53 protein-coding genes and 1 tRNA gene are annotated in these 47327 nt (G+C 40.0%); 22 read left to right on the top strand and 32 right to left on the bottom strand.

Features of this window, described 5'->3' with window-relative positions:
* Nucleotides 1-255: 255 nt before the first annotated feature.
* Nucleotides 256-1113 carry a nucleotidyltransferase-like protein gene (locus H9631_RS16565; protein WP_191814760.1) on the bottom strand — a complete coding sequence of 286 codons (858 nt, stop codon included), beginning with the start codon at nt 1111-1113 and terminating at the stop codon, nt 256-258.
* Between the two features lie 159 nt (nt 1114-1272).
* Between H9631_RS16565 and H9631_RS16560 the strand changes: the two genes are divergently transcribed.
* On the top strand, nt 1273-1623 hold the full coding sequence (locus tag H9631_RS16560) for a YgzB family protein (protein ID WP_191814758.1): 351 nt from the start codon (nt 1273-1275) through the stop codon (nt 1621-1623).
* Nucleotides 1624-1653: 30 nt separating this feature from the next.
* Here H9631_RS16560 and perR read toward each other — a convergent pair whose 3' ends face one another.
* The 4 genes from perR to H9631_RS16540 all read right to left on the bottom strand — a co-directional run bounded on the left by perR (nt 1654) and on the right by H9631_RS16540 (nt 4400).
* Entirely contained in the window at nt 1654-2091 is a 438-nt protein-coding gene (gene perR / locus H9631_RS16555; RefSeq protein ID WP_191814756.1) for a peroxide-responsive transcriptional repressor PerR, read from the bottom strand.
* Between the two features lie 96 nt (nt 2092-2187).
* Complete coding sequence (locus H9631_RS16550; RefSeq protein WP_191814754.1) at nt 2188-2736, bottom strand: cob(I)yrinic acid a,c-diamide adenosyltransferase; 549 nt, start codon at nt 2734-2736, stop codon at nt 2188-2190.
* A 737-nt stretch (nt 2737-3473) separates the two neighbouring features.
* Nucleotides 3474-3947, bottom strand: coding sequence for a thioredoxin-dependent thiol peroxidase (gene bcp, locus H9631_RS16545; RefSeq protein WP_191814752.1), 474 nt, complete (start codon nt 3945-3947; stop codon nt 3474-3476).
* Nucleotides 3948-4022: 75 nt separating this feature from the next.
* Nucleotides 4023-4400 carry a potassium channel family protein gene (locus H9631_RS16540; protein WP_225221110.1) on the bottom strand — a complete coding sequence of 126 codons (378 nt, stop codon included), beginning with the start codon at nt 4398-4400 and terminating at the stop codon, nt 4023-4025.
* Between the two features lie 205 nt (nt 4401-4605).
* On the opposite strand from H9631_RS16540, the gene H9631_RS16535 reads away from it, so the two are divergent.
* Both H9631_RS16535 and H9631_RS16530 read left to right on the top strand, forming a co-directional pair.
* Entirely contained in the window at nt 4606-5892 is a 1287-nt protein-coding gene (locus H9631_RS16535; RefSeq protein WP_191814766.1) for a glutamate-1-semialdehyde 2,1-aminomutase, read from the top strand.
* Between the two features lie 40 nt (nt 5893-5932).
* Nucleotides 5933-7003, top strand: a complete 1071-nt coding sequence (locus H9631_RS16530) for an FUSC family protein (RefSeq protein ID WP_191814749.1) — start codon at nt 5933-5935, stop codon at nt 7001-7003.
* A 219-nt stretch (nt 7004-7222) separates the two neighbouring features.
* Here H9631_RS16530 and H9631_RS16525 read toward each other — a convergent pair whose 3' ends face one another.
* The 5 genes from H9631_RS16525 to mutY form a co-directional block, all read right to left on the bottom strand.
* Nucleotides 7223-8968, bottom strand: a complete 1746-nt coding sequence (locus H9631_RS16525) for an ABC transporter ATP-binding protein (protein WP_191814747.1) — start codon at nt 8966-8968, stop codon at nt 7223-7225.
* Between the two features lie 60 nt (nt 8969-9028).
* The gene (gene ntdP, locus H9631_RS16520) at nt 9029-9559 is read right to left on the bottom strand and encodes a nucleoside tri-diphosphate phosphatase (RefSeq protein ID WP_160708520.1); all 531 of its coding nucleotides are present in this window, start codon (nt 9557-9559) and stop codon (nt 9029-9031) included.
* 243 nt (nt 9560-9802) lie between these two features.
* Nucleotides 9803-10039 (bottom strand): gamma-type small acid-soluble spore protein, encoded by a 237-nt coding sequence (locus H9631_RS16515; RefSeq protein ID WP_225221112.1) that lies wholly within the window; start codon nt 10037-10039, stop codon nt 9803-9805.
* A 133-nt stretch (nt 10040-10172) separates the two neighbouring features.
* Nucleotides 10173-10922 (bottom strand): enoyl-[acyl-carrier-protein] reductase FabL, encoded by a 750-nt coding sequence (fabL, locus tag H9631_RS16510; RefSeq protein WP_191814743.1) that lies wholly within the window; start codon nt 10920-10922, stop codon nt 10173-10175.
* A 60-nt stretch (nt 10923-10982) separates the two neighbouring features.
* Nucleotides 10983-12053 (bottom strand): A/G-specific adenine glycosylase, encoded by a 1071-nt coding sequence (gene mutY / locus H9631_RS16505; RefSeq protein WP_191814764.1) that lies wholly within the window; start codon nt 12051-12053, stop codon nt 10983-10985.
* A 179-nt stretch (nt 12054-12232) separates the two neighbouring features.
* On the opposite strand from mutY, the gene H9631_RS16500 reads away from it, so the two are divergent.
* Complete coding sequence (locus tag H9631_RS16500; protein ID WP_191814741.1) at nt 12233-13213, top strand: metal-dependent hydrolase; 981 nt, start codon at nt 12233-12235, stop codon at nt 13211-13213.
* Between the two features lie 168 nt (nt 13214-13381).
* Here the strand turns inward: H9631_RS16500 and H9631_RS16495 are convergent, their stop codons facing one another.
* Complete coding sequence (locus H9631_RS16495) at nt 13382-13651, bottom strand: YfhJ family protein (protein ID WP_191814739.1); 270 nt, start codon at nt 13649-13651, stop codon at nt 13382-13384.
* Nucleotides 13652-13743: 92 nt separating this feature from the next.
* On the opposite strand from H9631_RS16495, the gene H9631_RS16490 reads away from it, so the two are divergent.
* The gene (locus H9631_RS16490) at nt 13744-13911 is read left to right on the top strand and encodes a small, acid-soluble spore protein K (protein ID WP_191814737.1); all 168 of its coding nucleotides are present in this window, start codon (nt 13744-13746) and stop codon (nt 13909-13911) included.
* A gap of 43 nt (nt 13912-13954) precedes the next feature.
* Nucleotides 13955-14092 (top strand): YpzG family protein, encoded by a 138-nt coding sequence (locus H9631_RS16485; RefSeq protein ID WP_225221111.1) that lies wholly within the window; start codon nt 13955-13957, stop codon nt 14090-14092.
* A gap of 60 nt (nt 14093-14152) precedes the next feature.
* On the opposite strand, the gene H9631_RS16480 is transcribed toward H9631_RS16485, so the two are convergent.
* Nucleotides 14153-14467: a YfhH family protein gene (locus H9631_RS16480; protein ID WP_191814733.1), complete on the bottom strand. Its 315-nt coding sequence runs from the start codon at nt 14465-14467 to the stop codon at nt 14153-14155.
* A gap of 16 nt (nt 14468-14483) precedes the next feature.
* Nucleotides 14484-15287 (bottom strand): recombination regulator RecX, encoded by an 804-nt coding sequence (gene recX / locus H9631_RS16475; protein ID WP_191814731.1) that lies wholly within the window; start codon nt 15285-15287, stop codon nt 14484-14486.
* 117 nt (nt 15288-15404) lie between these two features.
* Between recX and H9631_RS16470 the strand changes: the two genes are divergently transcribed.
* Together H9631_RS16470 and H9631_RS16465 are read left to right on the top strand one after the other, a co-directional pair.
* Nucleotides 15405-15527, top strand: coding sequence for a YfhE family protein (locus H9631_RS16470; protein ID WP_191814729.1), 123 nt, complete (start codon nt 15405-15407; stop codon nt 15525-15527).
* Nucleotides 15528-15612: 85 nt separating this feature from the next.
* Nucleotides 15613-15792, top strand: coding sequence for a YfhD family protein (locus H9631_RS16465; RefSeq protein WP_191814727.1), 180 nt, complete (start codon nt 15613-15615; stop codon nt 15790-15792).
* 211 nt (nt 15793-16003) lie between these two features.
* Here H9631_RS16465 and H9631_RS16460 read toward each other — a convergent pair whose 3' ends face one another.
* The 6 genes from H9631_RS16460 to H9631_RS16435 form a co-directional block, all read right to left on the bottom strand.
* Nucleotides 16004-16873, bottom strand: a complete 870-nt coding sequence (locus H9631_RS16460; RefSeq protein ID WP_191814725.1) for a DNA-3-methyladenine glycosylase family protein — start codon at nt 16871-16873, stop codon at nt 16004-16006.
* A 268-nt stretch (nt 16874-17141) separates the two neighbouring features.
* Entirely contained in the window at nt 17142-17939 is a 798-nt protein-coding gene (pdaA, locus tag H9631_RS16455; RefSeq protein ID WP_191814723.1) for a delta-lactam-biosynthetic de-N-acetylase, read from the bottom strand.
* Between the two features lie 419 nt (nt 17940-18358).
* Nucleotides 18359-19162: a YfkD famly protein gene (locus tag H9631_RS16450; RefSeq protein ID WP_191814721.1), complete on the bottom strand. Its 804-nt coding sequence runs from the start codon at nt 19160-19162 to the stop codon at nt 18359-18361.
* A gap of 82 nt (nt 19163-19244) precedes the next feature.
* Nucleotides 19245-20315: a calcium/proton exchanger gene (gene cax / locus H9631_RS16445; protein WP_191814719.1), complete on the bottom strand. Its 1071-nt coding sequence runs from the start codon at nt 20313-20315 to the stop codon at nt 19245-19247.
* 28 nt (nt 20316-20343) lie between these two features.
* The gene (locus H9631_RS16440; protein WP_191814717.1) at nt 20344-20730 is read right to left on the bottom strand and encodes an OsmC family protein; all 387 of its coding nucleotides are present in this window, start codon (nt 20728-20730) and stop codon (nt 20344-20346) included.
* Between the two features lie 34 nt (nt 20731-20764).
* Nucleotides 20765-21610, bottom strand: coding sequence for a YihY/virulence factor BrkB family protein (locus tag H9631_RS16435; protein ID WP_191814715.1), 846 nt, complete (start codon nt 21608-21610; stop codon nt 20765-20767).
* 181 nt (nt 21611-21791) lie between these two features.
* Between H9631_RS16435 and H9631_RS16430 the strand changes: the two genes are divergently transcribed.
* The 3 genes from H9631_RS16430 to H9631_RS16420 all read left to right on the top strand — a co-directional run bounded on the left by H9631_RS16430 (nt 21792) and on the right by H9631_RS16420 (nt 25073).
* Complete coding sequence (locus tag H9631_RS16430) at nt 21792-23153, top strand: alanine/glycine:cation symporter family protein (protein WP_191814714.1); 1362 nt, start codon at nt 21792-21794, stop codon at nt 23151-23153.
* Between the two features lie 404 nt (nt 23154-23557).
* A complete protein-coding gene (locus H9631_RS16425) occupies nt 23558-23782 on the top strand; it encodes a DUF1128 domain-containing protein (protein ID WP_191814711.1) in 225 nt (74 codons plus the stop codon).
* Between the two features lie 118 nt (nt 23783-23900).
* Complete coding sequence (locus H9631_RS16420; RefSeq protein WP_191814709.1) at nt 23901-25073, top strand: pyridoxal phosphate-dependent aminotransferase; 1173 nt, start codon at nt 23901-23903, stop codon at nt 25071-25073.
* 125 nt (nt 25074-25198) lie between these two features.
* On the opposite strand, the gene motB is transcribed toward H9631_RS16420, so the two are convergent.
* The 3 genes from motB to H9631_RS16405 form a co-directional block, all read right to left on the bottom strand.
* Nucleotides 25199-25966 carry a flagellar motor protein MotB gene (motB, locus tag H9631_RS16415; protein WP_191814707.1) on the bottom strand — a complete coding sequence of 256 codons (768 nt, stop codon included), beginning with the start codon at nt 25964-25966 and terminating at the stop codon, nt 25199-25201.
* Nucleotides 25953-26753 carry a flagellar motor stator protein MotA gene (gene motA / locus H9631_RS16410; RefSeq protein ID WP_191814705.1) on the bottom strand — a complete coding sequence of 267 codons (801 nt, stop codon included), beginning with the start codon at nt 26751-26753 and terminating at the stop codon, nt 25953-25955. The genes motB and motA overlap by 14 nt, the downstream gene beginning before the upstream one ends.
* 113 nt (nt 26754-26866) lie before the next feature.
* Nucleotides 26867-27244 carry a DnaJ family domain-containing protein gene (locus H9631_RS16405; RefSeq protein ID WP_191814703.1) on the bottom strand — a complete coding sequence of 126 codons (378 nt, stop codon included), beginning with the start codon at nt 27242-27244 and terminating at the stop codon, nt 26867-26869.
* A gap of 357 nt (nt 27245-27601) precedes the next feature.
* Between H9631_RS16405 and H9631_RS16400 the strand changes: the two genes are divergently transcribed.
* The gene (locus H9631_RS16400; RefSeq protein WP_191814701.1) at nt 27602-28552 is read left to right on the top strand and encodes a metal ABC transporter solute-binding protein, Zn/Mn family; all 951 of its coding nucleotides are present in this window, start codon (nt 27602-27604) and stop codon (nt 28550-28552) included.
* A gap of 119 nt (nt 28553-28671) precedes the next feature.
* On the opposite strand, the gene hmpA is transcribed toward H9631_RS16400, so the two are convergent.
* Nucleotides 28672-29892, bottom strand: coding sequence for an NO-inducible flavohemoprotein (hmpA, locus tag H9631_RS16395; RefSeq protein ID WP_191814698.1), 1221 nt, complete (start codon nt 29890-29892; stop codon nt 28672-28674).
* 230 nt (nt 29893-30122) lie between these two features.
* On the opposite strand from hmpA, the gene H9631_RS16390 reads away from it, so the two are divergent.
* Nucleotides 30123-30563, top strand: coding sequence for an Rrf2 family transcriptional regulator (locus tag H9631_RS16390; RefSeq protein WP_191814696.1), 441 nt, complete (start codon nt 30123-30125; stop codon nt 30561-30563).
* A 70-nt stretch (nt 30564-30633) separates the two neighbouring features.
* Nucleotides 30634-31866, top strand: a complete 1233-nt coding sequence (locus H9631_RS16385; protein WP_191814694.1) for an aminopeptidase — start codon at nt 30634-30636, stop codon at nt 31864-31866.
* Between the two features lie 179 nt (nt 31867-32045).
* On the opposite strand, the gene H9631_RS16380 is transcribed toward H9631_RS16385, so the two are convergent.
* Nucleotides 32046-32294, bottom strand: coding sequence for a hypothetical protein (locus H9631_RS16380; RefSeq protein WP_191814692.1), 249 nt, complete (start codon nt 32292-32294; stop codon nt 32046-32048).
* Between the two features lie 183 nt (nt 32295-32477).
* On the opposite strand from H9631_RS16380, the gene H9631_RS16375 reads away from it, so the two are divergent.
* Both H9631_RS16375 and mreBH read left to right on the top strand, forming a co-directional pair.
* Nucleotides 32478-32993 (top strand): acyl-CoA thioesterase, encoded by a 516-nt coding sequence (locus tag H9631_RS16375; protein ID WP_191814690.1) that lies wholly within the window; start codon nt 32478-32480, stop codon nt 32991-32993.
* A 235-nt stretch (nt 32994-33228) separates the two neighbouring features.
* Entirely contained in the window at nt 33229-34236 is a 1008-nt protein-coding gene (gene mreBH / locus H9631_RS16370) for a rod-share determining protein MreBH (RefSeq protein ID WP_191814688.1), read from the top strand.
* Nucleotides 34237-34512: 276 nt separating this feature from the next.
* Here the strand turns inward: mreBH and H9631_RS16365 are convergent, their stop codons facing one another.
* The 4 genes from H9631_RS16365 to queF all read right to left on the bottom strand — a co-directional run bounded on the left by H9631_RS16365 (nt 34513) and on the right by queF (nt 37883).
* Entirely contained in the window at nt 34513-36063 is a 1551-nt protein-coding gene (locus H9631_RS16365) for a flotillin family protein (protein WP_191814686.1), read from the bottom strand.
* Nucleotides 36064-36080: 17 nt separating this feature from the next.
* On the bottom strand, nt 36081-36611 hold the full coding sequence (locus tag H9631_RS16360; RefSeq protein ID WP_191814684.1) for an NfeD family protein: 531 nt from the start codon (nt 36609-36611) through the stop codon (nt 36081-36083).
* Between the two features lie 123 nt (nt 36612-36734).
* Entirely contained in the window at nt 36735-37373 is a 639-nt protein-coding gene (locus H9631_RS16355; protein WP_191814682.1) for a queuosine precursor transporter, read from the bottom strand.
* A 12-nt stretch (nt 37374-37385) separates the two neighbouring features.
* Nucleotides 37386-37883, bottom strand: a complete 498-nt coding sequence (gene queF, locus H9631_RS16350; protein WP_191814680.1) for a preQ(1) synthase — start codon at nt 37881-37883, stop codon at nt 37386-37388.
* 751 nt (nt 37884-38634) lie between these two features.
* Here queF and H9631_RS16345 point away from each other — a divergent pair.
* On the top strand, nt 38635-39213 hold the full coding sequence (locus H9631_RS16345; RefSeq protein WP_191814678.1) for a beta-class carbonic anhydrase: 579 nt from the start codon (nt 38635-38637) through the stop codon (nt 39211-39213).
* An 81-nt stretch (nt 39214-39294) separates the two neighbouring features.
* Here H9631_RS16345 and H9631_RS16340 read toward each other — a convergent pair whose 3' ends face one another.
* Nucleotides 39295-40491, bottom strand: coding sequence for an iron-containing alcohol dehydrogenase (locus H9631_RS16340; protein WP_191814676.1), 1197 nt, complete (start codon nt 40489-40491; stop codon nt 39295-39297).
* Nucleotides 40492-40550: 59 nt separating this feature from the next.
* Entirely contained in the window at nt 40551-42365 is a 1815-nt protein-coding gene (locus H9631_RS16335) for a sigma 54-interacting transcriptional regulator (RefSeq protein ID WP_225221107.1), read from the bottom strand.
* Nucleotides 42366-42584: 219 nt separating this feature from the next.
* Here H9631_RS16335 and H9631_RS16330 point away from each other — a divergent pair, with 219 nt between their 5' ends.
* Nucleotides 42585-43739 carry an iron-containing alcohol dehydrogenase gene (locus H9631_RS16330; protein ID WP_191814674.1) on the top strand — a complete coding sequence of 385 codons (1155 nt, stop codon included), beginning with the start codon at nt 42585-42587 and terminating at the stop codon, nt 43737-43739.
* 94 nt (nt 43740-43833) lie between these two features.
* Here H9631_RS16330 and H9631_RS16325 read toward each other — a convergent pair whose 3' ends face one another.
* Complete coding sequence (locus H9631_RS16325; protein WP_191814672.1) at nt 43834-44046, bottom strand: hypothetical protein; 213 nt, start codon at nt 44044-44046, stop codon at nt 43834-43836.
* Between the two features lie 329 nt (nt 44047-44375).
* Here H9631_RS16325 and H9631_RS16320 point away from each other — a divergent pair.
* The 4 genes from H9631_RS16320 (at nt 44376) to H9631_RS16305 (ending at nt 45824) form a co-directional block, all read left to right on the top strand.
* Nucleotides 44376-44448, top strand: a tRNA-Arg gene (locus tag H9631_RS16320).
* Nucleotides 44449-44631: 183 nt separating this feature from the next.
* On the top strand, nt 44632-44997 hold the full coding sequence (locus tag H9631_RS16315; protein ID WP_191814670.1) for a hypothetical protein: 366 nt from the start codon (nt 44632-44634) through the stop codon (nt 44995-44997).
* A gap of 89 nt (nt 44998-45086) precedes the next feature.
* Nucleotides 45087-45311 (top strand): hypothetical protein, encoded by a 225-nt coding sequence (locus H9631_RS16310; RefSeq protein ID WP_191814668.1) that lies wholly within the window; start codon nt 45087-45089, stop codon nt 45309-45311.
* Nucleotides 45312-45533: 222 nt separating this feature from the next.
* Nucleotides 45534-45824 carry a hypothetical protein gene (locus tag H9631_RS16305; protein WP_191814666.1) on the top strand — a complete coding sequence of 97 codons (291 nt, stop codon included), beginning with the start codon at nt 45534-45536 and terminating at the stop codon, nt 45822-45824.
* Between the two features lie 108 nt (nt 45825-45932).
* Here H9631_RS16305 and H9631_RS16300 read toward each other — a convergent pair whose 3' ends face one another.
* Nucleotides 45933-46943 (bottom strand): amidase domain-containing protein, encoded by a 1011-nt coding sequence (locus H9631_RS16300; protein ID WP_191814664.1) that lies wholly within the window; start codon nt 46941-46943, stop codon nt 45933-45935.
* Between the last annotated feature and the right edge of the window lie 384 nt (nt 46944-47327).

Raw genomic sequence — 47327 nt, 5'->3', positions numbered from 1 at the left:
TAGCCTTTGTTCCTTGCTCTAGCTGGCAATGGTTTAAAACCATTGTTACATCAAATTATTGACGTTCGTTTCGTTCAATTTTCAAAGATCAAAATTGCTTTTGTTTTTTCGTTGCTCGTTTGAGCGACTTTTTAATATTAACATAAGTTCTTTTCTTGTGTCAACATCTTTTTTCATTTTTCTTTATCGCTTAAAAGCTAACTTCTTTTAACTTCTTAGCGACGACTACTAATATAGCAAACATTATAAATCATGTCAACATGTTTTTTTCACTTGGTAATAACGCTCATAAATTCCATTGAATGCTGACTCCACTTGAATAGGAATAATCAATTCTTTTTCTATTAGATATTCTAACAGTGTTCCCAAGCTGGAGCCATACAATTTAATTTGAGGATGATGCGAAATCATTTCATGGTTCCAAATTTCATGTTCGTTCATAAGCTCTAAAATGTGCTCGGAGCCCTTTAATGTTTTTGAGTAAATAAAAAAACTACTCGCCAAAAATAAAAGTTCCAGTCTCTTCTCAATAGGTTCTTCGTTTTTTATGAGCTCCTCGAAGAGCTTCAAAATTTCCGGTTCATTTTTTTTAATCTGTTTCCAGAGTGCTGTTTCCGCCTCAATTCCCTTTTCCATGAGCGAAAATCTTGCTAGGTCGTGCAATGAACTCACAAGGAGGTCGTAAGCGTCTAAATAATGTTCATCCTCGAATAGTTTCTTTCCGAGACTAAAAGATTGAATCAATTTAGCAAACTTCATGCCCATTCTCATTTTATGATCGCACGAGACAGTTTCTCTTTTTATACTTTCCATATAGTGATCACGTTCGAACAGTACTTCACTTCCATTTAGCAGTTGGAATGCATTTGCTTCCGAAAGCATTCTTTTTCGGAACAGACTTTCATCAATCATAAAAAGACCGATTCGCATTCCCTGTACATAAAAATGTTTGGACTGTTCAGAACTTTCCTGATCAGTTACCACTGCATAAATTATTACATCAAACAAATCCTTACCCGTCAACAGTTCTTTTGCTCGATCTATCAACAAAACAGCTACCGTATTTGGCCGAGAAGCACAGTGATTCACTAATGGCCGAATAAAATCTTCCATTTCCATTCCCCCAAAAGAAGTGAAATGAGTTTGTTGCTGTCTATCATTTATTTCTATTTCGACAGTATCAATTGTTTTTCCTTCTTCTACAAATTGTTGGTTTCCCGGACATGCTTTCTTCAGGGTTTGTGGTATAGTTTATTTTTGGGAGGGCTTTGAATGGCAAAAAAATATTCAAATAAGATCAATAAAATTCGTACATTTGCGTTAAGTCTCGTATTCGTCGGATTCATCATTATGTATGTAGGTATTTTCTTTCAAAAACATCCAATCCTCATGACATTGTTTATGATATTGGGGCTGCTGTCCATCGTTGGAAGTACTGTTGTTTATTTTTGGATAGGAATGCTTTCTACAAAGGCATTGCAGGTCGCGTGCCCGAATTGCGGAAAGCCCACAAAAATACTCGGACGTGTAGATATGTGCATGCACTGTAATGAACCTTTGACTGTGGATCCAGAACTCGAGGGAAAAGAATTCGATGAAAGCTATAATAGGAAGAAGAAATAAAAAAATCGCCTAACATAAAGGCGATTTTTTTTAATGTGTTTTTTTCTTGCTGCACTCAGGACAGACACCGTAAATTTCCATCCGATGATGTCCAACGGAAAATCCCGTCATATGAGCTGCCAATTGCTCAACTTCGTCGAGTCCCGGATAATGAAAATCAACGATTTTCCCACACTCTTCGCAAATAATATGGTAATGATCAGATGTCACAAAGTCAAAACGACTTGATGCATCTCCATATGTTAATTCTTTTACCAACCCAACTTCACGGAAAACCCGTAGATTGTTGTAAACTGTTGCAACACTCATATTCGGGAATTTGCTTTCTAGAGATTTGTAAATATCATCAGCAGTCGGATGTGACATTGACTGGATTAAATATTCTAAAATCGCATGACGCTGAGGTGTAATCCGGACTCCAGTTTTTTTCAACGTATCAATTGCTTCTTTTAATTGTTCATCTAACATCGCCATGCACCTCTTTTCTTATAAAAAATTCATTCTCACTTTATAATCCTTATAAATAGTGTACTAGTAGCAAAGCCTTTTTGTCAATGGCTTCGCCTAGTTTTCATGCAAAGTATGTTCCAGAACCCCAAGTTTTGTATTAACGTAACGGGCAGTAACGAAAAGAAGATCCGATAGTCGATTCAAATATGAGAGAACCAGCGGATTTACATTGCCGATGGCTACGGCACATCTTTCAGCTCTTCTAACGATCGTCCTTGCAGTGTGAAAGGCTGCCCCCGCCGGATGTCCACCTGGTAAAATAAAATTCTTTAACTGCGGAAGGTCCTGATCCCACGTGTCGATGATTTTCTCAAGATCCTTTATATCCTCTTCTATCAGCTTCCACTTTACTTCTTTACCTTCAGGTGTCGCTAATTCAGCTCCGACATGAAACAGCATAGTTTGAATACGTTGAAACGTTTGCTTTACTTCTATTATTTCCGTTTTCTGTTCGTTTAATAAAAAACTCAATGCTTGTCCAATAACTGAATTGGCTTCATCGCATGTCCCATAAGCCTCCACACGCAAATCATTTTTGGGAATCCGACTTCCGTATACCAAAGAGGTCATTCCCTTGTCACCAGTTTTTGTATAAATTTTCACTCTAATCCCTCCATCCCATTACATTCTATCAAGCAAGGGGCTTCCCCTCTTCTGTATTAATTATATTTTAACAGCTTTATTTAAGTTTATGGTTAAAAATAAGAATAGCTCCTACCTTATCGGAGACAAGCAAAGCAAATTTTTATAGGAAGCTCCTCTCCACCAGAGCAATTTGACTTATACTCTCGATCGGCTGGCTCAAATCGCGACGCAACAGTACCTCCTGTATGTCGTAGCCGTAGTTGACATATCGTAGAAGACGCTAAATTTGTTATTCACTTCTTAGGCAGTTTATTATTTACTAAGCAATAAAAAAGGACCGCTTTCGCGATCCAAATATGTCTATATTAACTGAGGAGGTATGCCCTGTACTATAAGCTATGTATTTCTTGAAAATTGGAATGGACAAAAGCCGGAAACAAACAAAAATAGGCTTTTTTCTTCATTGAACTACTCCCACTTATGCCCCTTACAGTCTGTTTGCAGTGGGAGGTTCCTAAGAACACCTTCGTAACCGAGTCAATCCCCGAATAGGGCAACGCTCTGCATGGGGGCCGTTCCCCAGCCATCACAGCAAGGCTGCTCATTTCATTTACATCGTGAAATGCTTCCTTGAATAAGCTGTGCCGCAGGAGCACATTCTTCCTAAATAACCTTCTGCGTAACTTGATCCTCGAGCCGATGGCGCCTATAGCTAAACAAAAAACGATCCACCATGGATCGTTTTTGAAAAACATTTAAGAAAGATTTTCTTTTATGTACTGCAATGCTTCTTCGGCATGGCCTTTCGCTGTTACTTTTCTCCACTCTTTGACCAAAGTTCCTTCCTTGTCAATGATAAAAGTGGAACGCTCAATACCCATATATTCTTTACCGAAGTTTTTCTTCAATTTCCACACCTCATACAGCTCAGCCACTTCATGGTCTGTGTCTGCCAATAGCAAAAACGGTAAACCATGCTTCTTGATAAATTTATCGTGACTATCAAGTGGATCCGGGCTAATTCCTAACACTACAGCATCCAAGTCGGAAAAATCCTCGTGCATGTCCCTGAAATCACATGCCTGCACTGTGCAGCCTGGAGTCATATCCTTAGGGTAGAAATAAAGAAGAATATTCTTTTTACCACGATAGTCGGATAATGCAACTTCTTCACCATTGCTCGCCGGCAGCTTGAAATCTGGTGCCATTTCTTTTTCTTTTACTGTCATGAAATCCGCCTCCCTTAAATATGATCTTGTATTAGCGTACATAAATTCAGGCGAAAATTCAAATTTTGACATTAGCTATTTTCTAGGGGAGGGATCAATGTCAATAAAGGTTCGCACAACAAAAGCAGCGGGAATCGTATAACCAAGCAAAGCTTCAATAATAGCAAGAAGCCGTCCGATACCAACAGGGGCAACGTCTCCAAACCCGACAGAAAATAGAGTAACGGCACTCAGATAAACCGAAGTTCCAAATTTGGCTAAAAAACCGCCGCCTATACTCCCTCTCAGCTCAACATCATTAAATACATACAATCCTTTCATATCCAGCATCAGGTAAAGAATACCGAATCCGATCATGATTACTGCATATGTAAGACCAAGAAAAACAAAATTTTCAAAGGAAACTTCTTTATATTTGAAACGGGCGGGAAAAAACAAGAGTCTTAAAGCCATAAAAATACATACCAGCACTCCCAAAAACAAAAAATACCACACTCGCCGCCACCGCCCTTTTCTCTTGTCCCTCATTCAATATACGTGGATTTTAATATTTCTATGCGAGCAAATCTCAGCCTTGAACCTGTGAATTGCACTATAACCATCGGCATAATACAATAAAAGCTAGTATTTTACATCAAATGGAGGAAAACAATACATGATTTTTACAAAGTCAGAGGCCATACATAAAGAAGCACTCACCCATATTGTAGGTGGTGTAAATAGCCCATCCCGTTCATACAAAGCTGTTGGAGGCGGAGCACCCATAGCAATTGAAAAGGCGGAAGGTGCCTACATGTACGACGTTGACGGAAATCGCTACATCGATTACTTAGCTGCTTATGGACCGATCATCACTGGACATGCCCATCCGCATGTAACAGAAGCTATTAAAGGTGCTGCAGAAACAGGCGTGTTGTACGGAACTGCAACACAGCATGAAGTCAAATTTGCTAAAATGCTCAAAGATGCAATTCCGTCGATGGATAAAATCCGTTTTGTCAATTCTGGAACAGAAGCGGTCATGTCAACCATCAGAGTTGCGCGTGCGTATACAGGCCGGGATAAAATATTAAAATTTGCCGGATGTTATCATGGTCATTTTGACCTTGTCCTCGTGGCGGCAGGATCTGGCCCTTCTCAGCTTGGCATGCCTGATTCTGCTGGAGTAACGAAAAGCACTTCTCAAGAGGTTATAACAGTTCCCTTCAATCATATAGAAGACTTTGAAAAAGCAATGGATCAATGGGGACATGAAATTGCTGCTGTGCTCGTTGAACCCATTGTAGGAAATTTCGGCATGGTAGAACCTCAACCCGGATTTCTTGAAAAAGTGAACGAAGTGGCTCATAATTACGGGGCACTTGTCATTTATGATGAGGTCATCACTGGATTCCGCTTTATGTATGGAGGTGCACAAAATTTACTTGGGGTCACACCTGATTTGACAGCTCTTGGTAAAATCATCGGTGGCGGCTTACCAATTGGTGCCTATGGCGGAAAACAAGAAATTATGGAAGGCGTTGCTCCGCTCGGCCCAGCATATCAAGCAGGGACAATGGCTGGAAATCCTGCTTCTATGCTTTCAGGAATTGCCTGCCTCGAGGTTTTACAAAAAGATGGGACTTATGAAGAATTAGATCGTCTTGGGGCAATACTTGAAAAAGGAATTTCACAAGCAGCAGAAAAATACAGTATTCCTATCACCATCAATCGTATTAAAGGTGCCTTATCCATTTATTTCACGAAGCAAAAAGTAACCCATTATGAACAAGCGGAAGCAACAGATGGGGAAATGTTCGCCAAATTCTTCAAACTGCTTCTTCATGAAGGAATCAACATTGCCCCTTCCAAGTATGAAGCCTGGTTTTTAACTACTGCCCATACAGAAGAAGATGTGAATGAAACGATTTCTGCAGTGGAGAAAGCTTTTAAAAATATGAAATAAGGGAAGCTCATTCCCAAAGTATAGAAAGGAAATTATTTATATGAAGCTTGGTGCCCGAATGCTAAAAACGGGAATTGCTATCACGCTGGCACTTTATATTACACAGCTTCTGAATCTGCCTTCACCGATCTTTTCAGCTATCGCTGCCATCTTTGCCATCCAGCCGACGATATACCGTTCCTATTTATCCGTTGTTGAGCATGTGCAAGGAAACATTATCGGCGCCCTATTAGCCATTACCTTTCACCTGCTATTCGGCAGCCACTTACTGATTGTTGGATTAGCGGCAATCGTGGCGATTGTCATCATGGTGAAGTTGAAGCTCGAAAATTCCATCAGGCTAGCGCTTGTTACCATTATAGTAATAATGGAAGCACCCGCCGAACAGTTTTTGTACTTTGCCTCGTTGCGCACATTTGGCATATTTATCGGAATCCTTTCGGCCTTTGCGGTGAACTTCATCTTTCTGCCGCCTAAATATGAAACTAAACTTTTCCAAAGTATTTCGGATGTCACTGAGGATATTATAAAATGGATTCGGTTGACAACAAGGTTTGCTTCTGAGGATCAGTTATTACAGAAAGATATTGGCAGCATAAAAAAAAGAATCACCCAAGTCAACCAGCTCTATTCCATGTATGAAGAAGAGCGGCGTTATTTTAAAAAGTCAGATTTCGCAAAACTTCGGAAGTTAGTCATTTACAGGCAAATGATTCAGGTAACCCAAAAAAGCTTTGATATTTTAAAGCTTCAGCGAAAGTATGAAAACATTTTGCATAAACTTCCGGAACACTTACAGACAGAAACACGGGAGAGACTCGATTCCCTTTTGAGTTATCATGAACAATTGCTATTAAAGTATTTAGGAAAAGTTCGACAGGAGGCTGAACTCGATGATACTCTTTATGGGGAAACCGATAGAGACCACCTGCGTGATTTATTTCTAAACGAAATTCGAAAAAGCGACCCGGAAGATGTCTTCCAACCCTATCATTTAATGCGGATCCTATCCGCCATTATTGAATACGAAGAACAGTTGGAGCAGCTTGACAAATTAATCGGGGCTTTTCAGACATACCATGAGAATGAAAGCCAAGTGGATATCGGATAAAAAATGTCTGGATACATCGGACGAAATGAGTTAAAGTGCTTAGTCCCCAGCAAGCATTAGATAATTAGAGGAGACTCTGATCATCCATACTAGGAAAATTGGCGTAAGCGTCTATGCCAGTTCGTATAATCAAAAAACAGCCTCGGAAAAAATCCGCGGCTGTTTTTGTACTTAAATATGCAGAAACTTTTGGTTCAAGAGCTTCTCCCTACGCCAATCCTAATTTAATTGCTGAACTTGGAAAAGATCATAATAATGGCCTTGTTTTTCCATTAACTCCTGATGTGTCCCGACTTCCACAATTTCTCCATGTTCGATGAGTACAATTCGATCTGCATGGGTAATCGTTGACAACCTATGTGCGATAATAAATGTAGTCCGGTTTTTCGCCAGTTCGTCCAACGCTTCCTGTATAAGGTGTTCGCTTTCCAAATCGAGAGCTGATGTAGCCTCATCCAAAATCAGGATAGGAGGATTTTTCAAAAAGACCCTCGCAATGGCAACACGTTGCTTTTGACCTCCGGACAACTTGACGCCTCTTTCTCCAACAGTGGTATCATACCCTTTCGGCAATTCCATAATGAAATCATGAGCGTTTGCCGCCTTGGCAGCGCGAATCACTTCTTCCTCTGAGCTGTCCGGCTTTCCTAGTAAAATATTCTCTCTTACAGAGTCACTGAATAAAATATTATCCTGCAAAACCATACCTATTTTATCGCGAAGACTTCTGACCTTGAACTTTCGGATATCCGTCCCATCAAGCAGGACGGCTCCTTCCGACACATCATAAAACCGGGGAATCAAGCTGACAAGTGATGACTTTCCTCCGCCGCTCATTCCGACAAGAGCAATTGTCTCCCCTTCTTTTACATCGAGATTGATGTTTTTCAAAACTGACTTCTCGTCTTTATCATAAGCGAATGTCACGTGATCAAATTGAATATTCCCTTTCACTTCTTTTACTTCAATGGCATTCGGTGCATCATCAATATCGTACTTTTCATCCGCCAGTTCAAAAACCCTGTCCATCGAAGCAATTGATTGCGTAAGAGTAGTGGATGAATTCACAAGTCGGCGAAGCGGATTGTAAAGACGCTCGACATATCCCATAAATGCCACCATCGTCCCGATGGTCAAATTCCCATGGATAACCTGGTAGGCCGCATAGGTAATGACAATTAACGGAGCAATATCGGTGATCGTATTCACAACTGCAAAAGCCTTCGCTGTCCAACTCGTATGTTTGATCGCCTTTTGCAAAAACTTTGAGTTGTTCTTGTCAAATTGTTCCTGCTCATGATCTTCAATTGCAAAGCTCTTAATCACAGGCATGCCCTGAACGCGCTCGTGTAAATAGCTTTGGACGCCCGCAAGTGCTTGCGATCTCTCACGCGTAAGTTTTCGTAAATTCCCGAAAAAATATTTGACGGAAATCATGTATAAAGGAAAGACTGCCAATGATACAAAAGTAAGTGGGACATCCAACGTTAACATAATTCCAATAGCAATGATGACTGTAGCAGCATCCAGCCATAAATTCATCAGGCCCGTGATAACAAAATCTTTCGTTGACTCGACATCGTTGATAACCCTTGATATAACTTCACCGGCACGAGTATTAGAATAAAACTTGAAGCTCAGTTTTTGAATATGTGTAAATAACCGGTCACGAATGTCGTATAAAACTTTACTTGCTGTCCATTGAGCAAAGTATTGCCTGTAATATTCAATTGGTGGACGAATAACCGCAAAAATAACCAGCATGATGATCATGGTGATGATTAATTTATGAGTTTTCTCATCAGCACTCATATCATTGACAGAAATAATATCATCAATGACATATTTCATTAAAAAAGGAATAAGCAACGGAATGGCGAACTTAATGATGCCGATCAACAATGTTCCAATAATTCTCCAACGATATGGCTTTACAAACGCCATATATCTTTTAATAACGCCCATGCGGCTCCTCCCTTATTATGCAAAAAATAAAACCTGTTGAAATATGCCAACAGGAATATCTTAGTTTAAATATGTAAGGTAACGGTCATACCAGATATCGATGAATTCTGCAGAAAAAGGACCTTTACGCTGCCTGATCCAGCGAACCAGTTTGTCCACATTTTTCTTTAAAATATGATCGATAACATCCGGATAGCCCATCAGTTTACGGTTCTGTTCATACTCATCTTCATCCAGAAGCGTAAACGTCATATCCGGAAAAACCTTGACATCAAGGTCATAATCTATATACTTCAATGCCCCCTTATCATAAACATAGGGAGAACCCAGATTACAATAATAATAAATGCCATTATCCCTGATCATTGCGATAATGTTAAACCAGAGATCCGCATGAAAATAACAAATCGCAGGTTCTCTTGTAATCCATGTTCTTCCGTCCGATTCTGTCACTGGTGTCCGATCATTTCCTCCAATAATTAAGTGATTTGTAGCTTTCAGAATTTTTGTTTCTGCCCATATCCGGTGGATATGTCCATTATGTTTATAACTCTGTATCTGGATATTGGTCCCTTCCGTGGGAATGTCCATCGTTTCCCCTACTTTCTGAGAAAAGCAGAAGCGCCCCGATTTAAACTTGACTGATACCTGCTTTTAAAAAATGGTTGCAGTCCTTTTTAAAATCCGGGCTGACTGCTATATTTCAAATGTATTTGTATATAAAGAATTGATAATGTTTATTATAACGGTTCCCGCACTTTTTTAAAACCGAAGCCTATCACGAAAAAACGGGAGTCCGCTCTTCTTTGAAAAGCGGACTCCCGTTTTTTATCGTTACTGATTGCCAGATTTTCCGGCGTTTTGCCCTTTGCGAGCTTCGGCTTGCTGGTTTTTCTGTCTTACCTGCTGTGCGTCTGTTTCACTAGCAAATTCGGTACCGAATTGGCCTTGTGCTCCTGATTGGCTTTGAGCTGATTGAGCATTTTGCTGCCTTACTTTTTGTATGTTCGTTTCAGATTGGTTCTGCTTTTTAGCCACAGTTCTCACCTCCACATAACTTAGAGTATCCAGAGATGAAACTAGTTATCCAACCTTTTTTGAAATTTTTTTACATACTTGTATTCATAAGGGTTGTTCAAAAAAATCAACATTGGGTAACGCAGAAACCATACCAACGAACCAACTCATCTTGTTGAAATTAATTTTACACTAAAATGGAGCGACCTCCATCAACAATGATTGTTTGTCCTCTGATCATGGAAGCATCTTCCGACACTAAAAACATAACGGTTTTGACAATATCTTCAATTTCAACCATACGGCCTGCTGGAGTGTTTTTGCGTGCGTCTTCTAATAGTTCTTCACGATTCGGAAAATGCTTTAAGGCATCGGTATCAATAGCACCACCGGAAACAGCATTGACCACAATATTTTGTTGAGACAATTCCACTGCCAAATATCTTGTCAATGCTTCAACTGCTGCTTTCGATACACCGACAGTTGTATAGTTTTCCAAATAGCGGATTGAACCTAGTGAGCTTAAGCTTACAATTTTCCCCCCACCATTTTTCTCCATCAGTTTAGCCGCCTCTTGTGCGCAGAAAAGCAGTGCTTTGCTGTTGATGTTCATTGTCCAATCCCAATGAGATTCTTCAAGCTCCATTGCTGGACGCAATACACCAGATGCAGCATTATTAATCAAAACATCAAGTCTTCCGAATTCCTCATCTATTTGTTGGAACATCAATTTGATTTTTTCAACATCGCCGACGTTCGCTCTTACAAGAAAAGCTTTTCTCCCTAGCTTCTCGATTTCTTTCACTGTCTCGAGGGCTGCTTTTTTGCTTCGTGCATAGTTGACGACAATATCATATCCTTTTTCGGCCAGAGCCAACGCGGCTGCTTTTCCAACCCCGCGGCTGCTACCTGTTACAAGTGCTACTTTGTTGCTCATATGTATCCACCTTTCGATTTACTCTAACTTATTTTACATTGGAATCTGTCCTGTGCAAAGTTACTGCGTTTGTTCCTTGTACGCCCGCCATATTTTTTGATACGAAACAGGAAACGCAAGCTCCTCTAGTTCTTCCTCCGTTACGAATCGCAGGCTCTCATGTCCCTCAATATTTCCGCTTTTAAGCTTGCCCCTATGGGCATCAATTTTCCAAGTCAGATGCGTAAATACATGCTGTACCTCTATAAAAGATTCCTGTTCAATGACAGCGTCAATGGAGTATTCTGTGGATAAAAAATCCTGCAGGATTTCCCATTTATCAAGAAGCGGAACGACCTTCAAATTTGGAAACTCCCATAAATTGGCTAAAAGTCCTTTTTCATTTCGTTTATTAATTAAAATTTTTCCTTCTTTGTCTTTCAAGACAACAGCAAGAAGATCTTCATGCCTTGTACTTTTCTTTCGTGTTTTTACAGGCAATTCATCCTGAACACCTTTCTCAAAAGCCTGGCAATGCTCCCGAACGGGACATAACAGGCATGCTGGAGATGTAGGAGTGCAAATCAAAGCTCCTAGTTCCATTAAAGCTTGATTAAAGTAAGAAGGATTATCGTGATACATTAATCCTTCCCCGGCTATTTCAAAAGTTTTCCTGGATGCCGGCTTAGCAATATCATCTGTGATCAACAATATCCGCGACAAGACCCTCATAACATTTCCATCAACAGCAGGGATGGGCTTCCCATATGCAATGCTGAGTACCGCGCCAGCAGTATACGGCCCTACTCCTTTAAGCTTTGAAATCTCCTCTTTAGAATCAGGAACTTTTCCGCCATAATCTGCCACAACTTCCTTGACTGCTGTGTGCAAATTCCGGACCCTTGAATAGTAGCCAAGCCCCTCCCAGATTTTTAAAATCTCTTCTTCGCCGGCATTCGCAAATGCTTCAATGGTTGGAAACTTTTCCAAAAAGCGGTTATAATATGGGATAACAGTATCGACTCTTGTTTGTTGCAACATGACTTCAGAAACCCACACTTTATATGGATTATTGTTTTTTCTCCACGGAAGGTCGCGCTGCTCCTCTTGAAACCAATGGACCAGGTCGGTTTGAAATGCTTCTTTATTCATTCGATCGATCTTATCTTGAATCTTTTGTTTCGTGCTGCTATTTTTCACAGGTTACTCATCCTTTTTAACGGGAATAATGATTATTGAAATTAATTCATATTTCATCTATTGCAATTCATGCATAGGTAAAATATGATCAAAAGAGAAGGCAACAATCCCTTCACAGAGGAGGACCCAGATTGGACACAGCTACTCACGTGGTGATGGGATTTGCAATTGGCGGGCTGGCCACACTTGACCCCGTTGTGGCAGAAACTACTGTTAATACTCAGAGTGTGCTCGTTGCTGCAATCATCGGCTCGCAAATTCCTGATATAGACACTCTTTTAAAACTCAAAAATAACGCCGTATATATACGGAATCATAGGGGAATCACCCATTCGCTTCCAGCAGTATTACTTTGGTCAATTCTTGTTGCGATTTTTGTACATTTGATTTTTACAGGATCGAACTTAACCCATTTGTGGATTTGGTCGCTTGTTGCCGTTTCATTACATGTTTTCGTAGATATTTTCAACGCATACGGAACCCAAGCACTTCGCCCGATCTCTTCAAAATGGGTTGCTCTTGGGATGATCAATACATTCGATCCTTATATATTTGGTATCCATGTAATAGGAATTGTCATTTGGTTATTAGGGGGCAACCCGGGTTTTACGTTCCTTATCATGTATGTAATCATCGCCCTATATTATGTCCTTCGATATATTATGCAGCAGATGGTGAAATCAGCGGTATTGAGAACAGTCCCCGATGCAGATAAAATCATCATCGCATCCACGATGTACTTCAATCAGTGGCGGATTGCCGTAACAACAAAGGACCATTTTTATGTAGGAAGGGCCTTTAGAAGATCTGTAACCATCTTCGACAAGTTCAAGCGGATTCCAATTCCCGATACAGACTTGATTCAGGCTGCCAAGAAAGATAAAAATATTTCTGCCTTTCTTTCTTTCTCCCCGGTTTACCGCTGGGAGATCAAAAAATATGATGACTATACCGAAGTTCGGTTTATTGATCTCAGATACCGAAGCAACGGACATTACCCATTTGTTGCCATCGTCAAGCTAACTGATGATTTGGAGATCATCACTTCATATACAGGCTGGGTATACAGCGAGGAGAAATTAAGAAAGAAACTGCACGTTGCTACGGATTAATTTTGAACGATAAAAGTACAGCAAGTGACCCTCGGAAAAGGGAGACAAACAAAGAAGATGGTACAGCGACTTTCAAAATAATTCGCTATTCTTTAACATCCTTCCTTCGCCTGCCTTTGCATATTATAAACTTTTTAAAGTGCTGAAAAAATTTTTTCAGCACTTTTTTTAATGGAGTATGTCTTCCTCGTCACTCAACATATGAGCATATTTAGGGTTCAGTGCGGCAAAATCATGCAATTTGTCCCCATATTGAATCACCCATGTTCTAACCACTTTTTCAGCGACTGCTTTTCCTTGATATTCTCTTCCTGCCTTGGCATATGTCGTTTCAAAATCCTCCCAAAATAATTCCACCCATGTCCTTGCTCTTTTATAAGAAAGCCTAGGGTTTTTTTCCATTAACAGACTGGTTAACCTTTCATAGTAATCATTCATGAAACTCGCTCCTTTTTCCAGTCGTATTTTTTAAATCTAAAGTCAAAATAACAGTATGCGGCATTTTCCCGCACATATTGGAGGCGATAACATTGCGCAACAAAGCAAAAGATTTCCCATACGGCAATAATCACAGGTTTGAGGGCGAACCCCGTGCAAAACCCGAATATGGATCTAAACGCGCCAACGGTACAATAAATACAGATCCGCAAGGAAGAATGAGAGCATCCGGCGCCAGAAAAGATGAGCGACAACCATAATGATAAGGGAGGCTGGATTGTGCAAAAAGATCAAAATTCTCATTTGAACCGTAACCTTACACCGTTTAACCGAGGTTGGTACCGTCCAAAACACGACGGGTCCCAAGTAAACGGACAGACACAGCAAACGCAGGAAAAAATAATATTAGAGAAAGATGCTGTCAAACGATACAAACGCTGACTTCTCAAACATCTCCATAAAAATAATCAGCACAGCGGTAATTGGATCGCTGTGCTCATTTTATCTCAGTACTGAAATCGGCAAAGCCTCTTCTTTTCCCGAACCTCCCAAACGATAGCCCCAAGCAAAAACTCCATTCATGTAGTCAATTTTAAAATAAGCCCCAGGGTCACCTTCAATTGCGTATATCTCTCCAGGTTTAAATGTCTCTGGATTTAATAAATAAGCTTTGGCCATGACCGCTTTTCGTTCGCAAACAGCAAACTCATTCACCATGCCCATTTGCTCAGCTTTACGGGCCTTTTCAGTCATAAGCGAAATTTCTTTTTTTAGTTCTTCTTCAGTCATTTGACTATATCTTTTTTCATTTTCCATTCTCAGCACCCCATCCTTATTCATCTTTGGCTGCATCGTTTTCTAAAAATCGGCTGATCATATCCATAGAATATCCTTTACGGAACAGGGCCTGCTGCATCCGCTGTCTATATTCGTAACCTATATATTTATTGTATCGCCGTTTCATTTTTTCTGCTTCTGTCCTTAGAGCTTCCCATTCAAGCTCTTCATCTACTTCATATTCGATTCCACCCATTGCCGCCTGAATAATTTCTGAAGGGAAGCCTTTAATTGACAATGTATATTCCAACTTTTGTTTAAGCATTCGTTCAGAAAGCTTTTTGTTTTGAGCGGCAAACTTGTTGCCTAAATGGATCGCATCTGTAATTTGCTTTTCTTTATTGTATTCAGCTAATGCTTCATTTATCTTTCCTTCGGTAATCCCTTTGCCTACAAGCTCGCGTTTAAGTACAAGCGGCCCTTTTTTTCCAGAATTAGCATATGTCCGCACATAAGCTTTGGCAAATTCCAAGTCATCAATGTATTTTTGTGTGGCTAATTCCTTTAAAACAACATCAATAATGGAATCAAGATATTCCTTTTTTTGCAGATGGGTCCGGATTTCAAGTGCCGATCGCATGCGGTATGATAAAAATTGAATGGCTAAATGATAGGCTTTTCGAATCTCATCTTCATACTGAACCTTGAATAAATCCTGCTCCAGCAATTCCTTCCCCTTTGTAAGATGATATTTGATTAGAATATCTTCATCCACAGCAAAAGCATAAACATTATCAAGAAATATATTGTAACGGCTTTGATTTTTCTTCTGAACAGATATTTTTGTGATAATGGGCATATTGTTCACCCTCGTCTATATATTCATTTTTATTTTATCATAAATGACCGATACCTGGCTGTATTAGATTGGCTCCCAAAGGCAAAGATGTTATTAATTCCTTAGGAGGTGTCCAAGTTGAAGAAAAAGCAGGATTACAAATCACGAACAAAGCTTTCAGCAACTCAGGAGGTACTTTACCAGCGCGAGTTCAAGCGCGCGGATCAGGCCGGTGGTTACACACATAAAGGACGCAGGTAGCTTTTTTCATGAGTGAAAAAAATTATGCGGCAAATAATATAATGGCAGGCAAATCTGCAAATGCTCAGAAAAAGGAGTTTGAATTATGGTACGCTCACAAAACCAAAAAAACCATGACAAAAACAAACAAAAGCTATCGCAAGTGCCAAAGCAATTAAAAAGTGACGGACGTGATATCGAATTTTCCAGGGAACTTGCGGACCAGGAGGATCTAAAGGCATTGGCAAAATCTGAAGCTGCGGATAAAAGAGCTAAGCAAAAATAGGATGGCTGCACGCCGTCCTATTTTTGTTTATTATTCAACCTCGGAGCCAAGTACCACTCCTCCGCGATAAGGCCACATTACTTCAATTTGTTCGGCGTATTCCCTATTGACCCCAGGCCCGAAATCAAAATTAGTTGCACTAGATTTACCCTTACAGAGCCAAATACCACCGACGTATAGACAGTCTGCGTCAAATCAGCACTTGTTCCCCCTAATTGGTCTCAATACTCCTCCACAAATAGAATGACGCATAACTTAAATAAGGATGCCATTCTTTACTGAACTTTTCCATTTCCTCGTATGTAGGCTTTCTGTCCAACTGATACAGATTTTTAATCGCATTTTGCAAACCGATATCGGCCATTGGAAACAGATTCCTTCTCCCTAGACCAAACAATAAAAAGCTTTGCGCAGTCCATGGGCCTATCCCTCTGATTTTCACCAATTCTTTGATTACTTCTTCATCCGGTTTTTTCGCCAACTCTTCAAGATTCAGCTCTCCATTGACAATCATCTTCGAAAGATCAATGATATATTCTGCTTTCCGCTGGCTGAATCGCAAATTTCTCAATTCAGTGACATCTAATGCTGCAACCTTTTCAGGATTTGGAAAAAAGGGAGCACCCTCTATTTCAAATCCAAATGTTTTCACGAATTGCTCAGTCAGGGATATTGCAAAAGACATATTTACCTGTTGATGGATAATTGGCCTTATCAAAGCAGAAAACAGCGAAAATTCCCTTACAATCGGCGTGCCAAAATGCTGTTCAAAAATACCATTCAGTGCTGTTTTTGAAAAATGCTCATGAACTTTCATAAGCGGAAGATTCCATTGAAAAACAGTAGACGTTCTATCCATCACCTGCTGTTTTGTCTGAAGACTGCTCCCTCTGACAATAAAAGCAGGCTGATCAACTGTACCAACCGCTTGAATTTCGGCCACTTCCGGCTCCTTCTCATAAATCGGCATACGGATAAGCCGTGCAACTCTGTCAACTTTATTCAATGGATCTTTGGCCAGTCTCTCCAAAGCAAGGTCAAAATGATAAGGCCCTTCTATTACAGCTTCTTCCTCCCACATACAGCCATCATCCTTTTTTCATTGGTAAAAGACAGCTCCAATTGGAACTGTCTTCATTTTACACTGTACCTTTTTATTTGCAAAAACGTACTGTCCTAGCATGAATATACTAGCCAGTTTGAAACGATTACTATACCAAAAACGAGAAATACTGTCCGAAAAATTAGCTTTTACTGTCCACGCCAGAGAATGCCTCCAAAAACTTTCTTTTATTTATGAAGTTGGTCGGTAACATAGTAAAGGACAGGCACTCAGCCTGTCCTAATCCTTAATATGACATAATCGGGTTTTTGATTTTTTCTCTCAACATATAATCGTCCAAACTTTTGAACGTATACCCATCTTTCTTTAAATCCTTGATGACTTTTTCCAATGCATCTGCATTGTCTTTTGATACAGAGTGTAACAGCATGACTGCCCCTGGATGAACTTGGGCCATAATATTGTCGTAAGCATGCTTCCAGCCTTTTTGCTGATCTGTCTGCCAATCTTTGTAGGCAAGAGACCAAAGAACATGAATGTAACCCTGCTCCCTTGTAACTTTTAAGGTTCTTTCACTCAAAATTCCACGAGGTGGACGTAAATACTGCATTTCGGTCTGACCTGTTAAACCAGCTGTTTTTTCCTTTACTCTTTCTAATTCTTCCTGAATCTTTTCATCACTGATATTCGTCATGTCCGGATGGTTCCATGAATGGTTTCCAATGATGTGACCTTCCTCTACAATCCGCTTTGCCAGGTCCGGAGCACTTTCCAAATAATGACCCGTCACAAAAAAAGCGGCGGGAACCTTCTCAGCTTTCAACACATCTAACACTTTTTCCGTATAACCATTTTCATAACCGTTATCGAAGGTTAAATACAAAACCTTGTCTTTCGCATTTCCTTTATAAAAAGCACCATATTTTTCCAGCAGATTATCATAGGCTTCTCCGGCCTCTGCTTGCTTCCCATCGCTTCCTTTCTTAAATCCCCAATGAATTGAGCTATTGGATATGGACTCTGCTGCGTTCGCTTGGAAAAAAAACAGGAAAAACAGAGATGATAATAACAGCCAGCGTTTCATAAATACTCATCCTCCTTTCACTCTTTTCCCTTAGATTTTTCCATTGCGGGAGGATTCATCCGTGGTGGACTTTTCCATGTGAAAAACGAAGGATGTTCACCCTTTTCAATATCCTAATAAGAAAAACAAAAGTCCAAGCCTTAGTCGACAAGGGACATTTTGATAAAGGTACTCAGCTACCACAGAAAAGCTGATCATTTCAATTTTCGAAAAGCTTTCTTGAATCGTCGCTCCATTCAGCTTTATTACGAGGGAAAGCTGTGCCGTAGAAGCACATCTTCCTGAATAAACTTTCGCGATGACACCAGCAGGCTCAGAATGCGACGTCTGTCGCCTCGCTTGCACTAGTACTTCCTGTACGGCGGCGCAGCTAGGTATATAAAATACTTCAGCTATTTTTTCGTAAAAAAGCCAGGCATTCATTGCCTGGCTTCAAAAGAAAAGCTTAAATGATCCTGGATGGGTATCCAGGCACCTATTTCCTGTGAGGTAACATTTTTAACAACAATCCGGTGTTTCGAACCCTTTAAGACTAAATAGACCTCTCCAAAGGTCAGGCTGCCTTTTTCATGTACTGCTGGTGCGTAAGCATATAAATATCCTGTTTGTGCCACGGGTATGTTGTAAAGCTGATGATGCTTGGTTCCTACTCCAACTGCTGTTTCAAAAGCGAGTGGCAGCTGAATCTTGTTAAACGCTTTTTGCTGCATCATTTTTTGTACATCTTCCATTTGGACAACCTTGGCAGTGAGGCCACCTTTGATGATCTTTTGAACCTCCTGCACATAATGTATTTGATAATTTCCAGTTCCACCGCGGTTATCATAGAAATTTGTATTAACCTTTTGATATTGCCAATTTGGAGTTGTTTCTTGAGACTTATAATTCAACGGCCATTCACCTAAATAAATGGTTGCCCGAGTACCAAATGAAAGTGGTGATTTAGTTGCTGCCGATTCATTCAGCATTCGGATCAGTTTCGGATTTTCTATTTCTATCTTGGATGATTCCAGCAGGTCCTTTGCAAAACTGCTTGGCTGTAAACGCGGCAAATCAGGCGCAGGGTTCGAAAAAGTATTTTCTTTGCTGATGTTTATAACCGAGGAAGGGACCTCTACTCCTTTTTCTTTGCTGTCCTCTTTTTTAGATGCCATTCCTGCTGTCGGGATCGCTATTAAGCTCAACAGAATGAATACCTTAAGGACGATTTGATGCCGTTTCATGTTGCATTTGCTCCTTTCGTGCAAGCGGCATTGAAAGATAATCTTACAGTTATTTTTTCAAAAAGCCGAAGGATTATCCCCGTTAAAGCAAATAAAATCCGATACCCATAATAAAATAAGCAGCCAGCATCGTAAGCCCCTCAAACCAATTCGATTCACCATCATTGATGATAACAACGGAAAGCAGAACTGCCGTCGCCATCGACACAAGCTCAGGTACTGTAAATACAAGCGGCATGTTGTTTGAAAAAAACAATGAGGATAGTACAAGAATCGGAGCCACAAACATAGCAATCTGAAGGGTGGAACCCATTGCAATTTCAACAGCAACCTCTAACTTATTCTTATAAGCCATAATGATGGCGGAAGCATGTTCGGCTGCATTTCCGACAATAGCTACGATAATAACCCCAATAAATAGCTCTGACCAGCCAAATTGTTCACCAACCGCTGTAAAAGTGTGTACAAGCTTTTCAGATACGTAAGCCACTGCCAGTGTTGCGAGGGCAAGAATGATAATAGCTTTCCATTTGGACCATTCTGGAACCTCCTCCTCTTCGCTGGCAACTTGCCCCTCCTGATGTGAAGTTGCAGGGTAGACACCACGATGTGTAACCAGTTTGAAAAAAAGAGCCGCCAAATAGAGAATGATCATAATAATAGAAATACCAATACTTAGCGCCATCGTTTTTTGATCATTCATATTGATCGTGAATAATTCCGGAATCATAAAAGCAACAATCACCGCAAACATTAATAACCCTACATTATGCCGCGCATCATAGATGCTGAATACCTGCCGTTTATATTTCAAACCGCCAATAAAAAAGGATAGACCTCCCACCAGCAACAAGTTTCCAATGACAGATCCCGTCAAGGAAGCAAGAACAACTCCAATCATTCCTGCCTTCAAGGAAAATATAGAGATGATCAACTCCACTGCATTGCCAAATGTGGCATTCAATAATCCACCAATGCGTGGACCAGCAACGATTGACAGACTCTCAGTCGCTCGCCCCATTACTCCGGCAAGTGCTATGATAGTTAAACAATAAATACCAAACATGGCTGTACTTGGCCAATGCAATACGGATCCAATAACCGACAATGGCAATCCCACAACAATCAAAATTAAAAATAGCTTCTGAACCATCCCTTCGAGCTCCTCCTAACTAAGCTGCTTACACCTCGATGATTTCAAATGTTTCTGTTACCTCTATTGAGCCTTCAACCGATTGAACCATGGCACAATGCTTTTTCGTAAGCTCCATCACTCTTTCAAGTTTTTCCTGTTTGAGCCCTTTCCCGGTAACCCTGAAATGCAAAGTGACCTTTTCAACTCTATTGGCCTTTTTTCTGTTCCTTTCCGTTTCTGCAGTAATTTGAATATCTTGTACGTCTAACCGCATTTTCTCCAATATATTGCGCAGTATACCTCCACTGCAAACTGCTAAAGAAGAAACCAATAATTGATAAGGTCTGAACCCATAGTTTTCATCTCCTGATATATCTAGTCTTCCATATGGGAGCTCTGCAACAAAGCCGCCATCTTTCATTTTGAATTCCATACAAAATTCCTCCTTTATGGACTTGCCAGCCAAGTTATCCATCATATTTTCCCTGCTTATTCGTAAAATAAGAGTTTATTTCACCTCCAACCATAATGATGATGGCAGAGAAATAAAACCACAGCATCATGATAATAATCGTTCCAATACTCCCATACATCGCAGTATAATTGCCAAAATTTGATACATAAAAGGAAAATCCAAGTGAAACGATAATCCATCCAACACTGGCAAAAACCGCCCCCGGCACCGCAGTTGTATATCGTACCTTTATACTAGGCGCTAAATAATAAACCGTGAGAAAAACCAAGAATAAAATAAATGGTGTCAGCACCCACCTTACAACGTTCCACATTTTCAAAAACTCCCCCGAAATACCTAGATAAGAGAAAATAAACATTCCAAGCTGCTTTCCAAAAACCGGCAACAGTAAAGCAAGAATAAAAACGAACATCATCGCTACCGTCAATACAATGGATAAGCCCCTGCTAACTATGAAAGATCGCTTTTCCTCCACATTATAGGCTCTGTTTAAAGACTTCATCAGGGCATTCATTCCTTTTGAAGCTGACCAAAGGGTCGCAATAAAACCAACAGACAGCAGGCCGCTGCTACGATTATCCATGACTTCAGAAACGGTTTTTTCAATCATTGTATAGGTTTCTTGGGGCGCAAAATCTCTAATTAGATAAAATATATCCTGCTGGGTTAACGGAGTATAGGGCAGAAGTGTAAACAGGAAAATCAACATCGGAAAAAGCGACAAAAGAAAAAAATAAGATAATTGTGCGGCAAAGCCTGTCACGTCATTATCACTGATTCTTCTGGCCATCTCTTTTCCAAAATCTATTATTTTATTTCGATCATTTGGCTTCCTCATTCCCAATAGAACCCCCTCTTCACTTCATACTTTATCTGTTATTTTAACTAATTACCTTCTCTTATCTTAGCAAAACATTTTTCAAAATGAATAATTCAACTTGACAATCTTACTATTTTTTCAGAAGATTGATATATAGAAATTATCCTACTATAAAAATAAATAAACAGGAGGGGAAAATATGTCCGAAAAAATTTTGAAATTTCTCGAAAGTGTAAGCGGTTTAATATGGGGGCTCCCGCTCATTATCCTCCTCATCGGAACAGGGATTTATTTGACGATTAGAGTCGGCTTCCTTCAGATGAGACTGCTGCCATATTCTCTGAAATTGGCATTCAGCTTTAAACAGGACAAAAATTCCGAAGGGGATATATCGCATTTCCAAGCTCTTATGACTGCGCTTGCGGCAACTGTCGGTACCGGTAATATTGTCGGTGTTGCTACAGCTGTTGTTTTAGGGGGACCTGGAGCCGTATTTTGGATGTGGATATCCGCATTCTTCGGAATGGCAACAAAATATGCTGAAGCTATACTTGCAGTCAAATATAGGATTGTAGATGAGAATGGGCAAATGTCCGGAGGCCCCATGTATTACCTCGAACGCGGACTCAAGCAGAAGTGGCTAGGCGTCTTATTTGCGGTTTTTGGAGCCCTAGCAGCATTCGGGATCGGAAATCTTGTCCAATCAAATGCAGTTTCTACTGTTGTAAAAACTACCTTCAATATTAATGAATGGGTTACCGGTCTGGCCTTGGTCATTTTTGCCGGTCTTTCAATCATCGGTGGAATTAAAAGTATCGGAAGAGTTACTGCATTTTTTGTTCCTTTTATGGCTGTATTTTATATCATTGGCGGACTAATTGTTTTAATCATGAATCTCAATCTGATTCCAGGAGCAATAGCACTCATTTTTACTGATGCATTTACAGGTAAGGCCGTTGCAGGTGGCGCCATCGGAGCTGTCATTCGTTACGGGGTCGCAAGGGGTATTTTTTCGAACGAAGCAGGGTTGGGATCTGCTCCAATTGCCGCTGCCGCTGCAAAAACAGATTTGCCTGGCCGACAGGCTCTTGTTTCTATGACTCAAGTATTCATTGATACTTTAGTTATCTGCTCCATTACTGGTATCACAATCGTTATGGGCGGTCTTTATGATGAGGGGATAGCTGCTGGTGACCTAACCTCTGCATCCTTCGCCCAATTTTTAGGAAATACAGGGTCAATCATTGTCGCCCTTGGTCTCTTATTCTTTGCTTCTTCTACTATTTTAGGCTGGTCCTATTATGGAGAGAAATGTTTCGCCTATCTATTCAGTGTGAAAAGTGTTATCTATTACCGCATTGTTTTCGTTGCTATGGTATTTGTCGGTGCGGTTACAAGCTTGGACATTGTTTGGGCCTTTGCGGATATCGCAAATGGTCTCATGGCCATACCGAACTTAATCGGATTATTAGGGCTATCCGGTGTAGTTGTTTATGAGACGAAAAGAACACTGAATAAAATTAAAGAGGAAAAAGTTGAAGCGAGAAAAGAAACAGCATAAAGATTCCTGCCTTCCCGGTAGCGGGAAGGTTTTTTTCATTTTCTTGTTTTCATTTCAAAAATTCAGCGTCTAGCTTCGACGTACAGGACGTACTAGTGTGACCCACCGAAGCCACAGCATGTGGCAGCCTGAGGCGGCCGTATTGTCTGGCTGTGAGTGCCATCGGGCTTGAAGTCATAAGCCAATCGTTGATAAACAGGCACTCTCGCACTTCGTTTTCCTTTATCTCGATTAAAGGATCGTAGACTAAGTTCGCCCCTGCCTGTGGCAACGCCGACACACCAACATCTGCAGGCGCAGTTTGTTCGTCGCTAAACAGCGCCTTTCGCTTTTCTTATATTGACAACCAATCCCATGCATGGAATCATTATATTCATAAATATAGCCCTGAGAGGATGAACCTGGTGGATTTATCAAAAAACACACCCGAGAATATTGAGTATTTAATTGGTCAAATTACAGAGAAATTGCGTATGGTTAATACTGCTGCAATGAGAGCAGAAAGTATTAACAATGAAATGTACGAAGAGTTAGTTGAAATTTACGAGATGGTTATGAAAAAAGAGCATTTTAGCCCCGGTGAGATGCAAGCTTTGGTGGAAGAAATCGGTAGGCTGAGAAAGGTTTAAATGGACAGGGTCACAGTGAGAGTCCAAAAAGGGACTCTCTTTTTCTAGCTCTCCTGAATGAAGAAATAACATTTTGATTCATAGACTATGAAAATATGTTTAAAGAAAGGTGATATGGTTGAAATCGTTCGAACAGTCCCGGCTGCTGAAAAGTCTGCCAAAACAATTTTTTGCTTCACTTGTTCAAAAAGTGAACAATGTGAGGGCTGAAGGCCACGATGTGATTAACCTAGGTCAGGGAAACCCCGATCAGCCCACACCAAAACATATTGTGGAAAGCCTCAAGCTTGCCGCTGATCACCCTGAAAACCATAAATATCCTCCGTTTCAAGGAAAAGCAGAGTTAAAAGAAGCGGCTGCCGAATTCTATCAAAGGGAATACGGAGTCCATCTCGAACCCGAGAAAGAAATTGCCATTCTATTCGGTGGAAAAGCTGGTCTTGTAGAATTGCCACAATGCCTTCTGAATCCTGGTGACACAATGCTTGTTCCCGATCCAGGATATCCGGATTATTGGTCAGGTGCAGCTTTGGCAAAAGTTCATATGGAAATGATGCCGCTGAAAGAAGAAAATAATTTTCTTCCTTCTTTTGACAATATTCCAGAAGAAACGGCAAATAAAGCCAAAATGATGATACTGAATTATCCAAACAATCCAACAGGAGCTATCGCTACCGAAGAATTTTTCCAACAAACTGTTAAGTATGCTTCAACATATGATATTTGCGTTGTTCATGACTTTGCTTATGGTGGAATCGGATTTGATGGAAAAAAACCAGTAAGCTTCCTGCAAACAAAGGGGGCTAAAGATACAGGAGTCGAAATTTACACTTTCTCCAAGACTTATAATATGGCTGGATGGCGCGTTGCATTTGCTGCCGGAAATGCGTCGGTGATTGAAGCGATTAATTTGATGCAGGATCACATATATGTCAGTCTGTTCGGGGCTATCCAAGATGCTGCTGCCGAGGCCTTGGTAGGTTCACAAAAAGCAGCTGAAACAATCAATGCCATATACGAAAAAAGAAGAGATGTATTTATTTCAAGCCTTCGCAAAATCGGCTGGGATGTAAGGTCACCACAGGGTTCCTTTTTTGCCTGGCTGAAAGTTCCCAAAGGTTATACTTCTGAGGAATTTACTGACTTACTATTGGAGAAAGCTTATGTTGCTGTTGCTCCTGGAATTGGATTTGGCGAATATGGAGAAGGTTATGTAAGAGTCGGATTACTAACATCAGAAGAGCGGCTTAGAGAAGCTGCTTTGAGAATAAAGGAATTAAATATCTTTTAAATTTTTAGAACGATGGTCTTACCTTCCCAGGCGACCATCGTTCATTTTTACACTATATATTTCCCGAGAAATAGTTTTTTCAACATCACTCATCAAAAAAGCACACAGCTTGTATGCTGCATGCTTCATTTCTCTTCATCAGGTATATACGGCTCAATCAGTACTTCCACGCGCCTGTTAGCTTCCCGGCCTTTTGCAGTTTTATTATCTGCGATAGGCTGAAATTCCCCAAAGCCTTTTGCACTAAATAAACGCGGATCTAATTTTTCGTCTTCAAGGAGCACTTTCATAAAATTGACTGCCCTCATGACACTCAATTCCCAGTTAGACTGGAATTCCGAATTTTTGATTGGGACATTATCCGTATGCCCACTGATAATCACACTTCTCGGCAGCTCCATTTCTAGCAATGCCGCAAGCTCCTTTGCGGTTTTTTTATCATCTTTTCTAACATCAGCACTTCCAGATTGAAACAGCACACTGTCATTAATTGTGATCAGTAATCCTTCGGAGGTCAATGAGGTGGAAAACTTGTCTTCATACTTTTTTTCTTGAATGTAGTTATCGACCTTCTTCTTAAGTGCTTCAAGAATTTTCAAATCCGCTAATTCATCTGTGAACTGCTCTATCGGGTCATTTTGAGAATCGTCTTCTGTTTCATCAATTTGCTCTTCGACTTCCAATGGTTTTTCGAACTCGACTGGTCCATCTCCCCCGACAAAAATCCCGCTAAATACTTTGGAAATTTGTTGGAATTTCTGCGCATCTACAGAACTTGCCGCAAATAGTACGATAAAAAGGGCAAGAAGCAATGTCATCAAGTCCGCATATGGAAGAAGCCAGGATTCTCCCAGATCCTCTTCATGCCGTTTTTTTCGTCTACGCTTGGACATTTGTCGCCACTTCTCTTTCATCTTGCAATTCTTTGCGTTGTTCCTTTGGAAGATAAGAAGCTAGCTTTTGCTCTATCATTCTTGGAGCCTCGCCTTCAAGGATGGATAAAATTCCTTCCACCATCAATTCTTTCAATCTTACTTCCTCATTGGACTTTCGTTTTAATTTATTAGCAAATGGATGCCAGAGCACATAGCCAGTAAAGATTCCGAAAAGCGTTGCGACAAAAGCAGCAGAAATAGCTACTCCAAGCTCATCTGTATTATCCATGTTCCCCAAAGCAGCAATCAGACCGATTACAGCCCCGAGAACCCCTAATGTAGGAGCGTATGTACCCGCTTGTGTAAATATCTGTGCTCCAACAGCGTGCCGTTCTTCCATTGCATCAATTTCATCATTAAGAACTTCGCGTATGTAGTCAGCACTTTGTCCATCAACAGCCATCAATAGGCCCTGCTTTAAAAACGGTTCATCGATTTTTCCCATTTCTGCTTCAAGGGCAAGCAAACCTTCCCTTCTTGCCAATTGCGCCATGTCTGAAAAAAGGATAATTAATTCCTTTGGCTTAGGCATCTTCTTCTCTTTGAAAATAATTCCAATTAGTTTTGGAACCTTCTTAATTTCGGAGGATGGGAATGCAATCGTAACACTAGCTGCTGTCCCCACAAAAATAACCAACATCGCTGCTGGGTTCAGCAATGCTGTAATATCTACTCCTTTTAAGAACATGCCTACCCCCACGGCAATGATACCGAGAACAACCCCAAACAATGATGTTTTATCCATTTGCTTCACCCTATACTAATATTAGTCTTATCTCTAATATCGGCAAAAGCAATTAAGTTTTAAGTATCTTCATGTTGTTTTCTTTTTAAGAAGGGTAGAAAGAAGTAAAATGCTTATTCAAAAAACTTCCTTTCTATTTTATGTTCATATCGTTTAAAAATAGATGAATTCGTTTTGATCTTTTTCTTCGCCAGCATACTGTTATACTTCAATAATTTTTCGCTTAATTGTTTTCTTAATTCTTCAGTCTCAAGTTCATCCTCAGAATGTCGAATTAAATCTTCTATTGTCATTAATTCCGTTTTTATATCCATTTCCTCCGGCGAAAAACCAGCATTCTGAAGAAGCCGATACCCCATTTTTAAATCATCAGGAATCCCCTCCAACTTGTCTGGCGGAAGCGGCTTCCCTGCTCCAGGAAGATTGTCAAATTCACCGAGCTCGTAGGCTTTACGGATTTTATCCTCTGAAAGGTGAAAAAACTTACTCATTATAACCCCTCCCCTCATTTTCGATCTGCATTCATATATTTTATCAGGTATAGTGTAATTCCATATAGATTGCTGTAATATTTACCAATTAGGTCAACAGGCTTTGCTTATTAGTTAATTTCATTCAACTGGAGTTCAAACCCCGGATAAATAAAGTCAAAGACTCCGACGGATGCCAGAGATTTCCAGAGAAATTGTATCGAACGGAACGCAGTACAATCTGGGCGCATTTGATTCTCACAGGTCCTCATTAAATTCCCCTTGCTCTCTACATTTATTTATATTATAATTCAAATCGTAATGATTACGATTTATAAAAAACTTCATAATGCAAACTACATAGAAAGGACTGAAGGGATGAGGACCAAACGTTTTTTTATCGCCTTATTTTTGATTACCGCCTTCATTTTGGCTGGTTGCGGCAAAGAACCAGGTCAAATTAACCAAAACAATAAAAACACATTATCCGTTTACACCACTATCTTCCCTATCGAAGATTTCGCAAAAAAAATCGGGGGAGATCATGTAGAAGTAAAAAGTGTCTATCCTGCAGGAGCGGATGCCCACACTTATGAACCCACAATGAAAACCATGATGGACATTGCCGATTCGGACTTGTTGATCTATAACGGCGCTGGTCTTGAAGCTTTTATCGAAAAAATGGAGAATTCGCTCAAAAATGAAAAAGTGCTGAAAGTTGAAGCTTCAAAAGGAGTAAAACTGTTGAGCAGTACTGAAGGACATGAGCATGGTGAAAATGATCACGATGATGGGCACCATCATGATAAAGATCCCCATATTTGGATCGATCCGGAAAACGCCATAATGATGGCCGAAAATATAAAAAATGCACTGACGGAAAAAATGCCATCTGCCAAAGATGATTTTGAAAACAATTATCAAGAGCTAAAAGAAAAGCTGGAACAGCTTGACAAGGATTTAAGTACAGTGATTGAATCAGCAGACCGGAAAGAACTGTTGGTTTCCCATGCTGCCTATGGTTATTGGGAACACCGTTACGGCTTAGAACAAATCAGTATAACCGGAATCAGCTCTGAAAACGAGCCTTCTCAAAAGCAGCTGCAGGACATTATCGAAACAGCAAAAGAGCACCAGATTAAATATATTATCTATAATCAAAACCCATCTACAAAAGTGGTGGACACTATTCAAAAAGAAACAGGGACTAAACCGCTCACTCTGCACAACCTTGAATATATTATCCAGAAAGATAAAGAAAACAAAGAAGATTATTTCAGTATCATGGATAAAAATATTGAAACACTGAAAAAAGCATTATCAAAATAATAGAAAGCTGGGCAGCACTCCATTCTGAAGTGACGTCCAGCTTTTTCTTTGCCCAGTGCCTAGCCCCTTGAGGTCACATCCCACTTTCCTGTGGTGATCCTCCTCAGGAAGTGCTTTAATTAAACAGCTGTTTCCACCTTTTCCAAAGCGAGCGCAGGTCCAAAAAATTCATAGCGAATATTTTCTTGAGCTACTCCCAGATCAGACAGCATCCCCACAACATTTTTCAAAAATGCTACTGGACCGCATACGTAGCAGATTGTGTCTGTGGAAATCTTATTTACCAAAAACTCTTTTGTGATATAACCGGTGAAATCATGTTTGCCATCTTTCTCCACTGGATCTTGATAACCGTAATAATAGCTTCCATGCTGGAGCTTTCCAGCTAGCTCGCGCGTTTCCTTATTGAAAGCATGGAGTCCCTCATGTCTTGAAGAGTGAATAAATGTTACTTTACGGTCAGAGTCGTTTTTAACCAAAGTCTCAAACATACTCATCAATGGTGTAAGTCCCACTCCACCGCTGATTAGAGCTACTGGTGCAGTTTCATCCATATTCAACGTGAAATCACCTGCTGGAGCACTCACTTCGATTGTATCGCCAACATTTAAATAATCATGCAAATAATTAGAGACTTTTCCATTTGGCTCGAAATCTATTTCTCTTTTTACAGAGATCCGATAATATTTATTGTCTGGTGCACAGGACAGACTGTATTGGCGATTCAACGCATATTTTTCACCAGGAATATTAACTCTTACAGTAATATATTGGCCAGGCTCATAAACTGGTAACGGCTGGTCATCCATTGTTTTAAAGTAGAAGGAAGTGATAACATCACTCTCTTTCACTTTATCAACGACTTCCAATTCTTTAAACTCTTTCCAGCCTCCAGTCTGATCTTTGGCTAATTTATACATGTTCGCTTCAATGTCAATGAATACTTGGGCAATGACACCATATGCTTCCGCCCATGCATTGATAATGTCGTCTGTGGCTGCATCCCCAAGAACTTCTTTAATGGCTTCCAGCAGATACTTCCCTACAATCGGATAATGCTCCGCTTTGACCCCAAGACCACGGTGTTTATGGGCTACTTGGATGACGGCAGGAAGAACACTTTCCAACTGGTCAATATTTTTGGCTGCTGCCAATACCATATTGGCAAGCGCTGTTTGCTGGCGCCCTTGTGATTGATTCGCATGGTTGAAAATGTTTAGCAGCTCAGGGTGATTATTAAACATATTTTTGTAAAAAGTAGAAGTAATTGTTACGCCATGAACTTCCAATACGGGAACTGTAGACTTAATAACATTAATCGTTTCTTGTGAAAGAGCCATTTTCATTCTCCTTTAAAGATGTATTTTAAATCTATCTTTAATTTCACTTTAAAGGATTCAATTCAAGGTCACAATCCCTTTTGAACATGTGTAAAAAAGCTGACAAAAACTAGACGTAATTTGTTCACAAAAGATGCATTTTAAATATATGTTTTAAATATATCCCGAAACAGTGTACTGTACTGCCTTTTGCAGCCTGAAAATGATATGATTATTGGTGGTGATGGAAAATGAGATTGACAAACTACACTGATTATTCTTTGCGTGTTTTAATATACCTTGCCTTAAAAAAACCCGGCGAATTAGCCAATATTACAGAGATTGCAGAGGTATACAATATTTCAAGAAACCACCTGACTAAGGTTATTCACGAACTTGGGAAAATGGGTGTCCTTCACACAATCCGGGGTCGCGGAGGCGGAATCAAGCTAGCCCTGCCTCCTGAGGAAATCAATATCGGAGAAATTGTGCGAAAAACAGAGGATGATTTCAATATAGTGGAATGTTTCAATGAAGGCTCCGCACATTGTGTCATTTCCCCTGTATGCGGGTTAAAGCATGTCCTTAACCGCGCTCTATTCGCCTATTTAGCAGTCTTGGATGAATATACGCTTGCCGACATCATAACATCTCCATTTGACTATCGCACTCTGCTTGGAATGGAGGAATAGGAAACGTTGGATTTACCTTTCTGGGCTGTTAAAATAAAGCAAACCACTTTTTTTACAAAGGAGAATGTATATGGCTGATTTTCTAGAAACACTTGAAAAGTATGCAGAGCTTGCTGTAAAGGTTGGCGTCAACGTTCAAACAGGACAGACTCTTGTAGTAAACGCAACGATTGACAATGCGGAATTTATTCGACTAGTGGTGAAAAAGGCTTATGAAGAGGGAGCTAAAAACGTAATTGTGAATTGGACTGACGATATCGTGACACGCCTGAAATATGATATGGCACCTGACGAAGCTTTTCATGAATATCCACATTGGCGCGCCAATGAATTGGAGGAGCTTGCGGAACAAGGTGCAGCATTCATGTCTGTCATCTCTTCTGGCCCCGATTTATTGAAGGGCATTGATCCAAACAGGATTGCCAACTTCCAGAAAGTAGCTGGAAAAGCGATGCACAAATATCGCCAATACATTCAATCGGATAAAATAAGTTGGACCGTCATTGCAGCCCCTTCCGAAGATTGGGCGAAGAAAGTCTTTCCAGATGCTCCTCCTGAAGAACAGATCAGCAATCTATGGGAAGCCATTTTTAAGGCGACAAGAGCTGATCTCGACAACCCCATTCAGGCTTGGAAGGACCATGACCGAAACCTGCACGAAAAGGTTGATTACTTAAATAAACGCCGTTATAAAAAACTTCATTATAAAGCTCCCGGTACCGATTTAACAATCGAACTCCCGAAAGGCCATTTTTGGGTCGGGGCTGGCAGTGTTAACGAAAAAGGCGATGAATTCATGGCTAATATGCCGACCGAGGAAGTTTTTACAGTACCTTATAAATACGGCGTGGATGGTATTGTTTCAAATACGAAGCCGCTTAGCTACGGAGGTAACATTATCGACGGCTTTACGCTGACTTTCGAAAAAGGAAAGATTGTGGATATAAAAGCTGAAGAAGGCGAAGAGATTTTAAAAGGGCTGGTTGATACCGACGAAGGTTCTCACTACTTGGGAGAAATAGCTCTTGTTCCTTTTAACTCTCCTATCTCTCAGTCAAACATTTTATTTTATAACACCCTGTTTGACGAAAATGCCTCCAACCATATTGCGATTGGAAGCGCTTATGCCTTCTGTCTGGAAGGTGGGAAAAACATGAGTCAGGATGAGTTGGAACAGAACGGATTGAATACGAGCATCACTCACGTTGACTTCATGATTGGTTCAGAAAAGATGGATATTGACGGAATTCTGGAGTCTGGAGAAAGTGAACCTGTCTTCCGAAATGGAAATTGGGCGTTTTAACCTCATTCAGCACAAGTCTCCCACTCGATAAGTGGTGAGATGATGCATATTGGTATAATGAAAGCCTCAGGCGGATACCACAGATTCTCAGAGCAAATTTATCGGGCGAAGCTTGAAAAATCTGGGCGATATTCATATAAAAGAAATTAGAGGTTTGGCAGCTGCCAAACCTCTTTCGTTTAATAATAGTCGAGTTCTGTTGCCCAATTACTTCCCAATTCTTCTAAATAACGGTCTTCATCTTCTTCAGGCTCATCCAATAATGGGATACTGATGGGACTGCTTTGAAGACTATTCATCCCAACAAAGTTTTTTAGTCCAATGGCTGATTCCGGCTTCCTTTTGACAATTACCGAATCGTCCCATTGCTTTACTATCACAAAAGAACCGTTCGAATTGTGCAACACCCTTTTTGGCAGCTTGTCCATTGCGACATCTCTCCTTTTTTTAAAAATATCCCAATACACAGGTGGCCAGAGACGCCAAAGACAAATTGAATGGAGAAGCATATTTTTCCATACCCTTAAATAGGGTCAGTAAACACAAAACTTAAGTTATTTTTTTCTATTGGGTATAATGGGTAACAGTTTAACTTCTATGAGGTGAAAGAAATGGAACAACGACCAAGCAAGAAAATGAAAGATTCGCTGACTGTAAAAACAAGCCATGTCTCTCCACCGGATACGAATCATCATGGCAATTTATTTGGCGGGAAGTTAATGTCCGATGTAGATGATGCAGCATCGATAGCCGCCGCCAGATTCGCACGGAAACCTGTTGTCACGGTATCTACGGATTCTGTGGACTTTTTCAAACCGATCCTGATCGGCGATGCTGTTACTATGGAAGCAATCGTTACATGGAGTGGCACGACATCAATGGAAGTATTTGTAAAAGTCTTATCTGAACACTTGATTACTGGTGAGAAATCCATTGCCGCTTTTTCATTCCTTACCTTTGTTGCTTTGGATGAAAATGGACGGCCCAGTCCTGTACCAAAGGCTATACCCGAATCAGAGGAGGAGCACTGGCTAAATAAAACAGCCCAAGCCCGAGCGGCTCACCGTCAAAAAAGAAAAAAAGAGAGCAGGGATCTAGCTGATTTTTTTTCAAAACTAAGGCTATAAATCAGGAATATATTGGATGATTACAATTCTGCGATAATTTTACAAGAAGTTTAAGTTTGTATAACAGCCATCACAAAGAGACAAATCAATTTGGTGAATTATCAAGGCTTATAGCAGTTTTATCCCTCTTTTGTCTGTAACAATTTCTTCCACCTGCTAAATACAGTAAGAAATATCCCTATAAATTTATTATACTTAACATAGGATATTACAAGTAAAGGCAAGGTGGACCATTATGTTTTCAAGTACAGAAATTGGGATTGATCTAGGAACAGCTAATGTTCTAGTTTATACAAAAAATAAAGGAATTATTTTAAATGAACCATCCGTTGTAGCGGTTAATACAGATACTAAGCAAGTGATAGCAGTTGGAGCGGAAGCTAAAGAGATGATTGGTAAGACACCTGCCAGTATTACAGCAGTTCGCCCACTCCAGGACGGGGTTATTGCTGATTTTGACATCACCAGCCAAATGCTGAAGCAAGTCATGAAGAAGGCGGGAAAAACATTGGGGCTTGCCATCCGTAAACCGGACGTGGTTGTCTGCACTCCGTCTGGCGCCACCTCAGTTGAAAGACGCGCCATCCATGATGCCGTTAAATCTTGCGGCGCCAAAAATGTCCACCTGATAGAAGAACCTGTTGCTGCAGCAATAGGAGCCGATCTTCCAGTTGAAGAGCCTGTTGCAAATGTGGTTGTGGATATTGGCGGAGGAACAACAGAAGTGGCCATCATTTCTTACGGCGGTGTTGTCAATTGCAATACCGTTCGTATCGGCGGCGACTTACTCAATGAAAATATCATTCAGCATGTCAGAAAAGGCTATAATCTATTAATTGGTGAACGGACAGCTGAAAACATCAAGATTGAAATCGGTTATGCACTGGTTGACCACCATGAGAAAAAAATGGATGTTCGTGGACGGGATCTTGTAACAGGACTCCCAAAAACAATCACATTAAGTTCCTATGAAATTCAAGAATCATTGAAGGAATCATTGCTTCACATTTTGGAAGCAATCCGAGCAACATTAGAAAACTGTCCAGCTGAATTGAGCGGAGATATCGTTGACCATGGGGTAGTTTTATCAGGGGGCGGAGCCCTATTGAATGGTATGCAGGAATGGCTGAGTAATGAAATCATCGTACCTGTCCATATTGCACCAAACCCATTGGAATCTGTGGCTATCGGAACAGGACGAGCTCTCAAATTCATCAATAAATTGCAGACGGTTAACAATTAATAGATTCGGAATTGATTTTTGAGAATCACTGCAAATATCGTTTACTGTAAAAACGGGAAGCTTGTGCTGCTATTGCTTATCATTTTTGAGATTCACCACGATTTCGCTCACTAATCAAGCGCTGCTTCCCTAGCTAAAATATAAAAAGCTGTCCAGAAAGTCTTACGAATGACTTTCTGGACAGCTTTCTTTAATAGTAAGAAAGTATATAACTTTTATCTTTTTCCATTCAAAAATCAGATTTCCATGTCTAGCTCCAAGCGCCTTCCACTTTTCTTATTCCAATGTGGTCTCTTCTTCTACTACATCAGCTTCTTGCACTTTGGAAGTCCGAACTTCCTCGGTCAATACATCAATGCTTCCACGCACATTCCCTTTTCCAGATAGATTCTCCAAAAGCTCTCTTACATCAATTCCTGAAGAAGCTTTCAAAGATTCCTGCATGGTTGCCATCAAATTGGTCGCATAGCCGGTTACCTTATTGGCTCCGCCTTCTCCCTGACCCCCAGTGTCAACAACAGTGATCTTATCAATGTTTCCAAGAGGTGCGGCCACTTGCTTCGCATATTCAGGAAGCATCTTCAGAACCATATCCAACACGGCTGCCTGTCCGAATTGCTCGAACGCTTCCGCCACTTTGCGCTTGGCTTCGGCTTCGGCAACCCCTTTTAGACGAATAACTTCGGCTTCGGTCTCCCCTTGTGCACGTTCTGCATCAGCTTTCGCCACACCATCCAGGCGAATTCGTTCTGCTTCCGCTTTCGCAGTCGCTTCCACACGGTACTGATGCGCGTCAGCTTCGGCCATCTGTTTCGCTTTCTCGGCTGTTGCCGCCTGCTCGACAGCATAACGATCAGCGTCTGCCTTTTTCTTCACCTCAGAGTCATACTGACGCTCACGACGAAGAATCTCTTTTTCTTCCAATTCGATCTGCTTTTGGCGCTCAATAATTTTAATTTGCATCTCATGCTCAGTTACTTCCTGTTTCGCACGAGCGGTTTCAAGGTCATAAGCTTGGTCTGCGTTCGCCCGCGCAATATCTTGCTCGCGTCGGTATTCCGCCATCTTCAATTGGTTCACTTTCTCTGCCTCAGCAATTTCTGTTGCCCGTTCAAGCTCCGCCTTTTTCGCTTCTTTGGCGGCTTCCGCCCGTTTGATACGGGTTTCTTTTTCAGCATCTGCTGTCGCAATATCCGCATCACGTTTAACTTGCGCGATCCGCGGCTTACCAAGTGAATCCAAATAACCGTTTTTGTCGCGCACTTCCTTGATAGTAAATGAAACAATGATAAGTCCCATTTTAGCCAAGTCCTGTGAAGCAACACGCTGTACCTCTTGAGAAAACTTATCCCGGTTTTTATAAATTTCTTCAACGGTCATGGAACCAAGGATGGAACGAAGATGTCCTTCCAATACTTCCTTCGCTTCGTTCTCTCTTTCATCTTTTGTTTTGCCTAAAAACTGTTCCGCAGCCGTAGCAATTTCCCCGATGGAGCCGCCAATTTTAATAATGGCTGTTCCGTCCGCCATCACTGGAACACCTTGTTCCGTATACACTTCAGGTGTAGTTACTTCAAGCTTGCTCGACAATAAGCTAAGAGGCTGTGCCTGCTGAAAAACTGGAAGAACGAAGGCACCCCCGCCCCGAATAATTTTAATTTTATTTCCGGACTCATCTACATGGACGTTTTTTCCGCCGAGGTAACTCCCCGTCACGATTAACGCTTCGTCAGGCCCAGCCGTACGATATTTAGTAATAAATACACCGATTAAAGCAATGAGAATAAAAACAACGACTATTAACACAATGGCTACACCAATAGGCATCAACCGATTCCTCCTCGTCAAGTAAAATTCTTTTTGTATGGCATTACATGTAGTACTCCATCTTTCACTTCAATCACCAGAACTTCAGACCCTTCTGAAATCTCCATATCTTCAAAACTGGCTGCTGGCTTGGAAATCATTCCACTGTAGCTTTCAATCACCACTTCTCCAAAACCTTTTTCGGGAATGGAGATAATGACCTTTCCAACTCTTCCTTCGAGAGATTTCTCCGTATAGCTTAATGACTGCTCCGCGGAAGACATGGGAACGAGTACAAAGACATTGAGAATGATGTCCAGCAGGAACGCCGTAACTGCAGCAATTCCCATAATGAGGAAGCTGTTCATAGAAGTGAGCAGTTCCAGAATATATCCGCCCGCTGAGAAAAAAGTAATAAAGGCCAATATAAGAATCGGACTTAGAAACCCGCTCGCTTCCCCTAGTCCCTCAAGAACATCCCCAAAGAACAAGTATAGAATTGTTAAACTACCAGAGGCAATCAACAAGATCAAATAAATGGTTTCAATTGGCATACCAAACAGAGTCATGGCCATCCACCCTTTTTCATAATAATTATGTCATCACTATTAGCTACCCCGCCTTTTCTCTTTTTATATCGCGATAGTCATTATACGTTGGAACATACATTAAGTTTCATTTTTTGTAAAAAATTATGCTGAAACCTCTTCTGCGACTGACTGTTTAATCGATTTCTTTCTCCCTATTTTTACTAGAAGATAAACGAACGGCGTATCCAAAATAGCCACGATAAACTTAAAGGTATATTGAGTTAAAATAAGCGCGATTAACGCTCCAAGTGGCATTGTTCCATAAAAAGCGATTGTGACAAAAATAGTTGTATCAACTAGCTGGCTAGTCATGGTTGAAGCATTATTGCGAATCCACAGTTTCTTTTCTCCATGTCTTTTTTTCAAACGTTGGAATACAGTCACATCCAGATTTTGGCTAATAAAGAACGAAAGCAGACTTGCCAGTGTGACGCGAAATCCGGCTGAAAAAATAGTTTCGAATGCAGCCTGGTTTTCATAAAAAGGAGCCGGTGGAAGTTTAATTGCAATATAGATGAACAAAATAGCAAGGATTTGAGTAATCAGTCCGGCCATGACCGTCTTTCTTGCTGCATGACCCCCATAAATCTCAGTAATCGTATCTGTAATTGGATAAGTAAAAACATATACGATAACTGCCGCCGGCAATACAAACCAATTCCCAAAGCTAATCAGTTTTACAGCAAGTATATTCGATAAAATCATTAAACCGACAAAAGCACCGTTTAAATATAGAAGCATACGTAATCCCCCTTACCGGTTATCCACTTTTTCCGGATAGAGATCGTGATTCATCATTCGATATTCTGCCATCTGTTCATATTTCGTTCCAGGCTTACCGTGATTGGAATATGGATCAATGGACAGTCCTCCCCTTGGAGTAAACTTGCCCCAAACCTCGATATACCTGGGATCAAGAAGCTTAATCAAATCATTCATAATCTTATTGACACAGTCTTCGTGAAAATCGCCGTGGTTGCGAAAGCTGAACAGATAGAGCTTAAGCGACTTGCTTTCAACGATTTTTTTGTCAGGAATATAGCTGATGTAGATCGTCGCAAAGTCCGGTTGTTTTGTCTGTGGACAAAGGGACGTAAATTCTGGACAGTTGAATTTGATAAAATAATCCCTGTCCGAATGCAAATTATCGATAGATTCCAAAACTCCGGGCGAATATTCGAATAAATATTCCGTATTCTGGTTCCCTAACAGCGATAAATCCTTCAGTGTATCTTCATTTCTTCCAGTCATTAAAAAAACCTCCCAAATTTCACCTGGTTGTGGGGAGGTTCAAAACGCCTGGCATAAAAAAAGCCATATCACGCGGATATGGCAGTTTCGTATAAGCCATAGTTTTTTATAGAGGGTTAAACGCTATGAACCTCTCCCCTTCCGGGTATTTATAATTATGTCCACCAACAATCATACTTGAGGACAGGAACATGGTCAACCTTTGCTTCATACGGCAATCAAATGCGCCTTGACGTATTTGCGCCCAGATTTGGTCGAGCTCCGCTCGATAAATTCCCACTTAAAATCTGTTGCATAGACTTTTTTCAGCCAGGATTTGAACCCCAATGATTGGAATACCGATATTCTCTCATCTCACCACTTCAGAAGTGAGAGACTTAAGAGCTCCTATTCTTTATAAAAGGTCTTATTGAATGGCAACGTAAACTGTTCAATAAAAATAACACTTCCTGTGTGTTTATTACCATTTGAATCATCACCAAATAGAGGTGCATCTAGCTGTTTTTCTATACAATCTTTATGGCAGCCTTATGTGGGAGACCTCTGTCAGGAAATGATAAAATAAGAAAAGTAATAGAATGAGCTTTATACAGCAGCTGGCTTGCAGACTTGCCCCACGGGAAACGTACCTCCCCGAATCGGCCAATTTGAATATCTGCACTTTCAAAAAGTTGCTGTGAAGGAATTCATTGGCTAAAATACACCTAAGCTGCATTTTCCAAACAGGCAGCCGAAAAGGAGGAATCTGACAATGTCTTTGTTAAAAGAAATCCTTGATTATAATGAAACGTTTATCGACGAAAAAAAGTATGAAGCCTATGCAACAACAAAATTTCCTGACAAGAAGCTTGTCATTTTCACTTGCATGGACACCCGTTTGGTTGAGCTTCTACATAAAGCAATGAATATGAAAAACGGTGATGTCAAAGTAGTTAAAAATGCCGGAGCCATTCTCACTCATCCATTCGGAAGTATCATGCGCAGTCTACTGATCGCCGTATATGAACTGAAAGCTGATGAAGTTTATGTTATCGGCCATCACGATTGCGGGATGAGTGCAATCGAAAGCAGTCAAGTCCTTGAAAAAATGCAGGAACGCGGGATCACCAAAGAAACCCTGGATATCCTTCAACATTCTGGAATCAACTTGGATGAATGGCTGACTGGCTTTGACAGTGTCGAAGAGAGTGTCGAGCACAGTGTTAACATGATCCGCAACCATCCGCTGATGGCAGACCAAGTTCCAGTTCATGGCCTGGTTATCGATCCGCGAACTGGAAAACTGGACCTTGTCGTCAATGGCTATGTAGAGCGACCAGCGAAGAAGTAAAAATTAAGAATTGTTTTCGAGGAACGTTTATACGTGAGTTGGAACGATCCCGGCCAGCTCCGCTGTCCGGGATCGTTCCTTTTATTTTGTAGGCGCCCTCTCCCCTGAAAATTGATAATCATAGCAGGTCAAATAAAGTTCTTTAAGTTCCATTAGCGTTGGTACTTTTGGATTATTGGCGGGACTTCCACTTTCAATAGCATCCCTAGCCATTTTTTCCACTGCCAGATTGAATTCTTTTTCATCAATTCCCCAACCTTTCAGGTTAGGAATCTCTAAATCAGTGCAAAGCTCCTTTACGGATTCTACCGCAATGTTTGCAGCCTCTTCGTTTGTTACATTCCGATTAGGCATAAAAATTCTTCCCAAATCTGCCAGTCTTTCTATACATGAACCCTTGCTAAATTCCAGTATGGCCGGCAAAAGCATAGCGTTGGAAAACCCATGCGGAACATGGAACAATGCCCCAATAGGCCTTGACATCCCATGAACTAGACATACAGAAGCATTAGAAAAAGCCATACCAGCTTGTAATGACCCCAGTGCCATTTTCTCTCTTGCCTCCATATTGTTTCCATCTTCATAAGCATCGCGAATATGATTGACAATCAGTTTCATTGCGGAGAGCGCAAGCATATCTGTCATCGGGTGAGATTTTTTTGATAAAAACGCCTCAATTGCATGGCTTAATGCGTCTATCCCAGTCGCCGCCGTCACATGCTTCGGTGAAGATTTACTCAATTCCGGATCAACTATAGCCGCAGTTGGCATGAAGGATTGCTGCTTAATCATCATTTTAACTTGGTTGGAAGTATTCGTTATCACCGTTACATCAGTTGCTTCGGAACCTGTTCCGGCTGTTGTCGGAATGGCAATATGTTGAAGCGGTGACTGTTTAGCAATTCTTTTCCCTCCCACAAATTCATCAATCTTTCCTCCATTCGACGCAATGACGGAAACTGCTTTTGCTGTGTCAATACAACTGCCTCCCCCTAAAGAAATAATCAAGTCACAACCATTTTCCATAACCATTTTTAAAGCTTCCAACACGTACTGATCAGTCGGCTCCGTCTCAACCCCAAAGTAAACAGCACTTTTTACCTGACACTTATCCAAAAAACTCATGCATTGATCAACATTCCCCAATTTCTCCATTACTTTGTCGGAGATGATCAAGGCTTTCTTTCCCCTTTGACTAGCTTCTACCCCAACTTTTTTAAAAGAACCAGGTCCATATGTAATCGACGGCGGTGTTCTTAACTCTGCAAATTTATTCATTATTTTTTCCTCTCCTCTTTAACCTTATAAATTGCAAGAACTATACCAACACCTTAACCTCAATCAATGTCATGCTTTTTTAATTTTTGGTAGAGAGTCGTACGATGAATTCCCAACAATTCAGCTGCTTTTGTTTTATTGCCTCCTGCACGAGTAAGCGCTTTTATAATTGATTCTTTTTCCACCTGTTCAGCCACATTTTTTGCCTTTTCGAGCAAGGACACGCTTTTAACATTAATCACTTTTTCCGCTTGATTCCATTGCATTTTTTTGATTGAGTTCGGCAAGTGAACCAGATGAATCTCCTGGCTATCGACAAGCGTGACTATTTGTTCTATCGTATTAATCAGCTCCCTTATATTCCCTTTCCATGGATAACTCATTAGGGCAGATACTGCTTCTGGATTAAACGACTTCATCGGGATATGATATTTATTACACACCTCTTTCAAATAGTAGGATAATAATATTGGAATGTCCTGGCTTCTCTCACGTAAAGGCGGAACATGAATATTAATAATATTCAGCCGATAAAATAAATCTTCACGGAAAGTTTTATTGCTGATCATTTCTTCCAGGTCTTTGTTGGTTGCTGCAATGATCCGGGCGTTTATTTTATATTTAGTGACCCCTCCGACCCTTTCAGCTTCTTTTTCCTGTAATACTCTTAGAAGCTTAGTCTGCATGGTTAATGGCATTTCACCAATTTCATCTAAAAAAATAGTTCCCTTTTCCGCCAATTCAAATTTTCCTTGCTTTCCTCCTTTTTTCGCACCCGTAAATGCTCCTTCCTCATATCCAAACAACTCAGATTCAAACAATGCTTCTGGAATGGCACCACAATTCACACTGACAAAGGGACCTCGTGAAGACGACAAGTGGTGAATATTCCGGGCAAACACCTCTTTTCCTGTTCCACTCTCTCCTGTAATTAGAACCGTAGCCGCGGTCTTTGCTGCTCTTCGCGCAATATGCTTCACTTCGGAGATTTCCTTGCTTGTTCCTAAAACCTGGCTGGATTCCGCATCATTATTTTTAATTTTTTTGGAATATGGACTCCCTTCCTGCTTTTTATTCCTGTAATTCATCTGCAAATTCTCATATATTTTATAGATTTCAGTAACCCCTTCAAAAATAAGCATTCCAATTGCACCAACAACTCGTTTCCCTTCCCAAATTGGAATTCGATGAACGACCATATCTTGTCCTTGTATATTTTGTATCACACTGCGTTCTGGAATAGCTGTTTTGACAGTAGCGTGAAGATTCGTATTATCAATTACTTCAGTTACATGACGACCAATTGCCTCTTCCCGCGAAATACCCGTGAATCTACTGTATGCCTCATTAAATTCAATCAGTATTCCAAATTCATCCACAACAGCGATTCCCTCATAAGCACTCTCAAGTATGCTGCTTAAAATCTCAATCGCATTTCTCTTTTTTTGAAAAGTGGACATGGATTTTGTATAGAAATCCAACATTTCTTTCGGTGTTATGATCCCCACAATTTTATTATCCGGGTCAACTACTGGCAGACACTCCACCTGCATTTGTAGAATATCAGTCATCTGATCTGTTGACCTGACAGAATCATAAAGATAGACTGGTACATCTTCTATAAGTGATGAACCAATTGAATCCTGTAAAAAATTCGACAATATCATACGAAAACTCAATAATCCAATAAGTTGATCGTTTTCGCCTACAACCGGCATAACAGCAATCCCTGCCTGCTCCATAATTTTTGCGGCTTCCCCTACGGTCTGAGTCGAACAAATACATAATGGTTCAGTATTCATCCATCTCTTCACTTGAAAAAAATCGTTGGATGATATTTTTTCTTTACGAATCGCCATTTCACTGTAGACCATTTCTGCCCCCCATTGTTCATTTACTGTATATACACCACTACAACTTATCTACATAACTGAAGTGTAGCGACTACAAGTCGGATTTCCAAGAGACTTTCAGCATAATTTGAAAATCTGTATAAATTAGATTTTTCTTTCTCTTTTAACACCCTCATGTTGTTGGCTCGGTTCTTGCAATATAAATGATTAATCATCCCCAATTAAAAAGGAGGAAATAGCATGTTTGATTATTTTGTCCCGACTGTCAATTTTTTTGGAAGAGGATCTGTGAATGTAACCGGAGAACGCTGCGAAATTTTAGATGGAAAGAAAGTTTTAATCGTAACTGATTCCTTTCTGAGAAATCTTCCTGATGGTCCGGTTGAAAAAGTAGTCAATTCTTTAAAAGAAAAAAGGATTGAAGCAGTCTTTTATGACGGCGTTGTGCCAAATCCAAAGGATACTAATGTTTATGACGGATTAAAGATTTTCCAAGATGAAAATTGCGATATGATCGTTACGGTTGGAGGCGGAAGTGCTCATGACTGTGGCAAAGGAATAGGCATTGCTGCTACGCATAGCGGAGATTTATATGAAGACTACGCCGGAATAGAAAAATTATCTAATCCTCTCCCTCCACTTGTTTGCGTTAATACCACCGCGGGAACAGCAAGTGAAGTCACAAGGCATTGTGTCATCACCAACACTGACAAGAAAATCAAATATGTCATTGTCAGTTGGAGAAATACACCACTGGTCTCAATTAATGATCCCGAGCTTATGGCTGGAAAGCCTCCAGCATTAACAGCAGCAACCGGGATGGATGCCTTGACACATGCGGTTGAATCTTACCTCTCACTAGGAGCCAACCCTGTAACTGACGCAGCAGCAATCCAAGCCATTAAGCTGATTTCGGAAAACCTACGGCAAGCAGTCGCATATGGACATAATATCGAAGCAAGAGAAAATATGGCATACGCATCTTTACTGGCCGGTATGGCTTTTAATAACGCTGGTCTCGGATATGTACATGCCATGGCCCACCAGCTCGGAGGACTGTATGACATGCCTCATGGAGTGGCAAATGCCATCCTGCTTCCGCATGTAGAAAGATTCAACATCATCTCTAATCCGCGAAAATTTGCAGATATAGCAAAATTTATGGGTGAAAATATAGAAGGTTTATCGATTCGAGATGCTGCCGATAAAGCTTTAGTTGCTATTGAAAAACTATCACGGGATGTCAAAATCCCAACAAACTTGAAAGAGCTCGGCGTTAAAGAAGAGGATTTCGAATATATGGCAAACATGGCACTTCAAGACGGAAATGCCATCAGCAACCCTATCCAAGGCAAAAAAGAGGACATTATTGAAATTTTCCAAGCAGCCTATTGATTCCTTCTCAAGCTAAAAAAGCGATCTATAGAAAAAACGCAGAGGTTTTTCAATGACTTCTGCGTTTTTAGTATCAATGAAACTCAGATCAATTTTATGAATTTTCTTTTCCAATAGCCCCTAACTCATGTATATAAACATCATTAAATGAGGTTCCAAAATGATCGAACCTCTGGTTCATTCCAGTTCTACCAGTCGAAATTATCACATTCCTCTTCTCTTTCAGAACGTACATGGTCATGATGATGGCCGTGACACCTACACTTACATTCATCATGATGATGACGTTCTTCTTCACGTATCTCATCTACTTCCCTGCAAAAACAGATTAGTCTGGAACGTCTGCCTCTTTCCCTTTCTCCGCACCGTTCTTCCACTCCACCAAAACAATCATCTTCAAAAAACATAAAATCATTCACCCCTTGAATTTTTTATTAAAAATCGGTTGACCTCTGTTAATAACATATTGAAAAAAAGAAAGGTTGATTGGACAATCAATCTGGTTAAAAAGAGGATTTTATGAAACACACATATAAAGAGAGAAAATTCCATAAATACTTCAAAACCATTTTTATACTTTTAAAGAAAGAGGATTTATATTATAATAAAACATGTGCTTTTTCTAGGAAGTAACATGGCTCCGTAGCTCAGAGGATAGAGCGTCGGTTTCCTAAACCGTGCGTCACAGGTTCGATTCCTGTCGGGGCCGTACCTACAAAGTCAGTAACAGCAAGGGTTTCAGCGTATTCGCTCCCTTGCTGTTTTTGTGTTCATTCATAAATTGGCACGAATTTGGCACGAAAACTTTAAAGCACACCCAGAACAGAACGTTAGTTCTTGTCAAAAACACCATAACTGATTAAAATAAAATCATTTATTGGTGGTGCTGCCAATGATAGACATCCCAGATAGCGATCGACAACTCATTGATCAAGCAATATTTTTGCCGATGTTGCTGACTGTTTTACAGCGAGATCTCGCCGCTATTGATAAAGGCTCGTTTAAATTAAAGCAACCATATCAAATCTCAATTGAAGCTATTATCCGAGATGTCCAAAAGGATTTAGCTGCTGCTAAACGATATTTGCATAAAAACAATATCAAGATCATACGAGGTAGATCAGAAAATAACTTTACTTTTTATATGGTGATGTATAAAGGCGGCGAAGAAAAACGGAGTTATTTTAATGATAAGATAAGGAATAATGTGGAAGATTTATTGGATTATTATTTGGTAGGACGCCAAGAGGAAAGATAAAGCCCCATTGAGGGCTTTTTTATTAGAGGAAAACTGGACTGATTGTAGAATTACAGTACTAATGAACCATTAACAAAGGAGTGTGTTCGATGGCGTTAGACAGACTTTTTGAGTTAACGGAGGAAATGATTAAAGATAAATTGGACGCTGAGGCAGTAAAGATTGAATTAGATGGGGACAGATCATTCTTTGCTTGTACTGCACAAATGGACGAATCAACTTACATAAGGACTCCTAAACTATTGCTACAGCACTTTCTTATTGTTGGTCCAGAGTATATCTTGGATAATCTGAAAGGTATAGAAAAAGTATGAGAGGAAGCTCGGTCAGAGCCGGGCTTGTTTTTATTAGAGGAAAAAATACTCAAATATCTCTTTATTGTAAATAGGCTTTACAGTAATTAGCGAAATGGCACATAATGGTAGTGAAGCATTTTAATCAAGCTATTTTATAAGCTACATTTGGTTGTATTTTTTTATCATTGTTATTAAAATTGGTGTAAGGTAAAGAATTATCAAAAAGATAGGAGGGATTTTTTGAATCCGATTTTCATACTCATTATATTATTTTCTTTAGTAGTTTCTACTTCAATTTGCTTCTATGCATTAAAAAAGGTAAATAAATGGAAATTAATATCTTGTGTTTTTTTTGTAAATACAATTATTCTGGGTGGAGCATCAGCTTTATTTTATAAAATAGATCCGCAAAAGTTTCATAAAGGATCCTATGGTTTATTTGATAGCTTAGGAATTGGAGCACTATTATTTTTTATTCCTATAATTACTTGGATTAATATCATCGTTATCCAATTAAGAAAAAATAGTTGAGTTTATTACACTTTTAAACTAAAATAAAAAAACACTTCAACATTTTGATGAAAGTGTTTTTTTGTATAATTTTCGAAAAAATATGAGCAGAGAGACCTATTTCTAAAATTATTTAGGTGTATAAAATTCGATATAAGAGTATGATTTAATGGCTTTTTTTAAAGGATGTGCACGTCTTTCTACTGAATTACCAGCTAAGTTATAATCATTGGCCGGTTTTTGAGTGATAATCATTGCATGAGTTGGTACTGTTACAACTCCTGCAGCACCTTTATGAAAAATTACAATGTCACCTCTTTGTTGTTTACGATATGATTTTGTGTTATTAACGTATTGTGCTTTAGAAGCGCCTCTTACAGTTGATTTCTTTCTCCAAAACTTACTAAATTCTTTGACACTAATCCAAGGACTAGGATCTGAAAGTTTCCAGCTATAATTGAGTTGCTTTGCACTATTTATCACATGGTATTTTTTGTTTTTTCTAGAGATGGTCCATTTACCTTGTTTTGGTAACCCACCACCGATATGCATTGCTTGAGATACGAAATTTGTACAGTTAGTCCCATATTTTCCAGTAAATTTTGGGTAACTTTTGCTATATTTGTTGTAATTATTATATGCCCAAGTTGCTGCGGCACCTCCTTTATAGGAGGCAGCGGCAGCGAAAGTACTAATTTCATTTTCGTTTTTTTCAGCATCGAGATCCTCTAAAAATCTCAAAACTTCGGAGTCTTCAATACCTTTGTAATGTCTAACTACGTAGTCGTATAATAATTCTTTTTCTTCTGCATTTACGTTTTCATAAATACTTTCAATAATTTTAATAGCTTTAACTTTATCTTCTTCTTCTACTGATAAAACAAGTGGTTTTATTGATAAATCATTAGTTTCGTTTACTAAAATTTCTCCAACTTTTAAATCCTCTTGCCAATAGGACTCAAGTGCATCTAATATAATTTCTTCTTCTTCTAAATCAACATTGTCACTATCACGTTCTTTATAATATTGTTTGATATACTCGTTATCTTCCGTTTCATTTGCAAGACTGCCGTTAGGATGAAGAAGGAAAGATAGTCCTAACAATGTGATGATTGATAATAAACTTAAAACTTTCCGCATTAATACGACTCCCTTTTTGTTATTTCTCTGCTCATATTTAATTCCTATACTATTATTATGTATTCTATATAGAATACGGAAATCCTTTTTTTAAAAAATTTGGATTTGGACACCAATTGCAGACAGATTATACAGTAATTTAATTCTTCATCTGCCATTCTACAAATTTGATTAAATAAGATTACTACTCCATTCAAATCCATTTTTAAAATTCTCCCTCTCTGTCTATATAACTTCCTTGTTCGACAAAGAGGGACTATCCTCTACTTTTTGTATGTCCAATAAACTTTTTCTATAGTTGTTTATGTCTTTAACTCAACTTTCGCAGAGAGAAATTGGCAAATAAGCCTTGATGTAGTTGGGAAGGCCAGAGAACCACTGCTC

Source organism: Bacillus norwichensis (assembly GCF_014836955.1).
Lineage (GTDB): Bacteria > Bacillota > Bacilli > Bacillales > Bacillaceae_C > Siminovitchia > Siminovitchia norwichensis.
This window is presented reverse-complemented; position numbering and strand designations above follow the sequence as displayed.

Coding starts and splice junctions, on each gene's coding strand:
- H9631_RS16565 (WP_191814760.1), bottom strand. CDS start 1,113: ATGGAAGATTTTATTCGGCCATTAGTGAATCACTGTGCTTCTCGGCCA.
- H9631_RS16560 (WP_191814758.1), top strand. CDS start 1,273: ATGGCAAAAAAATATTCAAATAAGATCAATAAAATTCGTACATTTGCG.
- perR (WP_191814756.1), bottom strand. CDS start 2,091: ATGTTAGATGAACAATTAAAAGAAGCAATTGATACGTTGAAAAAAACT.
- bcp (WP_191814752.1), bottom strand. CDS start 3,947: ATGACAGTAAAAGAAAAAGAAATGGCACCAGATTTCAAGCTGCCGGCG.
- H9631_RS16540 (WP_225221110.1), bottom strand. CDS start 4,400: ATGGCTTTAAGACTCTTGTTTTTTCCCGCCCGTTTCAAATATAAAGAA.
- H9631_RS16530 (WP_191814749.1), top strand. CDS start 5,933: ATGAAGCTTGGTGCCCGAATGCTAAAAACGGGAATTGCTATCACGCTG.
- H9631_RS16525 (WP_191814747.1), bottom strand. CDS start 8,968: ATGGGCGTTATTAAAAGATATATGGCGTTTGTAAAGCCATATCGTTGG.
- ntdP (WP_160708520.1), bottom strand. CDS start 9,559: ATGGACATTCCCACGGAAGGGACCAATATCCAGATACAGAGTTATAAA.
- fabL (WP_191814743.1), bottom strand. CDS start 10,922: ATGAGCAACAAAGTAGCACTTGTAACAGGTAGCAGCCGCGGGGTTGGA.
- mutY (WP_191814764.1), bottom strand. CDS start 12,053: ATGAATAAAGAAGCATTTCAAACCGACCTGGTCCATTGGTTTCAAGAG.
- H9631_RS16495 (WP_191814739.1), bottom strand. CDS start 13,651: ATGAATGATTACTATGAAAGGTTAACCAGTCTGTTAATGGAAAAAAAC.
- H9631_RS16480 (WP_191814733.1), bottom strand. CDS start 14,467: ATGGAAAATGAAAAAAGATATAGTCAAATGACTGAAGAAGAACTAAAA.
- recX (WP_191814731.1), bottom strand. CDS start 15,287: ATGCCCATTATCACAAAAATATCTGTTCAGAAGAAAAATCAAAGCCGT.
- H9631_RS16465 (WP_191814727.1), top strand. CDS start 15,613: ATGGTACGCTCACAAAACCAAAAAAACCATGACAAAAACAAACAAAAG.
- H9631_RS16460 (WP_191814725.1), bottom strand. CDS start 16,873: ATGTGGGAGGAAGAAGCTGTAATAGAAGGGCCTTATCATTTTGACCTT.
- pdaA (WP_191814723.1), bottom strand. CDS start 17,939: ATGAAACGCTGGCTGTTATTATCATCTCTGTTTTTCCTGTTTTTTTTC.
- H9631_RS16450 (WP_191814721.1), bottom strand. CDS start 19,162: ATGAAACGGCATCAAATCGTCCTTAAGGTATTCATTCTGTTGAGCTTA.
- cax (WP_191814719.1), bottom strand. CDS start 20,315: ATGGTTCAGAAGCTATTTTTAATTTTGATTGTTGTGGGATTGCCATTG.
- H9631_RS16440 (WP_191814717.1), bottom strand. CDS start 20,730: ATGGAATTCAAAATGAAAGATGGCGGCTTTGTTGCAGAGCTCCCATAT.
- H9631_RS16435 (WP_191814715.1), bottom strand. CDS start 21,610: ATGAGGAAGCCAAATGATCGAAATAAAATAATAGATTTTGGAAAAGAG.
- H9631_RS16430 (WP_191814714.1), top strand. CDS start 21,792: ATGTCCGAAAAAATTTTGAAATTTCTCGAAAGTGTAAGCGGTTTAATA.
- motB (WP_191814707.1), bottom strand. CDS start 25,966: ATGTCCAAGCGTAGACGAAAAAAACGGCATGAAGAGGATCTGGGAGAA.
- motA (WP_191814705.1), bottom strand. CDS start 26,753: ATGGATAAAACATCATTGTTTGGGGTTGTTCTCGGTATCATTGCCGTG.
- H9631_RS16405 (WP_191814703.1), bottom strand. CDS start 27,244: ATGAGTAAGTTTTTTCACCTTTCAGAGGATAAAATCCGTAAAGCCTAC.
- H9631_RS16400 (WP_191814701.1), top strand. CDS start 27,602: ATGAGGACCAAACGTTTTTTTATCGCCTTATTTTTGATTACCGCCTTC.
- hmpA (WP_191814698.1), bottom strand. CDS start 29,892: ATGGCTCTTTCACAAGAAACGATTAATGTTATTAAGTCTACAGTTCCC.
- H9631_RS16390 (WP_191814696.1), top strand. CDS start 30,123: ATGAGATTGACAAACTACACTGATTATTCTTTGCGTGTTTTAATATAC.
- H9631_RS16385 (WP_191814694.1), top strand. CDS start 30,634: ATGGCTGATTTTCTAGAAACACTTGAAAAGTATGCAGAGCTTGCTGTA.
- H9631_RS16380 (WP_191814692.1), bottom strand. CDS start 32,294: ATGGACAAGCTGCCAAAAAGGGTGTTGCACAATTCGAACGGTTCTTTT.
- H9631_RS16375 (WP_191814690.1), top strand. CDS start 32,478: ATGGAACAACGACCAAGCAAGAAAATGAAAGATTCGCTGACTGTAAAA.
- mreBH (WP_191814688.1), top strand. CDS start 33,229: ATGTTTTCAAGTACAGAAATTGGGATTGATCTAGGAACAGCTAATGTT.
- H9631_RS16365 (WP_191814686.1), bottom strand. CDS start 36,063: ATGCCTATTGGTGTAGCCATTGTGTTAATAGTCGTTGTTTTTATTCTC.
- H9631_RS16360 (WP_191814684.1), bottom strand. CDS start 36,611: ATGACTCTGTTTGGTATGCCAATTGAAACCATTTATTTGATCTTGTTG.
- H9631_RS16355 (WP_191814682.1), bottom strand. CDS start 37,373: ATGCTTCTATATTTAAACGGTGCTTTTGTCGGTTTAATGATTTTATCG.
- queF (WP_191814680.1), bottom strand. CDS start 37,883: ATGACTGGAAGAAATGAAGATACACTGAAGGATTTATCGCTGTTAGGG.
- H9631_RS16345 (WP_191814678.1), top strand. CDS start 38,635: ATGTCTTTGTTAAAAGAAATCCTTGATTATAATGAAACGTTTATCGAC.
- H9631_RS16340 (WP_191814676.1), bottom strand. CDS start 40,491: ATGAATAAATTTGCAGAGTTAAGAACACCGCCGTCGATTACATATGGA.
- H9631_RS16335 (WP_225221107.1), bottom strand. CDS start 42,365: ATGGTCTACAGTGAAATGGCGATTCGTAAAGAAAAAATATCATCCAAC.
- H9631_RS16330 (WP_191814674.1), top strand. CDS start 42,585: ATGTTTGATTATTTTGTCCCGACTGTCAATTTTTTTGGAAGAGGATCT.
- H9631_RS16325 (WP_191814672.1), bottom strand. CDS start 44,046: ATGAGATACGTGAAGAAGAACGTCATCATCATGATGAATGTAAGTGTA.
- H9631_RS16315 (WP_191814670.1), top strand. CDS start 44,632: ATGATAGACATCCCAGATAGCGATCGACAACTCATTGATCAAGCAATA.
- H9631_RS16310 (WP_191814668.1), top strand. CDS start 45,087: ATGGCGTTAGACAGACTTTTTGAGTTAACGGAGGAAATGATTAAAGAT.
- H9631_RS16300 (WP_191814664.1), bottom strand. CDS start 46,943: ATGCGGAAAGTTTTAAGTTTATTATCAATCATCACATTGTTAGGACTA.